The sequence below is a fragment of the Flavobacterium sp. CF136 genome (assembly GCF_000282055.1).
Classification (GTDB): Bacteria; Bacteroidota; Bacteroidia; order Flavobacteriales; family Flavobacteriaceae; genus Flavobacterium.
Genome location: NZ_AKJZ01000018.1, coordinates 57,672 through 115,342 on the forward strand (window position 1 = coordinate 57,672; position 57,671 = coordinate 115,342).

Genomic DNA, 57,671 nt, shown 5'->3' on the forward strand with positions numbered 1-57,671 from the left:
GCTCATTGAGGGAAATGAGCTGTCTGGTATTTACCAGGTAATGAGCATTGTAGTTCATAATGAGGTCAATAGAATACCTATGGCGCAAATTATTTTGACCGATGGAGATGCTGCAGCACGAGATTTTAAATTAAGTAATGAAGATTTGCTCATTCCGGGAAAAAAAATAGAAATAAAAGCAGGCTATCACAGTGACGAGGAAACTATTTACAAAGGAATAGTGGTAAAACATTCCATAAAAATAAAAGATAATTCATCCCTGTTAATTGTGGAATGCAAAGACGAAGCAGTAAAAATGACCATTGGGAGAAAAAGCAAATATTTTTATGATGTAAAAGACAGTGATGCTTTTGAAGACATTATAGGTACTTACGGATTAGAAAAAGATGTGGAAAGCACTAATTATAGTCATAAAGAGCTAGTGCAGTACAATACTTCCGATTGGGATTTTATTGTTTCCCGCGCACAAGCCAATGGAAAATTATGTTTTGTTGAAAACGGCAAAATTTCGATTAAAAAACCAGATTTGGCTTCTGAACCAGTTGAAACAGTTGCTTTTGGTGCTAGTATGCTCGATTTTGATGCCGAAATAGATGCCCGAAATCAGTTTGCCAAAGTTTCATCCTACAGCTGGAATGCCTCCAATCAGGAATTATTAGAAATTGAAGCCAAAGATCCCAGCGTAAGCTTAAACGGAAATTTGTCTGCTTCGGATTTATCCGATATAGTAAAGCTGGAAAATTTAGAATTACGTCACGGCGGTCATGTTACCGATACCGAATTGCAAGATTGGGCCGATGCAAAATTATTATTTCAACAACTGTCAAAAGTTCGCGGAAGAGTAAAATTCCAAGGCATTCCCGCAGTAAAACCTAACACGATTATTACACTTGAAGGCGTAGGAGATCGTTTCAATGGCAAAGCATACATTACGGGAGTTTTCCATGAAATTGCAAACGGCAATTGGACTGTAAACGCGCAGTTTGGATTGAATCCAGAATGGTTTTCTGAAACGTATGATGTCAATACACCATCGGCCTCGGGAATAATTCCATCCATAAAAGGACTGCATATTGGTATTGTAACCCAGCTTCAGGACGATCCCGATGGTGAAGACAGAATTCTGGTAAAAATCCCAATTATCAATAACGAAGAACAGGGCATCTGGTGCAGAGTAGCGGCCCTGGATGCAGGTGACAACAGAGGTACTTTTTTCAGGCCTGAAATTGAAGACGAAGTAATTATTGGCTTCATCAACGAAGATCCTAATGATGCCATTGTTTTAGGAATGCTCCACAGCAGCGCAAAACCCGCTCCGCTAAAAGCAGCTGACGATAACCACCAAAAAGGAATTTTTACAAGAAGTGAAATGAAAGTGCTTTTTGATGATGATAAAAAATCGATAGCCATTGAAACTCCGGCAGGAAAAAAAATAACACTGGACGAAGACAAAGGATCTATCATTATTGAAGACGAAAATTCGAACGTGATTACAATTGACAGCGCAGGAATAAAGATGGAAAGCGCAGGCGATATTTCAATAAAGGCAACAGGTGATGTAAAAATTGAAGGTACCAATGTAAATTTAAAAGCAACCGCCCAATTTAAAGCCGAAGGCAGTGCTGGCGCAGAAATGTCGTCGGCAGCGGTGGCGATTGTAAAAGGCAGTATTGTTCAGATAAATTAAATTATTTCTATTGCTTTCAATTAAAAAATCTTTTAACACATAGAAACATAGTTTTTTATGTCGAAAAAAGAAAGTAAAAGAAACAAGTTTCCACACATAGCTGAACTATGTGCATTTAAATTAGTAAAACGCCTTTTTTTTAAAGCTGCAGAAAACTATGTTTCTATGTGTTAAAATAATTACAACTAACTTAATAATTATAATAATGGGAGCACCAGCCGCAAGAATCAATGATATGCATGTTTGCCCAATGGTAACAGCAACTGTCCCTCATGTAGGCGGACCGATATTACCACCGGGTACACCTACAGTGCTGATAGGCGGCCAACCGGCAGCCTGCCTGGGAGATATGATCACTTGTACCGGGCCTCCAGATAGTATTATAGCTGGCTCAGCCACAGTGCTTATTGGAGGAAAACCAGCAGCAAGAATGGGAGATTCAACTGCGCATGGCGGAACAATTATAATAGGTTGCCCAACCGTTTTAATAGGCTAATTATGGAAAGTAAAGAAGCTTTTTTAGGTACTGGATGGAGTTTTCCGCCAGAGTTTAAAAAGAACACGAAAGCAGTCGTAATGACATCTGACGAGGCAGATATTAAAAGCAGTCTGGAAATATTGCTTTCTACCAAAATCGGTGAACGCATTATGCTTCCCAGATATGGATGTAATATGGATGAATTACTTTTTGAAACGTTAGACAGGACACTTAAAACCTATGTTTCAGAACTAATAAAGACGGCAATTTTATATTACGAACCCCGAATTGATGTCGAAAAAATTGACATCACACAAGGCGATGATTTAGAAGGAGAATTATTGGTCATCATCGATTACAGAATAAGAAGTACAAACTCAAGAAGCAATCTTGTTTATCCATTTTACAAAGGAGAAGGCACTAATATTTAAAAGTTTATAAGCGATGAGTACCAACAGCCAAATAGACAATGTTATTTTTAAAAGAAATGGAGTCAATCAGGAAGAACGCTTTAGTGACGCACTAGAGCCGGGCAACCTGAAACTTCATGATTTTACTATTGAAGACTGGCTGTTATTTGCTTATAATTTTGCAAAACAAGTCAATTTTTTTGACACAAATAACGATAAAACCCCAGAAGGCGATTGGCAGGAATTTTTTAGCTATTTCGGTTTTTCAAAAAATGATCTTCCGGATGGCATCCCAAAAAGAACAGACAAAGAATACACTGCTTTAAAGGAAAACATTACCAAAACATTATCGACTGCCAATATAAATCAGGACCTTACTCCTCACATGACATTGTTTGTGTGTTTCCTGAAATTATTGGAATTATCCCAAAACAAACTTAATCTTATAACAAAAAAGCATTTAGACTTTTTTTATAAAGACATACTGCAAATCGAAAAACTTCCCGCAAAAGCGGATAAGGTGAGTATCATTTTTGAGTTGGCAAAAAAAATCGCCGAAGAAAAAATCGCCGTAAATACAGAACTTGATGCAGGAAAAGATCCCGATGGCAAAAAATTAATATACAAAACCACAGAAGAATTTATTGCCAATAAAGCCCATATAGCGTACCTGAAAAGTGTGTATAATGACATTGATTTGGGCGAAATAAAATACAGCGAAATTGCAAATTCCCTTGACGGAAAAGGGGAACCGCTAAAAGAAGACGCCCCATATTGGCTTCCTTTTGGATATACATCTCATGAAAAAAAGTACCCCAAATTGGACGATGCTAAATTAGGTTTTGCAATAGCTTCAGAATTATTTAATCTTAAGGAAGGTGATAGAAATATCGCTGCCACTATTACTTTTGTTGATGACTTAACTTTTGATATTCCCTTTACTGTTGACCATCTTATAGCAAACATCAGTATTTTATATAGTGGAAAAAAAGGATGGATTGGAAATTTTAAACTTGACACAGCCATTGCTTTTAAGAATGGGAATCAATCTTCAAGCATTGGGGGCAAACAATTAAAATTAGTTTTTCAGATACCAAAAGATAACCCTGCAATTGTTAACTACGACCAGAAGGTTTTAGGAGAGTTTTTCTCGACAGATCTGCCCGTAATTCGGTTTTTAATCAATACGCAAAATAAAAATGGGCATAATCTTTTTAGAAGTTTAGTTAGAAATAAAGTATCTGCCATTACTGCAAAAGTTGAAGTTAAGGATGTAAAATCTCTATTATTAGAAAGTGATAATGGTTTACTTAATGCTGCAAAACCCTTTTACCCTTTTACACCTCAACCTGAAAAAAACAGTTCATTTATAATAAACTATCCCGAAATCTTTTCTAAAAAATGGATAGATGCAGATATTAATATAAAGTGGAAAAACACTCCATTATCATTTGAAACTCATTACGCAGCCTACAAAAAAAGTTTTCTTGAAACCATAAGTAAACAGATTTTTCTTGATGCCATTTTCATCAAGGACAGCGTTAAAAAAATAATGAATGCCAACCAGCCTGAAGATGGAATTGCCAAAAAAAACAATTCGGAAATAAAAGCTCCTGCAGAAACTAATGATTCAATAGAAGCTGTTGCAGAAACAAACGAATCACTTGAAATAAACCCAAATGATCCAATTGTTATAGAGAACTATTTTAAAGCAACATTATCTGTTTTAAACAAAGAAGTTTGGGACAATCAAAATACAGTTGTCAAATTATTTGTTGATACTGATAAAGATCAAGTATTTGAATCGAATATCAATGTAAAAGGCAACTATGAACTTGGCAAAAGTGGTCCTATACGATTGACATTAAATCAATCGTTTTTGCATTCGTTATTTCCAAAAATATATACTCTGGCCATAATGAATGTGGCTACAGATGCATCAACGCCTATTCCAAATGAGCCTTACACACCAGTTGTAGAAAGCATAAGCCTGAATTATTCTGCTGAGGAAACTACTGATTTTAGTATTTCTACCTACGAGTCAAACCGAATAAAATTGTTTCATGAAGCTCCTTTTGGTCAGCGTGAAGAGCATTCTTATTTGAAACAACAAGCTATCAATAAAGAAATTTTAGAGACTGGAACGTCAACTACAAATTGTCTGGTTCCGGATTATTGCGATGGAGGTGAATTTTATGTAGGGCTTCAGGATGCAGAAATACAACAGCAAATTTCATTATTATTTCAAATATTAGAAGGAAGCGAAAATATAAGCGTTCCCACTTTTACAGGAAAACAAAAAGTAGAATGGTACATATTATGCGACAATTATTGGAAAAATCTGGATAAAGATATTTTAGCAAATGGTATCGATAACTTTTTAAAATCGGGTATCGTAAAATTTAGCATTCCAAAACAGGCAACTAATGACAATACTTTGTTTCCAGCCGATACCATTTGGGTAAAAGCAAAAATGCACAAAGATTATGATGCCGTTTGCAAAGTTATCGATGTAAAAACTCAGGTTGTTACCGCTCAATTTTTTGATAACAACAATAATTTAGCTCATTTAGACAGCACATTACCTGCCAAAACTATATCTAAATTAATTACCAGAGTTCCACAAATTAAAAGCATTGAACAACCCTTTAATTCATTTGATGGAAAACCATTGGAATCAGACGAATCTTATTACCTGCGTGTAAGTGAACGCTTGCGCCACAAAAACAGAGCTATAACACTTTGGGATTATGAGCATCTTATTTTACAGGAATTTCCAAGTGTTTTTAGAGTAAAATGCCTTAACCATACTTTTATTTCGGGTACAAGCACCTCGTTTTTATCCCCGGGAAAAGTAACGCTGGTAGTAATTCCGGATATCATAGACAAAAATGTATTCGATATTTATGAGCCCAGAGTAAGCACAGCCACATTGAACAGTATAGAGAGTTTTATTAATTCTAAAAACTCAATGCTAGTATCTGCAAAAGTAATTAATCCTGATTATGAAAAAGTTATAATAAAATTGGATGTAAAGTTTTATCCCGAATACGATGAGAATTTTTATAAAAAACAGCTCAATGAAGATCTTATAAAATTTCTATCTCCTTGGGCATTTGATACCTCTAAGCAAATCATATTTGGAGTTGAACTGCAGCGAAGTATTGTTATCGAATATATCGAAAATTTATATTATGTAGATTTTTTATCTACACTTGAGATGGCAATATATATCGATAAGAAAACAGATAAGGAACACCCTAAACCATTAGAAGATACAGAAAATAACAAGGACAATGTACGTTTTTTAGACTTTTTAACTACGCTGTCTCCATCAAGCCCAAAAAACATTTTAGTCTCTGTTAAAAACCACATTATCAGTACCAACATAATAACTTGTACAATAACAACCCCAGAAGAACCTGAAAAATGTCGATACTAAACCAACATATCACCATTCCTAAAAAATCAGCAACCGAGGACGATTTGGATTTCTTTTATTTGAGAAAAAAAGGAATTGAATATATAGAGTCTTTTGGCAGTAAATTTTGGACAGACTTTAACGAGCATGATCCTGGAATTACGATGCTGGAAATGCTTTGCTACGCCATTTCTGATCTAGGGATGAGACTCAATCTCCCTATAGAAAATATACTGGAATCTAATGACATTAATAAAGGCATTCCAAAACAGTTTTTTAAAGCCTCAGAAGTATTGTCATCAAGTCCAGTCACGCAAAATGATTACCGAAAATTATTTATAGACATAAAAGGAGTTAGAAACTGCTGGCTTGCAAAACATAAAAAAACAGTGTATGTGGACTGCAAAAAAGATAAACTTTCATATGACATTAAGGATTATGAAAAACTGCCAGATAATTTAAGAAAAACTTTTGAACTCAATGGTTTATATGATCTTTATGTAGATTTTGAAAGCTCAAAACCTTCAGAAATAGAAGCTGTTAAAGAAAAAATAAGAAAGCAGTATCATGCAAACAGAAACCTTTGTGAAGATCTTGTTGAAATAAAAAAAGTTGTAGACTACCCTATTAAAATTTGTGCAGATATTGAAGTAGATACTGAAGCCGATGAAGAACTCGTTCATGCAAATGTGATTGACGCTCTGGAAAGTTACTTATCGACAACAGTCAATTTTTATTCTTTAAAGCAAATGATTGACAAAGGATATTCAACTTTGGAAATTTTTGACGGCCCAAGTTTAGAGAATGGTTTTATTGATACTAAAGAATTGCTTACGGCCGATTTGAGAAATGAAGTACGCCTCTCAGACATCATGAGGATAATAATGTCGGTGCCGGATGTAGTGCTGATTAAAGATATTTCTTTAGGAAATTGTGGAGGTGATGATTTGGAAAACAAATGGCTTATCTGCCTTGCACCTTACCAAAAACCTGTTGTTTGTGCTAAAAGTGTTTTCAATTACAACAAAGGATTATTGCCGCTCAATATCAATCAGGCTCAGGTAAAAATTTATTTAGACGCCATAAAAGCCGAAAAAGATAAAGCTACAACAAACGCCAGTCAGGATAAAGAATTAGATATCCCAAATGGCGAATATCTTAACACTGATTTTTATACCACCATACAAAATGATTTCCCTGAAACCTATGGAATTGGTGAAGTAGGACTTCCTTCCAGATCATCTGTTGAACGCAAATCTAAAGCCAAACAATTAAAAGGATATCTTTTATTTTTTGATCAGATATTAGGAAGTTATTTTAAACAATTGGGCCAGGTAAGTGAATTGCTTTCTGTAAGCGGAAATTTGACCAGAACTCTTTTTACACAAGTCGTTAAAGACATTGAAGGCGCTGATGACATTGTAAACGGATATGAAAATTACAATGATGAAACTATCACAGCACTGCTTTTTGACCAGCAGGACAATAATATCGAACGAAGAAATAAAATTTTAGATCACCTCTTATCGCGTTTTGCCGAAAATTTTTCGGAATACGTATTTGTCAACAAAACCATTTACGGCAACACTACAGATCAGGTAGTATTGCGTGACAAAGAAAACTTTTTGAAAGATTATAAAGTAGTAAGCAAAGAGCGCGGCAATGCTTTTGATTATTACAAACAACCCATTGCCAATTTATGGGATACCAATAATGTTTCAGGAGCAGAAAAAAGGATTTCAAGACTCATTGGTATTAAAGATTACAGTCGCAGGAACCTTTCTAATTCGTTTGTCGAAATGTACAATTTTATTGATTCAGACAATCAATCTGTTTATAGATGGCGTATTGTAAACACTAATAAGGAAATTGTACTTTCTTCAACAGCAGAATATTTCGATACTTCGGCAGCAAATAAGGAACTTTATTTTGCCGTGCTGCAAATTATTCAGACACGGGAATATAAAATAAAAGAAGCTTTTAAAAACGGCACAATAACAGATTTATCTATTATTGACAATATTTTGATTCAAAAGTCAGATGCCGGGAAATATTCTTATGACATTATAAATCCCGCAATTAAAGACAAGAAAAATCCAAACCGCATTATTGCCCGCAGATATGAATACTATACTGATTTGAAGGATTTAGAAAAATCGATTCTGGACTTGATTCACTTCATGAAAGAAGATTTTACCGAAGAAGGAATGTTTTTGATCGAACATATGATGCTTCGTCCGGATGTAAATCTAACAACCGTAAATCCTGATACGTTCATGCCTATCTGCGCCGATGAGTGCGATAATTGCGAACCAATAGATCCTTACTCCTACCGTGTAAGTGTAGTGCTGCCGGGATATACATTGCGATTTGCCAATACCGATTTTAGAAATTACATAGAAAAAATAATTAAGGAAGAACTGCCCGCTCACGTTCTGGCAAAAATATGCTGGATTGGATATAGGGAAAAAGATGTAAAAGACCCCGCAGAAAACCAGCTTGTTCAATTTGAAAAAACATATAAAGAATACTTAATCGCCAAAACTGATTTGAATCAGGAACAGCCGGAACCCCAATTAATCAGTTTTATTAAAGCGTTAACCGTTCTGGACAATGTTTACCCAACAGGGCGACTGTTTGACTGCAGCGATGAAAACGAGCGATTGTCAGACAAAATTATACTAGGAAAAACGAATTTAGGATCACTATAAAAACTATTGCCATGTCAGCAAAACTTTCAACAATAACAACACAATACCGAAGATTCACAAAGAATCAGGTACTTACAGAAGGAAACCTTAATGAGGTAGTAGATTTTTTTGACGATCAGGATCGCCTATCACGCATTTACCTGAGTGGCGTTGGTATAGTTTGCGGGTTTTATCCTGCTTATAATGCGGATCAACAAACCATTTCAATAACACAGGGAACTGGTGTTACTACTGATGGTGATCTTTTTAAATTATATCAGGCAGATGCATTGGGAAACAAAAAAATTGATTTTGACTCCAAAACCTATACGCACTGCAAAATTTATGACAATACAAAAGCGGCTTATAAACCATTTTTTTATGATGGGCCAAACAAGCAATGGCCTCTTTTTGAACTCTTGACAGAGGAACAGCAAAAAAAAGAAAAAGATCCCAATTTTGCTTTAGCAAAATTTGCCGCAAATACAAAATTTGAGTTTGAAAAGGCCGTAATTCTTTTATATCTGGAGTCGTATGAAAAAGAATCTGACCTTTGCGTAAGTCTTTCTTGTGACAATCAGGGATTAGAAATTGTGGGCAATTATAAAGTTTTAATTGTCAGCACAGACGTTGCCACAAAAATAATAGGTCTTGACAGCATGATTGGCAAAATCAATTATTCTAATTTATACTATAATTTACCAGACCTAAAATCAAACAGAATTGTACTAAAAAAAGAAGATTTTGTCCATCTTGATGCTATAAAACAAACTTTTACCAAAGGAATTTTCAAAAACGATGTTGTTAAAAATTTGCAGGAAGGCTACAACAAGCTGCTGAAAGGCTTAAATATGCCAATCATTTCAGATGCTATTCAAAAAAAGATAAGCGAACTATTTAATTTTGAAGGAAATCCGGTACTTCCTCCCGATTTTCAATACCTATATGATCTGCTTAACGATCTTGTTGATACTTACAACGAAACCAGAGCATTGTTGCTTACTATAAACGATAGTTATTGTTCTCCAGATATTAATGCTTTTCCAAAACACTTAATGCTGGGCGAATTAATAAAAACCGAGCCTTGTTTTGAATTCCGTCATGCTTTTTACAAATCGCCTTTGCTTACAGGAGAAAACCTTACCACTTGTAATGACTGTCTTGCAGATGATGAGGTTCCTAGTAAAGATTCAGAAAAAAAGAAAAAAGAGGAAAAAGCAGATGAAATAAATATATGCTACGGCGAAGACACAGCCAGACAAAGAATATACAGTCTTATTTTGCGAAGCGCACAATTATTAGAAAACTACAATCCTTTATATAATGATATAAAAATTACACCCTCTTTACAATTGGGCAAATTGGGCAAAAAAGCCATTCCGTTTTACAATAATGTAAACGATTCGCTTATTAACGCTTGGGATTTTGATAAAACCATTTTAGGATTGCAAAAAAACAATGTTAGTTACCATGATGATTTATTGAATACTAAAAAACCACTCGAAATTCATCTTGACAGTGATTTTTATAGAATTGAAGGACATCAGGGACGCAATTACAAAGAAGCATTAAAAGATATTCAGCAAATTAGATTAGAAAACGGGCTAGGATTTAATATAATGATTCTGGCAGTAAATGCTAATGAACTTGATAAAACGATCCAAAATTTCACCAAATATTACCTCAACAAAAACCACGGTTACGAGCATAAAGCAGGCGTAGCTCCTGGAGGTACATTTATAATGATATATCTGGAAGAAAAAATACCTTATTATAATAAAAGCCGCAGACTATCTTTAACTGGTGACTTTGAAAAATTTGCTGAAGGCATCCCTATTTTAAATCCAGTTGTTGCTGATTTTTCGTTACCGTATTTATGTTGTGACGAAAATAATATTGGACTTACTTTACCGGTAGATAAAATTTGTTTTGACAGCAAAACACCGCCTCTGCCTTTTAAAGTATCCCCAACTGGAGGTTATGTAAAAGCTAATGTTCGACCTGATCAAAACGGAGGAGTAACAGTAAATGAATATGGAATACTTGTTTTTGATCCAAATTTAGTCAGCAAAGAATTAATAGGCCAAACCATAACATTTACGGTTAATAATTTTGATACTGAATGTGCCATTACCATTTTTGAAAAACCAATATTCGATTTTGTTGCTGTTCCTTTAAAACCATCGGGGATTAGTGAAACCGAAGTTACTTTTACCGTAACCGGAGATAATCTGGCCGGTAATAAATATACCTGGAATTTTGGAGACAAAACGGATCCGGTTACAGATGAAAAAACAGAAATAAAACACATCTACAAGTACAATAGTGAATCGCAGAAAAAATTCACCTTTAATGTTACTCTTAATGCAAACAATGGCAACTGCGGTTTTCAAGTTACTCATCCGGTGAGTTTTGAAATTGAAGACCCAAAAGTACTGATAGATGGCAAATTAGTAAATAAAATATCCTTTTGCAGAAACGATAAACCGGTGCTACTTACCCTTGAACCAAATATAAAAGGAGCCATTATTTCCGGAGAAGGAGTTGTAACAACAAGAGGAGGAGTTCAGTTTAATCCGGCTGGTGTTCCTTCGGGTGTAACAAGCGTAACCATTTTGATCGACGGCAAACCATCTAATCTTGTAATTACACTTTTAGATCTGGCTACTGCCAATTTTACATTCGTTATAGATCCAACGGGAATGCTAACCTTAACCAACAATTCTCAAAATGCCGATAGTTATACTTGGGATATTAGTAAGGAAATAGTAAAAACGGATAAAAAAGACCCGATAACAAGACCAATTTCTTTATTTAATGAAGCTTCTATTTTAGTTTCATTAACTGCCGAAAGTAAATGCGGCCCAATAACCGATGGCCCAAGACCAATTGAGATTAGAAAAGTGCAAGTAAATACATGTCTTGACAATGCAGATCTATTTGTAAGAGATTCAATTGACACTACTTCTAATTTAAAAGAAACTTCTGTTTTAAATAAATTCAATAAGGACACTATTAACTTCATTTCTGAAACTGAAAGCAGATTTGCAGAAGTTAACAAAAACCTTGTGGATTATATCAACGGTAAGTCAAATGCTAAAATATCTGAATTGTTCACGCAGGAATATTTCAATTTTATATCCACAGTTGTTGCCTCTGCCATTAGACTGCAAAATTTAAATCAGATTGCTGCGGTAGAAACACTTATCGAATTAAATACTTCATTGTATTACACTATTTTGAGATGTCAAGATCTGGAGACGCTTAAAGCATCTGAAAAACTAATTATCCCGGCAGGATTACTTTTTAATAATTTATTTAAAAGTTTCGTAGAAATAAAATTCAATACCGATAAAGACGGATCATTGAAAGAGTTTTTGTCAGGTATGCTAACCGTATTTTCAAAAATCGATTTTATACTGTCCAATTTAAATATACAAATAGAAGACCTTAAAGCTGGTGATACATTCAAATAAACATATTATCAATAAAGTTTTCCTTGAGATAAATACCAATTCTAAAGAAAAAGGGTATTATCTCAAGGACAATATTGATGCATTTTTGCAAAAGGAAATCTTCTCGTTTTTAGAAAATTATTTCAATGAATTAGATTCGAAAAATCCTTCACACAGCATACAATTAGACAAACTTAACCTTGATATTACCATCAGCCAAAATTTGGATTTTGAAGATTTCAAAGGGCAGATCCTAAAAAAAATCACAAAACAAGTTGAAGAAGTTTTTGAAAAAGAAAATACAAACATAGAAGGTTATAAACTCATCAAACCACAAGAAAAAGAAATAGAAAGCTTTTTTCATTTTCTGGAAACAGGTACAAATGTCTGGTGGACAACTTTAAACCCTGATTTTAAAATAGTAGATGACACTACATTTGGTGAAATCCTAAATGATAAAACCTTTCCTTTTAAGTGGGCAAATGCGGTCCAAAAACCAATTGTAAGAACAAGGTTTATCAAACAATTTAGTGACAGCCAAATTGTAACAATTATTAAAAAAGGAATATTGCTTAAAAAAAACAGCACTGACAGCAACGCCAAAATAATCAGGATTAGCGCCATAAAAAAACACATTGAAAGCAGTATTACAAAAAATCAATTGATTCCGAATCAAAGATTTTTAATGTGGGAAATAGTCATTTTAAGTCTTTTAGGGACAAGCGATACAATTGTAAAACAAAAGCTTTACAGATTGATTTGCAGTGTGTTTGAATTTCATAAAAAAAACAGCTTTTTAGAAAGCAAAGAACTTTTTCTAAAGGAAATTGAAAATCAGATAGAGAGCCAAAACGAACTGGAATTACTGGCTAATCTTGATGCTATTGTTTTAATTATCGAAGAAAAACTAAACAAAGTTATTTTAAAAGAAAAAGAAACAGGAAAAGAAAGGGTCACAAAACCCCAAGCAGCAATAAAAACGGAGGCAGAGACAGAAATAGAAACTGAAACAAAAATAGAATCAGAAAAAATTCAGGAAAATAATAAAAAGTCAACGCCCGATTCGGATTTGATTTTGTCAAAAAACAAAGAGGCGTCTGTTGACAGCGATGATAAAAATGTCGAATCATTATCAAATAACTCAAAAGAAAAAACTCCGGATAATCACGAAGAAGTAATCGATAAAAAAGAGCTTTCTTTTGAAAAAGAAGAAAAAGAACAAGAAATATTAGCTACAGATATTAGCGAATTATATCTTGACAATGCAGGTTTAGTCTTGATTCATCCCTTTTTGAAATCTCTTTTTGATAATTGCAAACTGCTCAATAAAGACAATACTATAAATAATCCCGAAGTTGCCACGCACCTTTTACATTATATAGCCACAGGAAAAGAACAGGATTATGAGAACGCTATGACTTTCGAAAAATTCTTATGCAATATTCCAATAGCTCAACCTATTGAAAGAAACATTGTACTCTCTGAAGAAATGAAAAAAGAAGGAGAAGCAATGCTGCAAGCCGTATTAAGCAATTGGGATGTAATGAAAACATCATCGGCAGAATTGCTGCAAAACGAATTTTTGCAACGCCCCGGAAAACTGAACATTAATGGAAACGAAAGTCCCACAATAATTATAGAGCGAAAAACACAAGATATTTTATTAGACAAATTAAGCTGGAATTTGAGCATCATAAAATTGGCCTGGAAAAAACGAATCATATATGTTAACTGGTAAAAATTAAAAGTATGAATATTGAAAATGCCTCTTTTTTAGAATACGATAAAAAAAATATTTTTATTGAACAGCAAAAAGCGTTAGGATTTGTATTCGATAATCTTGATTTGTCGAAAATCGCCTTTTGCGGAGGAGTCGCAGATTATTTGAACCTTCGTCAGTACTATCAAATGCGCGTAAATGATTTGGATATAATGTATGAAAACGAAGAAGATTTAAACCCAATTAAGCATAAAGTTGACATAAAGAGATACACCTCTAAATTTTACAGAACCAAAAACGGAGAAACATTGGTTTATAAATTCAAAATTTATGACAAGGAAATAAATGTAGATAATTTCCCAAATGATTTTTCGAAATTAACCCTTACGCAATCACCTCTTTTGGGCAAAATGGTATGGCATTCCTCATTTAATGAAATGAAAAAATTTCATAACAATGAGATACATCTAAAAACCTCTAAAATAACAGGAATAAATTACGAATGGAGACGATTATATAAACACAGCCGAAAAGCTTCTTTGTACAACAATGTAACTTTTCTGGAAGAGAAAAACTTAATTCATACTATTAAAAAAAATATTTTATGAAGGAAGAGCCTAGAATAATTTACAGCTTAGATGCATTTCCTGTTAGTAATAATCGATGGAATCAAGGGAATAAATTTAAAGAAACGATTTATTCGACTGCATTAAGTATACTATACAGCCATTTATGGTATCAGGATATTGAACTTTATGCTGATGACACTGCGTATAAGTTTCTTTATATGCTTCCCTGCAGAGTTACTAAAATTAATAGTAATAAAGACACTGTTATTTGGATGAAATCGAAAATTGATGTTATGGAAAAACAAACCAAACCTTTTGTGCATCTTGACAATGATGTCTTTATAAAGAAAAAAATAAATTTTGATTTTGATAAGGTAATTGTTGAACAAAACGATTACGAATTATACGGCATGTACCAATACCGTTTAGATTTTTTTAATCAATATACTCAAAATTTAGACTATTGGAAACCAGATTTAGGATATGCATTTAACTGTGGTGTATTAGGTTTTAGAGACTTGGAACTTCGAGATCAGTTTTTAAAAGTTTTTTATGATTTGGAAGAAATTTTTATAAAAAATCATAATCCAAAAATAGCAAAAATAGAACCCTGCATTGTTTTAGAACAATATAATCTTGCGTCATTATTACACCATCATAATATTAAACCAACATTATTGCTGTGGAAAAAAAACCTGTTCGAAAATTTCCAGCTGGCAGATAAAATTGGTTACTCACACATTGTAGGTCAAAAAAAATACAGGATTGACATTGTTCAGGAAATAGAAAACAGGCTTTTTAAACTGTTTCCGTATTGGTATAAAGAAGTAAAAAATGCATTACAGAAAGAAGGTATCGCTTAAAAAACTATAAATAGCTGTATATGAAACAAACACACAAGATCATTTATAGCCTTGATGTACTTCCTATAATGAATGATAGATGGAATATGGGAGACAAACTAAAGGAAACCATCTACATGACTGCTCTAAGTATATTATACAGCCATATGTGGTATGATGAAATTGAACTTTATGTAGACGAAATAGGCTTTAAGTTCCTGTATATGCTTCCTTGTGCTGTTACCAAAGTGAACAATGACAACAGAATAGAACTTTGGATGAAATCTAAAATTAATGCTATGGAACTGCAGACAAAACCATTTGTTCACGTAGACACTGACATATTTATTAAGAAAAAAATAGATTTTAGTTTTGATGATGTAATAGTAGAACGCAAAGAAGATACTTATGAAGTCCATTACAAGAAGCAGGTAGAATTATTTATTAATTACACCAATAACTTACCTTATTGGAATACCAATTTAGGCTATTCCTATAATTGCGGCATATTTGGTTTTAACGATCTCAGGCTTCGTGATGAATTTATAAAAAGCTATTATGATTTGGAGAAAATATACATGGAAAACCAGCAAAATTTTTCTGCATTGAAACAAGAAGGTTATGAAACCTGCATTTTAATAGAACAATATACTCTTGCCTCTCTGTTAAATTATAAAAAAAATAAGCCTACAATACTATTGCAAGGAGAAAATATAACAGAGCAAGGAAAATATGCAGATACTATTGGGTATTCTCATTTTTTTGGAATGAAAAAATATGAAAAATATGTTGTTGATGAGATTGAACTTCGGCTCTCTAAAATATTTCCGTATTGGTATATGCAAATAAAAAACGCATTAGAGAAAGAAGGTGTTGTGGCGAATAATGCACAGTTTGTTTAATTAAACAAATTATTAATTCAAAATGGTAAAATAATAAATCATGAGAGAATTTGAACAAAAAAAAATAGCTAATCCTTCCTCTACTCCTTTTTTTGGACCAAAAATCCAAAAAAAACTAACCACAGGAACTGTCGGAGACAAATATGAAACAGAAGCAGATAATGTTGCTGACAAAGTGGTGAACAAAAATAAAACGGGAGGATTCTTGCAATCAAGAAGTGAAGAGGCTGTTCAGCAAAAACCCATTTCAGAAACCATTTCAGCGGTTCAAAAACAAGACCTGACACAGGAAAAACCTCTGCAAAAAAAAGGTACGGAAAAAGAAGAAGACAAAAAAGTACAAAAGAAATCCGACAAGGAAGAAGACAAAAAAGTACAGAAAAAAGGAGAAAAAGAAGAAGACAAAAAGGTACAAAAGAAATCTGACAAAGAAGAAGACAAGAAAGTACAGAAAAAGGAAGAAAAGGAAGAAGAGAAACCTGTTCAAAAGAAGTGTGCAGATTGCGAAAAAGAAGATACGGTTCAGAAAAAAGATAAAGAAGAAGAAAAAGCAGTTCAAAAGAAAGGGCTAAATTCTGAAACTGAAATTCAAGATAATGAGTTAGAAGGAAAACTAGACAGCTCAAAAGGCTACGGAACGGGCTTAGATAAAAAAACTAAAAGAGAAATGGAATCTGGTTTTGGTTCTGATTTCAGCAATGTAAAAATCCACACCGATGCCAATGCTATTCAAATGAGTCAGGAATTGGGCGCACAGGCATTTACCAATGGAAATGATGTTTACTTTAACCAGGGAAAATACAATCCTGAATCTAACGAAGGAAAACATTTGCTGGCACATGAATTAACCCATACTGTTCAGCAAACAGGAGGAACACAAAAAACGGGAAAAATTCAAAAATCATCTATTGAAAACACCCAATCTGAAGATCTTGAAGCACCTAGATTTCAAAAAGAATACAGACTGGAACAAGCCCATGACGATTTAGATTATATTGGTGTTGGCTCAAAAGGCGCATCTGTACAAAAACTTCAATCCGGTCTAATGGATTTAGGCTATCAGCTTCCTAAGTTTGGAGCCGATGCTGATTTTGGAAGTGAGACAAAGCAAGCTGTTTTAAACTTTCAAAGTGACAATAATTTAAGTTATGACGGTGTAGTCGGAGTCCAGACAATGGGGCATCTGGATGATATTTATGCATCCAAAAACAAAGGTAAAGAAACCCCAAAACCATGCAAACCAAGCAAATTAAACAAAGTTCCTTATTCTGAAGAATTTACGAATCAAACAAAAGTAGGTTTTAATACTACAACAGAATGTGCCAGCGTAAGAGTTGTCATAAACGCAGAAGGAATAACAAAAGATTGTACCGCTTTTTTCATCAGTATTGATGGTAAAGACGGAACTAAAAGAACTATTGAAATGAAGCCCGACCATACAGCAGAAAGGACCTTTACTTTCAAATTAGAAAAAATAGGACATCATAATTTAATATTCTCCATGCCAGACAGCTGCAAAGGAGGAGTTGGATTATCAAGTTCAGTATTTAAAGTTTCGGGAAGCATTACCCGATTTTGAGTTTAAATTTTTCAAAATAACAAATTAGTACCATTCATCAGATGCCAGCATTCGGTCAAAAATCAAAACCAAGTCCTTCTACTCCATCCGCTTTTAGTTCAAGAAAGGGTGAGGATTTTTTTGGTGTGCAGGCAAAACTCAACATTGGCAAATCGAATGATAAATATGAAGTCGAAGCTGATAATGTAGCTGATCAAATTGTATCTCAAAAACAAAATAAAAATTTATCAGAATCTTTTTTTAATCCTTCGCCTTTAATTCAGAAAAAAACTAATGAACCACAAAAGAAAGAAGAAAAAGAAAGTACTATACAGGAAAAACCGCTATCAGAATCTATTACTCCTGTTCAGTTAAAAACGGAAAAAGAAGAAGCCATTCAAAACAAAACCGAAATTCCTGTTTCTGAGAATAAGAAAACTGTTGAAAAAGCTCCGGTTACAAAACCACTAATTCAGCAAAAGAAAACCGAGGATGAAGTTCAAACCAAAGAAGGAGAAGAGGAAATTCAAAGTAAAGAAAATGATAAAGAACTTCAGACTAGTGCTGCAGCTGATGCAAATCCTACTGACAATTCCAACCTTGAAAACAATTTAAATCGCAGCAAAGGCGGTGGATCTTCTTTGCCGGGTCCTGTAAAAAAAGAAATGGAATCTGGTTTTGGAGCCGACTTTAATAATGTAAAGATTCATAATGATTCTAATGCAGTTCAAATGAACAAAGAATTGGGGTCACAGGCATTTGCAAACGGCAGCGATATTTATTTTAACGAAGGCAAATACAATCCGAACTCAACAGATGGAAAACATCTTTTGGCACATGAGCTGACACATACCGTTCAACAAGGAGCTAGTGCAATCCAGCCAAAAATGATTCAGAAAACAGCAACACCCCCTGCGACAGCGGCAGCACCGGGCAGAAACGAAAGCATTTCTTTACAAACACCAACATTTACTCCAACTGAAGCCATTTCGGCACAAATTGAAGCGGCAGGAAACAGAGGGGCGGATGTTGATGTAACATTTGGGCAATGGGCATCTGGCACAATCAAAATTAAGAAAAACACAGACGATACATACAGTACAAAAGACAGCAGGCAAAGTATAGCATTAGGTATTAGCTATTTAAGCCCGCTTACGAGTATAAATATCACTCCGGTTTTGGCTGTTCAAATAGAGAACAGTAATATAACCGGCTACATTACAGTAAAAGCCGGAGACCGTTTAGTTGGCAATCCTGCTGGTCTGATCAATGCAATTAAAGACAATAGTCAGGCCTTTGGCTGGGTTGGAATTGATGTATCAAGCGTGCCTAATATTCAAAACAATATTGATGGAGGAAACCTGACATTAACAGCAAATGGTATTCCTGTTCAATTGGGTGGTTTTGTAAATGGTTCACTTGACTTTGGAATCCAAGGCGAAAATATCACATTTAGAGCCAGCGGAACTATTGAAGTTCCAAACATGAGTCCGACCCAGATAACAATTGAGCGTAATGCCGAAGGAAATATAACAGGAGAAATTGATATAGCTGTTAATATGGCCAATTTTAACGGTAGTCTTCATGCAGCCTTCCTGAATGGTACATTAGACATTCGAGGAACTGTTGGGTATCAAACCGAAAAAATAAGCGGCCAGGTTACATTATTGGTTACTGATGCTGCTACAGCCAGAAATGCAGCTTTAAGTCAGCTTGATCCATCTCAAATCGACGAAAGTGCCAGAGAAACAAATGGCATTCCGGAGGCAAACACCGGCCCAACTCCGGGGCCAAGAGCTATGGCAGGCTGGGGTGAAGTCGATTTTAGTTTCACCGAATGGATGACAGGAAAAGCTATGGTGATTATCGATAATGAAGGTCACGTTACCATTCATGGAGAAATCACACCGCCTGCTGAAGTTGAATTGTTTGCCCAGCGTGATTACATAAGAGAAATTTTTACGGTAGAAGTCCGCACCATGTATGGCGTACCTTTGGTTGGTAATGTTTTCTTATTTGCGAATATTGGCTTAGAAGCACTGGCAAAAATTGGCCCTGCCAAAATTTATAATATTCGGGCTGTAGGAACATATTCTACCGATCCGGCTGTATTTAATGATTTTAGCCTTTCTGCCTCTTTTAATATGTCAATGTTTGCAGGATTGCGATTGCGTGCCGAAGGAGGATTAGGAGTCGAATTGTTAGGACATGATGTAAAAGTAGGTGTTGGTGTGAATGCGCTCGCCGGAATTAGAGGATATGTCGATGCCACACCTACAATTGGTTATAGAGAAACGGCTTCTCCGGAAGCTGGAAGACAAGGTGAATTTTACATCCACGGACATGCTGAGATGGCGGCTCAGCCTTTCTTAGCATTAGGCGGAGATTTATTTGTTGAATTAGACAGTCCATGGTGGTCGCCTGCACCAGATGACAAATGGACCTGGCCTTTGGGCGAATTAGAATATCCATTGCCGGGTGAATTCGGTATTGGTGCAGATGTAGATTATGTTTTAGGCTCTGATCAATTACCTGAAGTAGAATTTGCTCCGGTTGATTTCAATTCAGATAAATTCATGACCGATTTAATGAATGATCATGTACCTCCTGCCCAGGCACCAAATGCAGAACATCCTGCAGAATTTCAAGAAGGTACAACAGGAGGTGCTGGCAGTGAAACTCCGCAGGTAACTGATTCTACAGGAAATCCTAATGCAGGAGAAACAGGAACACCTCCTGGTGCTACTCCTCCGCCAAATCCACCCACTCCGGAAGTATTGCGTCAATGGGGAACAGGACTTGAAGCACTGCGAGCTTTGGCAACAGAATCAGAACAACATCCTTTGAATGAAGAACAAGTAAACGCTCGATTACACATCATAAAAACACACAATCATTTTACCCGACTTACTGCTGCCCGAAGTGGTCAAAACTGGAATATTAATGCTGAAATGCCAAACATTAACAATCACAGTACGCCAATAACCGTTAAAGCTGCACCTGTAACAGAAACCGGAGGAACTGACCCAAATGCAGACGTCCCTACCATTATAGGATTGCAGCATGCTGTAAATGTAGATGGAGGCCACAATCTTAAAATTGAAGGTACAGTTGAACGTGTTGAAATTAATGTTTACAGTGATAAGCAAACTTTAAACCAGCTTTTAAACAACAAACGTCAGGAAATACATGACCAGAGAGATACAGATTCACAATATGGTGCTAAATCAACAGCAATTGAAAATCTATTCCGTGAAAAAAATGTTTTAGGAACCAATATTGGCAGCTACAAAAGAGCTGTTGACAATGCTTATAGTGTTGGACATGGTAACGAACCTGTTCGCCTTGCTTATGAAAGCATTCGAACTAATTTAACTAATATCGCTGCCGATTTGGCAATAATTGGAGTATTGGAGCATCGAATAGAATTACCTGTTTCTAATGTTGAATTTGAAACTGACACTAAAGGCCGTTCCTATATGCTGAGAGCAGCTCCTTTGACAAAAATTCCGGGCAACACAAGAGGATCCACTCCTACTAATGACCCGAGTGGATGGTCAACCATTCCAGTAACATTAAGAAGCAGTGGTCAATGGGTTAGAGCTCACCTTTTAAATCACAGGCTACACGGACCAGGAACTGCTCAAAATTTATTTCCGGGTACAAGGGATATGAATTTAAGAGATATGGAAAATCAAGTTGAACATTTTGCAAAAGAAGCAGTGTGGGACAACAACGAGATAATATATTACAATGTTGATGTTTCTTATGGAAATACCGGAGCTTTTGAAAATATCCCGGATATTGTTGTTATGAGCTTTGGTCCTTATAATCCTGAGACCAGAGAGAAAGGTGCTGCAACAAAATCTAAACGATTTACACAAACACCTCCTTCAGCAGTTACACAAATCACAATAAACGGTTCATCTTCAAATTCTTTAAATGAAAAAGCCATTAGCGAAGGAGGAAGTGATGGAACGGGACTTTCGGGATTTTTTGACAGGCTTGTAAGAGTACGTCCTTCTGGCGGCTATCAAAATATCATTGAAGTTAGAAATGCGGTATCGGCAGCATATACTGACCAAACTGCCTTTATGAGCGCATTTACAAAATTTAATAATCTGGTAACTTCTAATATTTTACAATATGACTAATTATAAAGACTTATTTTTATGGACTTTAATTGAGGAAATTGGCAATGCCTACACTCATGGAATTCGCATAAAAACACCCGTAACGGTGGCTTTACCACCTAAGAAATTAGATACGACACTAAATGTTGATGATTCGATTATTGAATTCTACAACCAAACTTCCCGACTGGAATTGGCTTGGGAATTGACGGATACGCCTGAAAATACAGAACCTTTCCAAAAAAATGAATTTATAATTGAAAACTATCTCACGAAAGATTATTCATGGTCTTTTGTAAAAGAACTGCTGAGCGGTTATATCAATATAACGGCATCTGATGCTGTTTTTGACAAGGAATATAACGACCAACAGGCATTTAAATATACCCTTGATAAACTCAACATAAAGGATGATTTTTTTGCTTTTGATATTCAGAGTTCGGTTACTGCCTGCTTTAAGAAAATCGACAATCATGTTCCTGATACTATTTGGCTGATACACACAGATGCTAATCAAGTCTATGATATGAAAATTAAACTCGAAGAATATTTGAATTTAGCGTATCAGGCAAAATGCTTAAAAAATTGGCAACTTATTTACCTCTTTGGAAAAAAAGCTTCGGAATATGAACTTATGAAACGATTTATTCCTTTCATTTTCAAACACATTAAAACAGATTTAGATGCATTTGACATAAATACAAATGAAAAACATTAAGCAATAAAATCTAATTAGTTTTTAAATTTAAAACCTTTGATCATGCAAAAAACATTCTACCAAAAAGAGTTACTTATTAAAGCACCCCAACAAAGAAAAGGAGTAAATAATAACAAAAAGGATATTGAAAAAATTCAATCCTGGCTTAATTTATTTGCTATGCAAAATCCAAACTCGGGAACCGCAACAGGTATCGATGGTGATTTTGGCCCGGCAACAGAAAAAGCAGTACTTAATTTTCAAAAAGTAAACAACTTATCCCAAACAGGCATTGTAGATCAAAAGGTATTCGATATACTGGTATCACCACTCAAAAAATCTTTTGAAGGTTCTATATCAGGCAATAGTTTGAGAGAATTAATTCTGAATACCGCCCAAAATCATCTTAAAAATCATCCTTTTGAACTTGTAATCAACAATCAAAGTAATTCTGGTCCATGGGTGCGAAGTTATATGGATGGTCACGAAGGAACAGACTGGTTTTGGTGTATGGGATTTGTTGAGGCAATTATTGACCAGGCAGCTTCTATTCAGGGGAAAAACTTCAAAACCCTGATGCCGTTAACCTACAGCTGTGATACTGTTGGTACAATCGGTATTCAGAAAAAAATATTGACCCGTTATCAAACGGCAAGAACTAATCCGGCGCTAATAAAACCCGGAGATATATTTTTGATCCAAAAAACTACAAACGACTGGTTTCATACCGGAATTGTAGCTAAAGTTCAAGGCGATATAATTGAGACTTTTGAAGGCAACACTAATTCTGACGGTTCTCATAACGGAAACGCCGTCATGAACAGAATCAGAAACTATAAACAATCAAAAATAGATTTTTTCTCAATCGAATCTTTAGTAGCATAAAATGGAAAATGTATTCACTTACCTAAAAAACCAATTCGTATTTCAGCTTGACACTCTTTTTCAAGTCGAAAACCCAATGGATAAACCCGTTTTAAACCAGCTCGATTCTAATGGGTTTATCAACGAATTCATTATCGAAAATAATCTGACGGAAATCGATATTCTCCTGTTGGGATTGGCTCTCATTCCTCATATGAAACCCGATTTCTTAAGCTCGGTTATTGCCGAATATTTACCCAATGGCGGCGAATTGCCAGAGTTTGGCGGCATTAAAACGAAGAACCATCGCGGAATTTTACCAACAGGTGAAACAGCTCAGTTTTTAATTGCCGGAAATGATCTGGAGAACCGAATCTCATTCTATAATTATTTACACAATCAGTCCTTTCTTTATCAAAAAGGAATTATCAAAGTAGAATCTGTTCCAAATGGCGAACCCAAACTGAGCGGTTTATTGATTTTAGAAGACGAATACATCGAAAAATTCATTACCGGAAAAATCCTAAAACCGCAGCTTAGCAGCATTTTCCCTGCGCAATTAATCGAAACCCAATTAGACTGGGATGATTTGGTGCTCAATTCGACTACTTTAAATCATATTAAAGAGATAGAAACCTGGCTGAAATTTAACGATATCCTGCTTCACGAATGGAACATGAAAGCCAAGATAAAACCGGGTTTCAGAGTCATGTTTTACGGTGCACCGGGAACCGGGAAAACGCTTACGGCTTCCCTTCTGGGAAAATACACCAAAAGAGACGTGTACCGAATCGATTTGTCTATGGTGATTTCAAAATATATTGGCGAAACCGAAAAAAATCTTTCTTCTCTTTTTGACAAAGCGGCTGATAAAGACTGGATTCTCTTTTTTGATGAAGCAGATGCCGTTTTCGGAAAAAGGACCAATGTTAGGGATGCACATGATAAATATGCCAATCAGGAAGTTTCGTATTTACTGCAGCGCATCGAAAATCATCCCGGATTGGTGATTCTGGCTTCCAATTTTAAAGCAAATATTGATACGGCTTTCACCCGAAGATTTCAATCTATAATTGAGTTTGAGGTACCTTCCTATGGTGAACGTTTACAGCTTTGGGAAAATAACCTGCCCAAAGGAATCAGAATTGCTGAAGATGTAAATCTTAACGAGCTTTCAAAAAAATACGACATTACCGGCGCCAATATTGTAAACATTATTCAATATGCCTGTTTGAGAACATTAGAAGACGAAAACGAAAGTATTAACCTCCATCACCTCCTTCAGGGAATTAAAAAAGAATATGCAAAAGAAGGAAAAATGATGTAACCGAAGGTTCATAACTTTTGATTATCAAGTCAATAATGGGTATTGTGGCAAATTTCCATTTGAAGTTTAAAAAGTCATTATTTGTGGTTAAACTTTATTTTGTTTGCATATCCAGATTTTTTTCTTCTAAATATATTCCCACTTAAAGATGGTTCCGCTGATTAAAAATAAAACACAACTTTATCCCAATTGCAAATAAGATTTATATATTTGCAACAACGTTGCGTTAGATTGAATTATAAAAATCAATCTTTTTTCACACAACAGCTTCTAAGTCAGGAATGAAAAAGAAATTTTTAATAATTAATCTTTTAATGTCTTTTACCGTATTGTTCGCAATGCTGTTTCAGACGATACATTCTTACGAGCATATTTATAAGCAAATAACCGAAAAACATTGCGATCATAAATATGTAACCAACCAAAAACAAATAACGCACAGCCATTCTGTAGAAAACAACTGTTCTGTTTGTCATTTTGCATTTAGTTCGTTTGTTCCAAATTCTTTTCAGACTTTATCTTTTCATAAAGTCAGCGTTGAAAATTCACGTGTATTCTTTTACACAAAAGCTGTTTCAACCTTCTTTAAAGGCAGTCTTTTTGCTCTCAGAGCTCCCCCATTATCCGTTTAGTTTACTGCATTTATTCTTCAAATATTGAAATTATCTTTTGCCAATTATTTAGGTGAGAGACAATCATTTATTATTTTTTAGTTGAATTTTAGTTGTTTGAAAGTTCAAAAAAACATGTCTATTTTCAAAATTTGAAATAATCATTTCTCTACAAAACCTGTAGTAAACTAATCCCTTTTATACTCAAAATAAAGAACATAAATCTGGCTTATTACGCAAAGTAATGGCAAGGATTTTCTATTTATATTTTTAAAATAAAATCAATAAATTATGCTTATAGCTGAAAATCTGACCAAAAAATACGGCAATCATACCGCTTTGAACAAACTGAACCTAACCATTAATAAAGGAGAAATTTTCGCCCTTTTGGGTCAGAACGGTGCGGGAAAAACGACTACAATCAATCTGTTTTTAGGTTTTATTCAACCAACCAACGGTACTTTAAAAATAAACGACATTTCGGTTACAGAAAAGGCACAGGAAACCAAGAAACATGTGGCCTATATTCCCGAAACCGTAATGTTATACCCAAATCTTACGGGTATTGAAAACCTGAAATTCTTTTCATCCCTGGCAGGATTCAAATATTCGACAGGAGAATTAACCTATTTTCTAATCAAAGCAGGTTTACAAATTACGGCACACGATCAGGATCTTGGTGGTTACTCAAAAGGAATGCGTCAAAAAGTGGGAATTGCGATTGCGATTGCCAAAAAAGCTAAAGTCTTATTGTTAGACGAACCAACAAGCGGCCTGGATCCTAAGGCTTCAAATGAGTTCTCTCAAATCTTAAAAGAGCTTTCGGCAGACGGAACGGCAATATTAATGGCAACACATGATATTTTCAGGGCCAGGGAAGTCGCCACACATATCGGAATCATGAAACGGGGAAACCTGGTTACCATTATTAAAGCGGATAAAATTTCGGCTAACGAATTAGAAAACTTGTATTTACAAACTGTATAAAAAGGAAACAGAGATTTCCATCAACAAAAAATGAAACAATTATTTTCCTTATTATTTTTAATAATCGGCCTGCATTATGCAAATTCCCAAACAATTAGCGGAAGAATCATAGATACTAATACGAAAGAAGGTATCGGCGGAGCAAACATAAGACTACTTAATTCGGGCAAAGAAACAACCACAAATCAAGAGGGAAATTTTAGTCTGGAAGGCAACGGAATGCTTCAGATAACCATTACAGGTTACAAAACACGACAAATTAATTCATCTGCAGAGTTTCTTACTATCGAGATGGAAAACAACCTGAATGAATTGCAAACCGTTGAAATTGTGGGTCGTTCCACAAAAAAATACAACAGCGATTATTCTTTTGCAGCAACCAAAATTGCGGCACTCAATAAAGATATCCCGCAATCTATTTCGACTGTAACCAAAGAGTTAATTGCCGACAAAGGTGCTTTTTATCTTGCCGACGCAGTAAAAATGGCCAGCGGCGTTATTCCGGCGAGTTATTACAATCAATATACGATCCGTGGAATTAGTCAGAATGAAGAAGGTCAGATTATAAACGGAATGAGAACCCGTCAATATTATTTCCTTCAGCCTCTGACAAGTAATATTGAACGTGTAGAAGTAATTAAAGGACCTTCGAGTGCCACTTTTTCTTCTGTAGATCCCGGAGGAAGTATCAATTTGGTTACCAAAAAACCTTTGGCTGTTGACAGGAAAGAAGTGAGTATGTCTGTTGGAAGTTTTAGTACTTTACGCGGAACTTTAGATTTTACCGGACCTTTAAACGAGTCAAAAACACTTTTATATCGTGTAAACGGAGCCTATCAGGAAGCAAAATCGTTCCGTGATTTAGTCAATAACAAATCCTTTTTAATCTCCCCTTCTTTCAGTTATGTCCCAAATGAAAAAACAGCTATCAATACCGAATTAATATTGAGTAACATGACCGGAATTCTGGATCGGGGTCAGCCAATTTTCGGTGCTGTTGCAGGCGCTACCAATTTAAACAAAACTCCAATCAGTTTAAATTTAGGTGCCTCAGGTGATTTTTTCAAATCAAAAGAAATGATATTAACGACAAACTTTGCTCATAAATTCACTTCTAAAATTGGTTTCAATGCTGCTTATATGAAGCAAACCTGGACAGAAGATCTTCAGGAGCATAGAACCACAAATAGTTTTGCCGTTGATATAAACAATCAGCCGGTAGCAAGTTTGGCAATGATGCAATTTGTGCAGCGTCAGCAATATTGGGACATTGACAATCTAAGTACCTATTTTAATTTTGATTTTAAGACCGGAAAACTCAATCATAAATTATTGACCGGATATGATTTAAGCAGTTGGAATAAAAACAAAGGCGGGGCACAAAATGCGGCAAGAGGTTATTTATTAAAAGACGGAACTGTAGCCAGTTCTTTTGTTTTGGCAAATGCTGATAAATATCAAACCACAACTGTTAATGGAGTTGTTTTACCAAAACCTAATGTAAACTTTTTTGATTTAAACAATCCATCTTATGCGATGAGACGTCCGGAAGATTATATACTGAATGTCCGAACGGCGTTGCCTTCGGCCCTGACAACTACAAATGCAATATATATTCAGGATCAGATACAGTGGGAGAAATTTACTTTTCTATTAGGTTTAAGAAACGAATGGTTTGAAGATATTACCAATTACAAAACCAACAATGAATTGACGGTAAAAAAATCGGCTTTACTGCCTCGGGTTGGTGTGACTTATGCGATTAATAATGCTATTAATGTTTACTCAACTTATCTCGAAGGGTATCAGCCACAATCGAATACTGTTACATTAATGCCGCAAACCGGAAGTTTACCTGCGGGAAGCCAGTTTGATCCCCTGAAGAGTGATTTGAAAGAATTTGGATTGAAAGCTGCTTTCTTTGACAATACAATGAGTTTTAATGCTGCTGTTTACGAAATCAATCAACGCAATATTTTGATGAATGCAAACGATTCTGTAAATCCGGATTTATTAGTAACCAGAGGCGGTGAAAGAAGCCGTGGTTTCGAATGTGATTTGGCCGGTTATATTACGCATGACTGGCAAATAAATGCTTCTTACAGTTATATTGATGCTAAAATAACCAATGACAGCAATGCTTCTTTAATTGGTGCCAGAAAACAGAACACGCCAAAAAACAGCGCCAATTTATGGACACGTTACAATTTTGCTTCTGATTCGGTTCTGGAAGATTTCGGAATTGGTTTCGGAATGCAATATCAAAGCAGCAAAGTGCCTTGGTTTACACGGGATTTTACACTTCCTGATTTCACTGTTTTTGACGCTGCTTTATATTACAAACCTAACAAAAGTAATATGCAAATTGCCCTGAATGCGGGAAATTTATTGAACAAAACCTATTGGCTGGGCGCTCAGAATTATTTGAGATTATTTCCAGGAGCGCCAAGAAATTTCAACCTTACCGTAACCTATAAATTTTAATCTGTATCATGTCATTACGCGTAGAAATTTTAATAGCCAGACATTTTAAAAAATCCGTTTTCAAAAATTCGGCTGTATTTATAATCTCCATTTTTATTAGTGTTTTATTGTTGTATGCTGTTTTTTCGGGTTGGAAAAATTATACCCGTCAAAATGAAACAAGCGAAAAATACCAACACGAATCGAGAAAAGACTGGCTGAATAATCCGGACAAAAATCCGCATAGGATGGCACATTACGGAAACTTTGCTTTTAGGAAAAGCACTTCGCTAAGTGCTTTTGAATTTGGAATGGAACCATTTTTTGGAAACGCAATATTTCTGGAAGCACACAAACAAAATACCGCCAATTTCTCTGAAGCAGGATTCTCAAACAGCATACTGCGTTTTGGAGAAATCAGCGTTGCGATGGTTTTGCAGATTTTATTGCCTTTATTGATCTTCTTCTTAGGATTTAATGCGGTCGCAGCCGAAAGAGAAAACGGAACATTAAAACTGCTTTTGAGTCAGGGAATCAGCAGCAAACAACTTTTGGTTGGCAAAATATTGGGCGTAGCTTCTGTAATCATGCTTCTTTTTATTCCGACGATACTAGTCTTGGTTTTGGTCTGGCTGATGCTTCAGGATTTTAGCATTTCAGTTGATGAAACCCTGAAAATGCTTTTATTTATAGCATTTCATTTTATTTATTTAATATTTTTTTTCGTTATCGCCGTTTTGGTTTCCGGTTCAGGCAAAACTTCAAAAAAAGCTTTGATTTCCCTTATCGGAATTTGGCTTGTATTTGTGATCATTCTTCCAAGAATTACGCAGGCAATTGGTGCGTATTTGTATGAAGCTCCATCGAAAATTCAATTCAACAGCGATATCGAAAAAGATATTCTCAAACAGGGAGACAGTCATAATCCGAATGATCTGCATTATAAAGCGATTAAAGATTCTTTACTGACGGTTTTCAAAGTTGATTCTGTTGAGAAACTTCCTTTCAATTATTCGGGTTTTATCATGACCGAAGGCGAAAAAATCAGCTCTGAAATTTACAATAAACATTTAGAAGAGCTTTTGAAAATTTACGAGAAACAAAACAGTTTTTCTAAAACAGTATCATTTTTCAATCCCTATATCGCTATTAAAAATTTATCGATGGGATTATCAAATACCGATTATGATTCTTATATCGATTTTCAAAAACAAGCAGAAGCTTATCGTTATAATATGGCTCAAAAAATGAACGGTTTGCAGATCAAATACATCAGTAATAAAAAGCCCGCGCCAACAGACAAACCACTCACGATTAACAAGGAACATTGGGCAGATATAAAAGAATTTCATTATGAACCAAAAGGCGTCCGGGATGTTTTAAAAAACGAAATCATCTCTGTTATTTCAATTATTCTCTGGATTATCCTGTTGTTTATTTTGATCCGAATTGCAGCTAAAAACCTTAAAGCCATTTAATATGTTAGCATTATTATTTAAAAACTTCATCCGGTCGAAGGGAACAAAAGCCGGCTTGATTTTCCTTTTGCTTATTGGATTCATCAGTCTTTTGATCGGACAGCAATTTCAAAGAAACCAACACAAGAATATAACCGAAGCCGCACTTTATCAGAAAGAGCATATTGCCCGAAATGCAGCTTTCCATAAAGATGAAATTGGGCTCCTGCTCTATTATATCAAATTTTCTTTAGTCAATAAAACCTTTCCGATCAACAGTTTGGCAATTGGTCAGCGCGATGTAAATCCGTCAATTCAGAGCGTTACCATTCGTGGTTTAGAAGCGCAGAAATATGATGCTGAACTCAATAATCCGAATAATCTTTTATCAGGGAATTTAGATTTTAGTTTTGTGTTGATTTATCTTTATCCGCTTTTAATTATTGCTTTTAGTTATAATATTATTTCAGAAGAAAAGGAAAGCGGAACCTGGAAAATTGTGGCAACTCAAAGCCAAAACATTTTTTTATATATTCTGAAATTATTTTATATCAGGATTCTGAGTTTGATCATACTTCTTACAATTGTACTTTTTATGGCGGCTTTATTTTTGAATATTCCGCTGGATAAGTCCTTCTTATCTTTTTATATACTTTGTATTTTGTATATTCTTTTTTGGTTTGCGGTTTGTTTCTATATCGTTTCGCTGCAAAAGAGTTCTAATTTCAATGCTGTTATTTTATTAACGATCTGGTTGTTTATGATTATCATTTTACCGGCAATAATCAATACTTATATTGTCAATAAGTACCCGGTTCCCGAAGCTTTGGAATTAACACTGAAACAAAGAAATGCCTATCACGAAAAATGGGATATGGACAAAAAGATTACGATGGATAAATTCTATAAACATTATCCACAATTTAAAAGTTATGCATTACCGGAGGCAGAATTCAACTGGCTTTGGTATTATGCCATGCAACAAGCGGGCGACGATGATTCTGCAGAACAATCAGGAGAATTGGAAACAAAACTGGAACAGTGTAATAAAACCAGTCAGTTGATCGCGTTATTCATTCCAACTTTGCATACTCAGATGCAATTAAATGAAATTGCAAAATCTGATTTAGGAAACCAGCTTTTGTTTTTAAAAGAAACCAAACAATTACATGAAAAGCTACGATTGTATTTTTATCCAAAAATCTTTAATAATACCGCGGTAAATCAGGTAAAATGGGATCAATTCAAAGTTAAAACTTTTGAAGATTCGTCAGATACAAATCTTTCGAAAGTATTTTTACCATTATTGATTTTCAATTTATTGCTCATTATTTTTGGCTGGATAAATTTTAGTAAAAACCAACAAATTATTTAATTTCTTCAGTAAAGTGCATAAAACCATTATAAAAAAGGCTCCAATTACTAAATTCAGAACAAAGAATGAATGATTCATAACATTTTTAGTTTAGAGATTCTATGAAACCCCTATATTTGAATTTCAAGGCCAACAATATACTTATAAATTAAATATGGATCCTATCTTGTTAAACCGTGAGAATTTATTTTAGTTTTTTTCTGATTTTTATACAGTTTTTTTGTTTCGGTCAAAATTCTTTTCAATCATTGAAGCAGGATCTTGAGCATAAAATAGCATATTCTGATTTCAAAAAGGCCTTAGCTATCATCAACAAAAACAGAGAGGGTTATGATGATGCGGAAAAAAACGATTTGGATGTCATGAAAATGAAAATTCTAACTGAGTTTGGTCTTTATGATGAAGCTTTTAAACTTTCTCAAAATCTTATTATCAATTCTCAAATTACAGAGGAGCAAAAACTGAAAATCCATGTAGAAAGGGCCCTTATTTTTGAAATTAATGATAATGATAAATCCTGTTTACTAGAATTAGAGAAAGCCGAAGCAATACTTTTTAAACACCCCGAATTCAAATTTAAAAATTACACCAATTTTCTTATCCGAAAATCTTCCTATTACAGAGTGAATGGTTTTTCAAAAAAAGCATATGAGCTGGCACTTCTGGCGAAAAAATATGCGGAGTCTGTAAACGATAAAGTTAATATGCCTGTTGTAGAACTTATCTTAGGGCTTGGAAACAGAAAAATAAATCCGGAGAGAGAATTACTGCATTACCATCGCGCACTCTATCTGTACAAGAAACTGAATCATTATGAAGCAATTGTTTCGATGTACGACAATTTGAGCTATTTTTATTTTTCCAGAAATGATTATAATATGGCTAATGTTTATGCAGATTCTGCTATTGCTATTTCATCGAAATCAAATGTTTTGAATTATAAAGCCGATGTTTTTCAGATGAAAAGCAATATTTTGGAAAAACAAAACAAAGTGGATTCCGCATTGTATTATTATAAAATTGCTTCAGAATTATACAGAAAATACAATGGCGAACAACGGGATCTTAAAGTTAAAGAGCTTGAGACAGAATATAATTTTGAGAAAGAAAAAGCTGAAAAACAATTGCTTAAAAGAGATATTGAAAGTACCAGAATATTGAACGTAACACTTTCTGTTTCGATTCTTATTTTAGCTTTTTTTATCTGGCAGGTTAAGAAAAATAAAAGAAAAATTGAAATCCAAAAACAAAAAATTTCTGAAAACAATATTGCCCTAAAAGCCAATCTGGAAGAGAAACAATTTCTTGTTCAGGAATTGAATCATCGTGTTAAAAATAATCTGGCCGTAATTTTAACTTTGATTGATTTTCAAAAAGATCAGGAAAAAAATAAAGATTACAAAAACAGATTTGACGATCTCTATCAGCGTATTAAAACAATAACCATTGCGCACGAGCTTTATTCCTATAGTGTGAATCATAATGATAATGCTTTAGTTGAGGCTCAGAATTATATAAATAAAATCTTTGAAACCCATCAAAACAGCACCATAAGAGCGTTCAGGTATGCAAATGATATTGAAGTAACTTATTTTAATGTAGATAAAGCATTATCACTTGGATTACTTGTAAATGAATTGATTACAAATTCTATAAAGCATGCCAAATCAGGAAATGAGCAGCTTGTTTTGCATCTTGAACTTAGGAAAACAACTAAAAATGAAGTTGAAGTAAATTATTCTGATAACGGAACGGTTTTCAGTTTTGAGAAGAATAATGACTCTCTGGGTCTTTTGATTATTGAAGGAATGGTTAAACAATTAAAAGGAAATCATACAAGAGAAAAGGCAAACTACAAAATAGTATTTCCAAATGACTGAACATAAAAACAGAATATTAATTGTAGAAGACGAAGTTCTAATTGCGTTCTCCATAAAAAAAATGCTGGATCCATTTTTCGTATCTGAAATTGCTCACGATTATGAAGAAGCCAGAATGCTCTTGTCTCACAAACTGTTTGATCTTGTTCTGATCGACATTTCTCTTTCCGGAGATAAAACGGGTCTTGATTTAGCAAGCTTTATCAATACAAATATTTCTATTCCTTTTATTTTTACTACCGCATTGACAGATCCGGGTACTTTGGAAAAGGTAACCAATCTGAAACCTTCTGCCTATCTTTCTAAACCAGTAGAAAGTGTTAACCTGATTACTGCAATAAACCTCGCTTTGGCCAATCAGGACATGATTTTTAAAATTGAACTGGGAAAACAGATTCATTATTTTCAGTCGAAAAATTTTCTCTTTGCTGAAGCTGATCATGTCTACATTGAAATACATTTGAAATCCGGTAAAAATCAGATTCTGAGAACAACGATGACCTATCTTGAAGAAGTTTTTCCTTCTAAACATTTCAGAAGAATTAACCGCAGTGTTGCTGTAAACCCGTACCATATTTCAAAAATTGTAAACGACAAATTATACATCGGAGATAAGATTTTCAAAATATCAAAAAATTTCTGATACGGTTTCAGAACAAAAAAATGGGGTTTCAGAACATTTTTTAAACGATTGGATTGGAAAGCTGTAGTTTTAAACCTGCAAATAAAACTAAAAACCAAGACAAATGAAGAATTCTGCTTCCCCTACATTTGGAGATATCTCTTTTAAAGCGTCTCACAACTCTTATCAACGCAGCGAGACCATTTCTAATCAATTGGAGTTTGATCCAACCGCACCTTACCAAAGTGGTTGTATGGCAATCGAACTTGACATAATCAGGCAATCTAAAGACTATAAAAATGGAGAAATAACCAGCGGATATTTTAAAGTGTCCCATACGCCAGGGGCATCTGCTGCTTCCCATCTTGATGAATGGTTAGGTTATATATTTGGCTGGCACAATAGCAATCCAAATCATTTGCCTATTGTAGTATACATAGACATAAAAAGTACAGAAGGTGGTTATTTGAGTTTTGGTGACAGGATAGATCAGTATTTGACGAAATATTTTGACAAATCAATAATCTATACGCCAGGAATGCTGTATTCATCTAAACTAAAAGGAGAGGGTGATACTTATAACGACTTATGTTCATTTGTGGTTCAGAAGGATTGGCCCCAAATTGATCAAATGTTAGGAAAAGTCATTTTCTGTCTGACGGGAAATTCGGATTGGAAAAAGATGTATGCGGATTCATCTGATTTATTGACTACAAGGCTCTGCTTTAGTGATGATGGTTCAGAATATGAAACTCCGCCAACAACGGGTAATCGGGTATTTTTCAATTTTGGTACAAAGAAGAAAGATAAATGGAACGAGACGATAAAAAAATATAGTAAGAACCATTTAATCACCCGGGTATATGAAGTAAATGATGCAGACCTTTGGGAAAAAGCCTTGACTTCTACATTTAGTGCAATTGCTACAAATAAAATCAGAAATCATAAATGGGCATATGTCAGCAATGAAGGGCATCCATATCTCAAAAAATTGATAAATCTGCCACCATTACCTCCTTCAGAACTTAAGTCAATGAAAAATATTGCCAATAATGAGTACAGAACTGATCATGCTAAAAAAATGAGTAAAGATTATAAAAAATCACATTGCGATTTTTACTTCGAAAGCCAATATGATGGTACTAATATTTTCGCAATAAAAAACAAAGAGAATAATAAATATTTTTCTGATCATATTGCTACTATGGAGAGTGAGATTAAAAGTATTGACCAAAAATGGAAATTAACCAAAGTTGATGGAAAGATAAATCAGTATTATATTCAAAATTTAGGGAATCTAAAATACATGACTAAGAGAGCATCCCAATTATCAGAGAAAAATGGCATCAACGAAATTTACGAATTGACACCAAGATAATGGTCATTTAAAAAACAGTGCATTTTTTGCTGACGGTTTACGGTATTTTCAAAAAATCAAATATTAATTTTTAAACATTTTACCCATGAAAAAAACTTTACTTTTTGTTTTGTTCACAATATTAACAATTTATCCATCATACTCCCAAACATCAACAGAGACTTTTGAAACCGAATCTCACAGTAGTCCGAATTTAACTGATAATGGGGTAGTTTTTAATATCATTTCTCACTCTTCAGTTTTTGACATTCAGGCAAATTATCCCGGAACCGGCTGGAATGGAACATCAATTGACAACAGATATATAGATAATTCCAATAGTTCTGGAGCAAATGCTTCGTTTAGTATAAAAACTACTTCCAATTTATTTAAAGTAAATCGTTTTTGGATATTTCTTTCAAATAGCGCCCTGAATCAAAATGTAACCGGAACTCTTACGGTAACTGGTAAACTTAGCGGAGTAACTAAATTTACTCAAACTAAATCAACCGGTTTTGCAACATCTTTAGGATCTACAAATGGCTATACTTTTATTGACATGACTAACCTAAATGGGCAAAATTATAGTAATATCGTAATAGATGAACTTTTAATCACTCTTGGAGGTAATTATACCTATGCCGGGTTAGATGCTTTTACTTGGGTCAAAGATTCAGGAGTAGTTTTAGGTATAAATGATGAGGAATTTAAAAATACTTTCAAATTTTACCCAAACCCGGCACAAAGCAGAGTATTCGTTGAAGCAAATACACTTACTAATGCCCTGCTTCAAATTTTTGATATCAATGGCCATGAATTAAAAAGTCAAAAAATAGACAATACAAGCTCAATTAATATCGATGATTTGCAATCAGGAATTTATCTATTTAAAATCTCAAGCCAAGAGGGAACAGCAACACAACGTATTGTAAAGAATTAGTTAGCATGATAAGCTTCTATCTATAATTTATCAAGGTTATTTATGTTCAAAAGTCGGGTGGCTTTACGCAACGGATGTTTTTGGCTACATAAATTTCAAAAAAGTGAAACAAATCATATAATCATCATCCACCTCAAAAAAAAAGACTGCTTTGTAAACAGTCTTTTTTAGTTTCATTATATCAATTAAGCTCTAAACAAAGCATATTTATTATAATCATATAAAACCTTATCGTATGGTACCAATAATGACGCTATCTTTTCTGAAGAAGGTTCAAAACTAATTCCATTATGTTTTCTGAACAGATAAATTTCTTTCAGGCAATTTGACAAACTCTGATGAATTTCGGATGTAAATAATGGTAATTGATTGTCTCCTTCCAATAAATTTATTTGATAATTTGAACTGCTTTTCGAAAGATTATTACCAATTATTCTAATTGTAAATTTAGTAGCCTTTCCATGCTGTTTACCTTGGTATTGTACTAGCATAATTTTATTATTAAGGGTTAAAAATTAATTTCAATAATTAAAGTTATGAAAAAAAAGCAAAAGGATATAATTGGCGTTATTAAATTATAATTTTTTTATCATAATTTTTTTTCTCTTTTTAGCAGAAAAGAGATTACAGATTACGGATTTCGCAATTAATTAAATATATTTCAAAATAATCAGGCACTTTAATTCATTAAAAAAAGCAATGACTATTAAATTTTAATTAAATTTGAATAACTAATTATAAAAACCTCATTTTATGGAAATTAACTTTATTGCATTGCTTGTTGCTGCTATCGTAACGCTTGTTGTCGGATTCATCTGGTATCATCCAAAAGTTTTCGGAACAATCTGGATGAAAGAAAATAACTTTACAGTAGAAGACCTTAAAAAAGGGAGTATGCTCAAAATATTTGGGTTAACCTACCTTTTTTCATTAATGATTACAATGATATTAATGGCATTAACAATTCATCAGTCAGGAGCATTCGGAATGGTTGGCGGACCACCGATGCTGGACCATGTAAAACCGTCTTTTACTGCTTTTATGGCTGATTATGGAACGGCGTATCGAACTTTTAAACATGGGGCCCTTCACGGTTTTATGGCTGGTTTATTTTTTGCCTTACCATTAATTGGAATTAATGGTCTTTTTGAAAGAAAGTCATGGAAATACATCTTAATTCATGCAGGTTTTTGGGCAGTATGCTTAACGCTCATGGGTGGTATAGTATGTGCATTTGCATAAATCATAAAAATCAAATCCGTTTGAAATTGAAAAATCAAACGGATTTTTTTAATAATACCTCAAACCAAAGGAGTTATTATAAATATTACTTAATTTTGGAGAAATTAGCACACACTTTTGAATACAACTTATTCTTTCGAAATATACAATAGCGTTTCCTTATTGCCTTTAGAATGGAATTCGCTCACTACAGATAATATTTTTTTGACAAGGGAATACCTGGAAGTACTTGAAAATTCTTCTCCGGTAAATATGATTTGTCATTTTATCGGAATTTTTGAAGAAAAAAAACTTATTGGAATTGCTTTAACGCAATTTTTATTTGCAGAAAAACTGAATTCCTTCGGAGATCGCGATCAATGTTTTAAGACCTCTGTTCGTAATTTCGCCTTTAAGAATTTTGCTTCATATGTATTATTCGTTGGCAACAATATGCTGACGGGACAAAATGCCTTTGCTTTTGATAAAAATGCAAAACAGTCCAAAGCAATTAAAACACTCCATAAAGCAATTAATCAGCTTAAGAAAGATTTAAAAGCGAAAGGGAAAAAAGTTCACATAACCAGCATAAAAGATTTTACAGCAACAGATATTGAGCCATTCCAAGCTGAATTTAAAAACAATTATACGTTTTCGACACAACCCAACATGATTTTTGAAATCAATGAAAATTGGAAGACCGAACAGGATTATATTGATGCGCTCTCAAAAAAATACCGTGACCAGTATAAACGTGCCCGAAAAAAATCTGACGGAATCGTAAAACAAAAAATGACTTTATCAGACATCAAAAAATATGAAGATATAATCTATGATTTATATTTTCATGTGGCAAAAAATGCGCCTTTCAATACTTTTTTCCTGGCTCGAAATCACTTTAGTTTTTTTAAAGAAATCATGAAAGATGACTTTTTACTTTATGGTTATTTTTTAGATAAAAAATTAGTTGGCTTCAATACATTAATAAAAAATGGGGACACCATGGATACCTACTTTTTAGGATATGATGAAACTGTTCAACGTGAAAAAATGCTGTATTTAAATATGTTATACGACATGATTGGGTATTCTGTTAAAAAAGGTTTTAAAAAAATTATTTTTGCAAGAACCGCACTGGAAATTAAAAGTTCTGTTGGCGCAAAACCTGTAAAAATGTATGGATTAATTACACACAGTAATGCTTTAATCAATCATAATATTGGCAGGTTTTTTAATTATCTGGAACCAAAAACGAATTGGCAGGAACGAAATCCTTTTAAATAAAACAAAGTTAAGGAATTGCTATTTTCATTTGTTTGTGCAGAATATGGATTTCTAATAAACTCTGAGCACCACAATATTCTCCATCAATTTGAAAATTAACCGGATAATCTGTTTTTATAGTCGCTTTGTCTGTCGAAATTATGACAATATCATCAGAATCGATCGGCATATTGCCCGCAATTATTTTTCCAATTAATAATAAATCCAGGCTTTTCAAAATTATCAATTCAAATTTTCCGTCGTTCATTACACCATACGGATTTATCGTTACGCCAGTTCCATATTTTTGAGAATTAGCAATCACGATCATTCTTGCCGGGTGCACTATAGTTTCCTTATTTGCTGTAATTGTAGCTACAAAAGGTTCATTAGAATCTACGAGAGTTGTATATGCTTGTAAAGCATAGCCCCAAAATCCTCTCAAATCACTTTCTTCGTAGTTTTTAACTAAATCTGCATTGATACCAATATCGCTTAAGTGAATGCTTTTTTTTCCGTTGATACAAATCATATCCATTTCGATATAATCATTAAAAAAGGCAATTTTTAAGTTCTCCTCGATTGTATTTGGCAAATTCAAATCGACAGACAAGCCATTAGCTGAGCCTGCAGGCAGAATTCCGATTACAACATCATAAGCTTCCATTGCTTCGGCTACCATTTTTATGGTTCCGTCTCCGCCTGCGACAATAATTCGTTGCGGCAGATATTGATTGTAAAGCTTTTGAATTTCCTTTATATCATTTTTACCCTTAGTTTCATATACTTCCAGATGAAAATGATTTGTATCCGAAAACTCGCCCACAACCGTTATTAAATCTGATTTATCCAGATCGCCCGAAATAGGGTTTACCACAAAGATTATATTCTTTTTCAAAATTTAATTTTTAAAACTGATTAAAAATAATTAATTTACAGTACTCTATAAAAGTACATAATTAATGAAACCAATTTTACAATTATATCGCGGTTATGCCAATGAACAGGAATTAATTGTAATGGGACATGTTTTCAAAACATTGTATGATTATGATTTTCAGAAGAAAAACTTTAAAAATGCCACTTCAATAGTTAGCTTATTCAGGATAAAAACCATTAAAAATTTTGATGTTTATCTTAAATATGAAGGCCAGGAAATCCATACTAAAACCTTGGATGACGGTTATTTTAAATTTTGCATTCCTCTTAAAAAAGAATCTCATTTTGGATGGATTGAATACGAAGTAAGCATAAAACATAAAAATGAAATTATTACCGTAAAAGGCAGTTTCATCAGACCTCATAAAGGAAATCTTGGAATTATATCAGATATTGATGATACTTTCCTGATATCACATACCCGTAATATATTCAGAAAAATATACATCCTATTGTTTAAAAGTGTTAATGATCGTAAGGTCTTTAAAGATGTTGTACCTCATTATCAAGCATTAAGTTCAGCCGGAAGAAACAATAAAGATGAGCAAAATGCTTTTTTTTATATTTCGAGCAGCGAATGGAATCTTTACCGATTTATTGTGAAATTTACCAAAATACATCAACTGCCCAGAGCTGTAATTTTATTGAAAGATATAAAAAGAGGTATTACCGATTTTTTCTTCAGCGGAAGAGGTAATCACAATCATAAATTTGATAAAATAAAGCACGTTTTAGAATTTTATCCGAATCTTAAATATGTTTTGCTGGGAGATGATTCACAACATGATCCTTTTTTATATGAACAGATCTGTAAAATATTCCCTGTGACTGTAAAAGCAGTTTATATCAGACAAACTGGCAAGTATAAAAAAGAAACAACAAAAATTATTTTGAAAAACTTAGAAGATTTGGATGTTTCCGTTTGTTATTTTAAAGACAGCAGTGAAGCTATTTTGCACTCGAAATCTATTGGAATTATTAAGTGATTTTTTTGAAAATTGAAGATTATAAAATGGGACTGAAAACTGAGACTGTCACCGTTTACTAAAAATTTGAAAGTCTATTGAAAACGATTAGCCCTAGCCCAGATTATAGAGAAAAGCCCGGAGCTAAAAAAACTAATTTTTATTACCGGAAAACAGCGACCAGCGGAAGCTCGTTTTATGGTATAGAAAAATAGTTTTTTTAGTGAGGACTTGTAACGGAAAGCTGGATTAGCTCCCGAAAATCATCTTAAACGTTGAAATTATCTATTTCTTCCTGAACAATTTCCCAATCCAGAAGCAATTGATCAAGATCTGCTTTCTTTTTATTATATGCAGTAAAAAACGAAGCGTCTTCGATATGTTTGTCATAATTAGAAGCCAACATTTTATCATCATGCTGAATGTCTTTTTCTAATTGTTTAATCTGGCTTTCGACCTTACTCAATTTATTTTGTAATGCTTTGCCTTTTTTCTGATCCTCATATGAAGTTTTATTGCTTTCTTTTGGAGCAGCAGCTTTTGCAACATCTTTTTTCTCAACTTCACGCATATTTTCAAGATTGCGTTGTTCTAAGAAATAATTGATATCACCTAAATATTCTTTTATCTTTTGATCTTTGAACTCATAAACGATGTTAGACATTCCCTGAAGAAAATCCCTGTCATGTGAAACCAGTAATAAAGTACCGCCGAATTTTTGAAGAGCAGCTTTTAAAACGTTTTTAGATTTGATATCTAAGTGGTTCGTAGGCTCATCCATCAGCAAAACATTGATTGGCTGTAACAATAATTTACAAAGTGCCAAACGATTTCTCTCACCTCCCGAAAGTACTTTTACCTTTTTCTCAACATCGTCACCACGGAACAAAAACGACCCTAACATATCCCGAACCTTAGAACGATTCGTGTCCATTGCAGCATCTTCCATGGTTTGAAGCAAAGTAATTTCACCATCAAGATATTCGGCCTGGTTTTGTGCAAAATAACCCAACTGAACGTTATGTCCTAATTTAATGCTCCCCTGATATTTGAATTCGTTGACAATCGCTTTGATAAAAGTTGATTTCCCCTGACCGTTCTGTCCAACAAAAGCAATTTTACTTCCACGTTCAACCAATAAATTAATATCCTTCAGAATTACTTTCTCATCATAGGCTTTTGTAACATTTTCAGCTTCTACCACTACTCTTCCAGGCTCTTTTGATACAGGAAAAGAAATATTCATTACAGAATTGTCGTCTTCATCAACTTCAATTCGTTCTACTTTATCTAATTTTTTAATCAACGATTGCGCCATCGAGGCTTTGGAAGCTTTCGCACGGAATTTCTCGATTAATTTTTCAGTTTCTTCAATTTTTTTTGCCTGATTTTTTTGAGTAGCTAATTGCTTCTCGCGAATTTCATGACGCAATTCTAAATATTGAGAATAGGGTTTATTGAAATCGTATGCTTTTCCTAAAGAAATTTCTATCGTACGATTCGTTACATTATCAAGGAACATTTTATCGTGCGATACAATCACTACAACACCGGGATAATTACGCAAGAAATTTTCTAACCAAATAATACTTTCAATATCCAGGTGATTCGTAGGTTCATCCAGAAGCAAAATATCATTTGCCTGCAATAATAATTTAGCTAATTCGATACGCATTCTCCAACCTCCTGAAAATGTTTCAGTCTGGTTATCAAAAACTTCTCTTTTGAATCCTAATCCTAAAAGAATCTTCTCTGTATCTCCAACATAATTATAACCTCCTAAAAGCTCAAAACGATGTGTGTAATCAGATAAATCTTCAATAATCTGGCTGTATTCTTCACTTTCATAATCAGTTCTTGTAACCAATTGATGATTGATTTTTTCTAATTTTTTCTCAACAATTTTAATATCTGTAAAAGCTTCATAAGCCTCTTCAAGTACAGTTCTTCCTTGTTCAAAATCAATATCCTGGCGCAAGAATCCCATTCGAACTTCTTTTTCTGTGGCAATTTGCCCGGAATCCGGTTTAAAATCCCCAGCAAGAATTTTTAGCATAGTTGATTTTCCCGCACCATTTTTCCCAACAAGTCCAACACGGTCTCCGGCACCCAAACGAAAAGTAACTTCTTCGAACAAATAAGAACCTCCAAAAGAAACCGATAAATTATGTATATTAAGCATGTAATGTTATTTTATAACTAATTGATTGTGTAAATTTACACTCCCGAATCAATAGGTAATTTAATTTTTTGCAAATGTTAAAAAAAGGATCCAAACTAAATAGTATTTTAACAGGAAGTTGTCCAAAATGTCAAAATGAAAGTATGTATTCCGACAAAAATCCACTCCATTTGACTAAAGTTCTCAAAATGAACGAAAAATGTAGTCATTGCGGATTAAAATATCAAATAGAACCTTCTTTTTTTTATGGTGCAATGTATGTCAGTTATGGATTAAATGTTGCTACTGGAATAGCAGCTTTTATTGTTTCATTTGTATTTTTAAAAACTACAATTGAGCAATCTTTTTTAGCCATAATTATCACTTTGATAGTATTATTTCCGTTTGTTTTGCGTCTTTCCAGAAACATCTACATTAACATGTTTGTTTCATATGATCCAAACGCAAAGAAATAACAACAAAACTATTTTCTTTTTTTATAAAATCGATTTATATCAATCGTAGGATCTAACGGAATTTTATTTTCGATTAAGTTAAATAAATCTTTTGCCATTGCTGGTCCCAGCATAACACCACGAGTTCCTAAACCGTTCAGGATATGCAATGATTTATACACATCATGAGTTCCTATAATTGGTCTTCGGTCTTTAACAGTGGGTCTTACACCTCCAAAATGCGAAACAATTTCGAAATCACAATCAATGATTTCTTTAATACGTTCAATTAACTCTGCTTTTCCCTCTTCTGTTGGCACATCTGTTTTATCTTTCCAATTATATGTTGCACCAACTTTAAATAAATCATTTCCTAAAGGCAAAATAAAGACGCTGGTATTGACAATAACATCTAAATCAAGGTCTGGAGCCTTTATAATAAATAGCTCGCCTTTAGTGCCATCAAGAGGTAAATCCTGAAAAAAAGGATTTGCATGTAAACCAAAACCTTCTGCAAAAATTACATTCCGAACATGGTAATCTTTATATTCAACAAAATCTTCCTGAAAAACTAATTCAGAATGATCAAATCTTTCCTGAAGCAATAGGTTATCCTTAATTAAATAGTCATGGTATTTATCTAATAAAAGTGCTGTATCTACATAACCTGTATGTAAGACTTCTCCATAATCAAAAGGAGAATCGATCCCCGCATATTTTTTAAAATTTATTTTTGTAGAAAGAAAAGGAGACAACAAAGGCTTATCAGAAGCTGAAAACCAATTATTCTGTTCTTCAATAGAAAAAAATTTTCTCAAGATAGGAAGCTTAAAATTAAATTTTGCTTGTAGTTTATCTTCAACACGGCTATAGAATTCTTCCATTAATATCAATTGTTCCTGTGCATTCCAAACTTCACTAAACCGTTTTAAAATAACAGGATTATACAACCCTCCTGCTACTTTGGAGGAAACTTGAGATTTATCATCAATGACCAAAATAGTTTTATTGTTCTTAAGCGCCAATTCGGCAAACGAAATTCCGGCTAATCCGGAACCTACAATGAGATAATCAATCATATATTAATAAATAGGTAAAAAAAAAACTCTCACTACAAATGTAGTAAGAGTTTTTATATAATGTAATTTTAGAAACTTAGTAGTTCCACATGTCTTGTTCGAAATTACGAATTTTTTCTTTCACTCTTTCCGATTCTAATAACTGATCTTGTGCATTATCTTTCATGTATTCTTTGATCTCACGATCTCCGTACAAGTTTTCTTCTTTATACACAACAGCATTAAAACGTCTGGAATTCAAGATTTGATCGAATGAAATTGGAAGTGCTGAGTTATTATCATTAAAAGCTTTAGCTTCATGCAAAGCTTCTCTTGAATTTGGATAGAAAATCCAAAATAACTCAATATAATCTTTTTCATCACTGTTCATTGTATAAACATCGGGAGTTACAGGGCAAATTCCAAGTAAACGATATTTCAATTCACTTTGACGTTTGTCAAAATACCAGTATCCTTTTATTTTATACTGTGTAACATCCGCTGCAGTAAGATCTTGTTTTAAAATATATTCTGCAGGAACTGTTCTTGTTGCTCCAACTGTTTCATCAACATAAGTAACAACTCTATTTTTACCTTTACCAGTAACTACTTTTTTCTTAACAACATGTGTTTTATAATCATCCGGATATTGGTTGATTAACTCTCTACCAGCATCTGTTGTATCAATACGAGACAATGATCCTTCGATGTCTTTCAAAGATTTTTTAGTGTTGAAATAACTATCAGAATATACTTCCGTTATTTTGCCATTTTTCATAGCTTTCGTCAAAACATCATAAAGAGAACGTCTATCTGGACCAATATTGGCAGTATCTACCGGAAAATATAATGGAAAATTGATTTTTTCATTCAAATCAATAATCTCCCAAGTAGTTTTTCCCATCAACACATCTCTATCATCTACATAACCATAAGCTAAAGGCTTGTCGTTATCAGAGATAAGCTGTGCAGGAGTCTTAAGTCCTATCTGATCAGGTGTTTTTGCATTAAGCAAATTAGATTGCGCATTAGAAGCAAACCCTCCCGCGATAGAAACAATAGCTATTAAAAAATTTCTTACTTTCATCATGATATCATTATAAGATATTGAACGTAGTTTTATCTACTTTATTATTGTATTTCGTAAATTACCGGAGCAGTTCTTGGTAATAAATAACTACCAGCTCCAACAAGTTTTGTTTTAATTTCAGAAATAGTAACCTGATCTCCTTTACCTGCTTTAGAAAGTACTGATTTACATTGTGCATTTAATCTGTTACCACTAACAACAACTGTAGGTTGTCCGGTAATTTTTAAATTAAATCCAACAACATTTAAACCAACTTCAAAATCAAAATCTTCTAATTTAGCACCAATAGTAGCAATTTCTAAGTTAGATTTAGGGCCTTTAACAACACCTGTTTCACCTCTAATTGTACCAGTTGGACCAGGAATACCTTTAATTCTGAATGTTTTCTTATCTGTAACTTTATCTCCGTTTGGTAATGTCCCTGTAACAGAAATTGTAGCTTCTGTACCTGAACCAGGACTCATGTTATATTTTCCAGGTTTACCAGCAGAATTTAATCCCGGAGCACTTGCAACAATTTTGTTTGCATCAACACCAGCAAATGAAACAGAGATTGGGTTAACTACCCCTCTGTAAACAACATTCATTTTATCAGCAGAGATTGTAGCAGAGTTTGGTCTTGGTACAACTACATATTTTCCAGCGAATTTAAGAGGAATATTTTTTCCATCTTCCAAGAATGTAAATTGTCCATTAATATCTTGTTCTCCAACACCACCAGCAGTTAATGAAATAACAGCTTGTCCGTTAACAATTTGCCCAGGACCTTGGAATGAAGTTGGTTTTGTGTTTTCGTCGTAACGACCTAAAACCACTTTACCAGTAACTTTTTCTCCTTGGAAATAAGCATTTTTATCTAAAACAACAATCGCTTGATAATTACTATAAGAAGCAGCAGCAACCGCAGCTTTTCCTAAAGCAGCACTATAAACATCAGATTCTGCTTTCTCAACATCATTTTGCCATGCAGAAAGCTTAGCTAATGAAGCAACAGCAGGAAAACCTTTAAAGTGATAAGCTAAATATTTATCTTTTAATCCTTCTTTATTTGCAACATCAGAAACATCAAATTTTTTCTCAACTTCAGATATAATTGAAGCATACTTTTTATCTGTTCCTAAAGCTGCCTTTATATCAGCCTTATATTTTTCGATTTTAGAAATGATATCTTTCCCTTTGGCAGTATATCCTTCACCAGTAAACCAGTTGTCGATATTATCACCTTTGTCCATCGATTCATAAGGTAATTTTCCTGTTTCCTTGTCTGTTTCAAATCCTTTTAAAACATCACCTTTTAAACCACCGATGTATGCATAAAATTCTTTTGAAATCGTTTCTACTTTATGAGCTGTGACTGCAGCAATTGCAAATTCACCTTTTGCCTCAGCAGCTTTTTGATCTAAAGACGACAATAGACCGGCATTTGTTTGCACTGAAGAAGTATTAGCGCTTTCAAATTTTTCATTCATTAAGCCAAAAGCAGATAAAACTTCTTTTGACATATTCATTGCTAACATTGCGATGAAAACCAGATACATCAGGTTAATCATCTTCTGTCTAGGGGTTAATTTTCCTCCTGCCATTTTTTTCTAATTAGTTTTTATTAATAATTTTAATATATAGTTAAAAACTAATTATCCTTTGTTACTCATTGCAGAAAGCATACCACCGTAAACATTGTTTAAAGAAGCAATATTAGCAGTCATAGATTGCATTTGCTCTTTTAATTTAGATGCATTATCAGCAATTTCGCTGTTTGCTTGTGCGTTTCTTGAAGCACTTTCTAATTGTAATTTATATAAACCGTTTAATGATTCCATTTGAGCAGCAGCCGTAGACAATTCCTCAGCATATTTCTTTTGTCCTGCAATAGAATCTACTGTTGGGGAAATTGCTTTAGCAGCTCCTTCGAAATTTTTAATACTGTTTCCTAAGCTTGACATTAATTCTCCGTCAATTTTAGCTTCTTTAAGCATTGCATCTAATTTTTGAGACAACAATCCTTGAGCATCAGTTGGAGTTTCAACTTTATCCGCTTTCTTTTTTGCCTGACCATTTGCCAACTCAGGATACACAAGAGTCCAATCTAATTCGTCTTCTACAGGTTCAAAAGCCGATAGTGCAAAAATTAACGCCTCTGTAACTAGTCCTACTGAAAGCATTAGAGTACCTGTTAAAGGTCCAATCTCAAAGTGAGTAATTTTGAATAATGCTCCAATAATTACTACTGCCGCTCCCATACCATAAGCGAAATTCATTGCTTTTTTACTTAATAATGCCATAATAATACTTTTTTTTTAGGTTTTAAATAGATTTGGTTATTGAATTGAATTTAATTTACTTTTTTTTATTTCCAGTTACCTGAGTTCCCATATAATCCTGTACGGTTCTAAACCCGATATAACTTCTTGCAGAATCAGCATATTCATGATCACGAGTACCTACTTGTAAAAAATAAGCAACATCTTTCCAAGAACCGCCACGAACAACTTTTCTTTGATTATTTCCATCAATCACATTTGGATTCATTGTGGAAACATATTCATAAGCATTTGAATTATATGCTGAATCTGTCCACTCCGAAACGTTTCCAGCCATGTTATATAAACCATAACCATTTACCTCATACGACTTAGCCTCAACTGTATACAAAGCTTCATCCGCAGCATAATCTCCCCTGCTAGGTTTGAAGTTAGCTAAGAAACAACCTCTGTCACTCTTAGTATAGGGACCTCCCCAAGGATAAGTAGCAGATTCCAGACCTCCTCTTGCAGCATACTCCCATTCTGCCTCTGTTGGCAATCTGAATGCATTAACTAAGTCACGTCCTTTTTTCTTAGATTTTATATAACTGTTTTTATTTAAGGTTCTCCATGCACAAAATGCTTTTGCTTGTTTCCAGGTCACTCCAACTACAGGATAATCTCCATAAGCCTTATGCCAGAAATAATCATTATGCATTGGCTCATTATATGAGTAAGCAAAATCTTTAATCCAAACTGTTGTATCAGGGTAAACTTTTATTTCTTCAGTTTTTACGAAGTCTTTTCTTTTACCAACTTTAGCTTTTGCTGCAGCCTGAATATCCATCCAGGAATAACGGAATTTCAATTTATTCACATCAACAGTTCTCAAACCATTATATGATTCTTCTATTGGCAAATACATAGAATCCATTACTTCAGTGTAATATTCATCCGGATATGCCTTAGTATCTTTTATTAATTTAACTTTTTTATTTAGTTTTCTTCCGGCATAAGGATCATCTTTTGTTCCTACACTATAATAATTATCATACATATACTTATCATAAGCTGTCATTTTATCCGGCTCAGAATCATTAAATGCATAATCAGCAATACTACCGGCATTTTTACCTTTGCCAGTTGCAGCTCCTGCTCCAGCTTTTTGCCCTGTTTCATCAGCAAGAATAGCTAAACGAACTCTCATTGTAGAATCTCTTACCCATTCTACAAACTGACGATATTCAGAATTTGTAATTTCAGTTTCATCCATATAAAAAGAACGAACTGTTACAGTTTTTGTAGGAGCATCTTCTACTGCAGCTAAATCATCATCAGCCTTACCCATGATAAAAGATCCACCAGGAACCAAAGTCATTCCATAAGGCTTTTCAGGATGCCATTTTCCTCCTTGCACACCTACTAATTCGCCTTTATCACCGGATTTACCACAGCCAATTACTAGTGTTAACATTGTCGCAAATGCAATAAACTTCTTCATATAAATTTGGGATTTCTATTCATTATTATAAGTCGTAAACGTATTTATTATTTTTTAAAAAAACAATACTATATCTATATTTATTTCAGGGCTCAAAATTAATGTTAAAAAAAATAAAAAAAAAATATTTTATTAATAAACTGTGAAAAACAACCCTCATAAAACGTTAAATTTTACGATATATAGATTTATTTCCAATAAAAGCAACAAAGCAAAATCATTTTAAATCAAAAAACTAAAACTTTTAGCTGCAAATGATAGCTACAAAGCATTTTTTCTTTGCGCTTTCCACCATCTTTCCGGTAATTCCTGATTACATGCGCATAAATATTCATCATATGAACAAGGTAACAACGTATTCCTTTTCAATTTATTGCTTCCATTTGACAAAAAGGGAATCTCAATCCACCAACGATCTGTTTTATCACTTTTATAAAAAACGAGTTCTTCATTTTCAAGTGGAACAATATATTTTAAATAAGTTGCTCTGCTTCCAAATGGATATTCCTTAGAACGATAATGATATCCTTCAATAAAATACCAAACTATTTGAGCAATTATAACGGATTCCGGCATCGTACTATTATGATTAAAAATCCCTAACGAGGAAACTTTATCACTAATACCGGCGTATCTTGCCAAAGAACAAATCTCTTTTCCGTTAAAACCATTCGGTTCAAAAGAAACAGTATTTCCAGAATCAGAAGACTTTACCGAATTTAAATCAATACTAACTAAATCAGCATCTCTAAAAACCGGCTCTGCCAAAGTAATCTTATTTGAAATTTCGCCTAAACGATAGGCATCAAAGAACAACTTTTCAATTAAATCAATTTCTTCCTGAGAATTGTAATAAGTCTGATACCCAATATTACAATAGTTAAAAAGATTATTAGGCTCATCAATTATGATTTTTGTCAGATAAGAATTAGCCGAAACCAATTCGTTTTCTTTACCAAAATCAAATCTATTATCTACAGAAACCATATTTACCATTTGCTCCAAATCGTCATAAGCACGATACAAAGCATAGGTCAAATCCTGAGAACCTCCCAAAACTATCGGAATAACTCTGTTCTTAATTAAAGCAGATGTTACTTTTTTAAGTGCAAAATAGGTATCCTCTACTGAATCCCCTGCCAGAATATCTCCCAAATCAGCAATAGACGCATCCCAATTTCCGGGAAACATTCCATAAAGCTTTTTACGAACAGCAGTCAGGTTTACTTCATTAACAATATCAATATTTCTACGATCTTCTAAAACACCAACAATTGCGATATTTATTTTACTGATATCAGGGAATTGATTCTGGGTATGAAAAGCAACTTTGCTACCCAATTCCTGTGAAGACAACGAACTAACGAATTTTAAAATCCCGTCGTTAACTGGTTCTAGAAAATCAAATTCCATTTTTATTTCTTTTTAGCAGCTGTTTTTTTAGCTGGGGCTTTCTTAGCGGTTGTCGCTTTTTTTGCCGGTGTTTTTTTTGCCGGTGTTTTTTTGGCAATCATCTCCTGAACCTCTGCCAATGTTAACTTTGCAGCGTCAACATCTTTACTCAATTCAATCTTGATTTTGCCTTTTGTAATAACAGAGCGTCCCCAACGTGCTTTTTCAACCAAAATCCCTTCATCCTCCCAATTATGGAGAACTTTATCTATATTTTTCTGTAATTTATCTTCAATTAACTCTTCAACATTAGCTTGCGATAAATTATCAAAATCGTATTTTTTACTCACATTCACAAAAAGACCGTTCCACTTAATAAAAGGACCAAAACGCCCTGTACCTTTCTGAACTGATTCACCTTTGTAAATTGCAATTGGTGCATCTGCGAGTGCTTTTTCGTCAATTAATTCCTGAGCTCTTTCTTTAGAAACCCCTAACGGATCTTCTCCTCTGGGCAATGAAATAAAAACACTTCCATGTCGTACATAAGGGCCGTAACGACCATTACTTACTTCTACTTCTTCTCCTTTATAATCACCTAAACTTTTAGGCAATAAAAATAAATTCAGTGCATCTTCTAATGTAATGTTTCCGATATTCTGATCAGCCATTAAACTGGCAAACTTTTTATCTTCATCATCTGCTTCTCCAATTTGAGCCATTGGGCCAAATTTCCCTAAACGAACAGAAACCTGTCTTCCATTAGCATCTTTCCCTAAAATTCTTTCCCCGCTTTCACGTTCAGCATTAGCTTCAACTTCTTTTACATTTGGATGGAATTTATCGTAGAATTCCTGCATCATGGTTGCCCAATCAATATTTCCTTCAGCAATTTCATCAAAATCCTGCTCTACTTTTGCAGTAAAATTATAATCCAGGATATTTCCGAAATTCTTAACAAGGAAATCAGTAACAATAGTTCCGATATCAGTTGGAACTAATTTTCCTTTATCTGAACCTGTATTTTCTTTAAGCAGTTTTTCTCCAACTTTGCTGTTTTGCAAAGTAAGTTGTGTATAATTACGTTCCTGACCTTCAAGAGTTCCTTTCTCAACATAATTTCTGTTGATAATAGTAGAAATAGTTGGTGCATACGTAGACGGACGCCCGATTCCTAATTCTTCTAGTTTTTTTACCAATGAAGCTTCTGTATAACGTGCAGGCGGTCTTGAATATCTTTCGGTAGCCGTGATATAATTATTCGCTAATTTTTCATTTACTTTTAATGCCGGAAGCATTCCTTCTTGTTCTTCTTCGTCATCATCATGACCTTCAAGATACACTTTTAGAAAACCTTCAAAAAGCAAAACTTCTCCTGAAGCGGTAAAAATTTCACTATGATTATTAGCTTCAATTTTTACGTTTGTTCTCTCTAACTGTGCATCACTCATTTGAGATGCCAAAGTTCTTTTCCAGATCAAATCGTACAAACGCGCCTGATCACGATCAATGTTTACGGTATGGCGTGACATATCTGTCGGACGAATTGCTTCGTGCGCTTCTTGTGCTCCTTTACTTTTTGTAGCAAAAGTTCGGGGTTTAGAAAATTCTTTCCCGTATGATTTTATAATTTCAGCCTCAGCAGCATCCATAGCTTCTTTAGAAAGATTTACACTATCGGTTCTCATATAAGTAATAAGTCCCGCTTCGTATAAACGCTGTGCCAGCTGCATTGTGATTCCAACCGGCAAATACAATTTTCTGGCTGCTTCCTGTTGAAGCGTAGAAGTTGTAAAAGGTGCTGTTGGAGATTTTTTGGTAGGTTTAGTTTCTAAATCTGCTACCTTATAGATAGAACCTATATTTTGTTTTAAAAAATCTTCGGCTTCTTTTTTTGTATTGAAATTTTTTGGCAATTTGGCTTTGAAAGCTTTTCCGGCTTCATTCACAAATTCTGCTACAACTGAATAGCTTGCAATCGCATTAAAATTCTGAATTTCACGTTCTCTCTCTACAATCAATCGAACAGAAACAGATTGTACACGTCCTGCAGATAGTCCGCCTTTAATTTTTCTCCATAAAACCGGAGATAATTCGTAACCTACCAAACGATCTAAAACACGACGTGCCTGTTGTGCATTTACTAAATTATAATCAATTTCTCTTGGATTATCGATTGCCTTAAGAATCGCAGATTTGGTAATTTCGTGAAAAACAATTCGCTTGGTTTTTTTAGTATCTAATTTTAACTCTTCCGCAAGATGCCATGAAATAGCTTCTCCCTCGCGGTCCTCATCACTCGCTAACCAAACCATTTCGGCATTTTTAGCTAGTGTTTTCAATTTACTTACTAAAGCTTTTTTATCTGAAGAAACTTCGTATTTAGGTTTGAATCCATTTTCTACATCTACTCCAATTTCCTTAGATGGCAAGTCTGCTATGTGACCATAACTTGACTCTACCTGAAAATCGCTTCCTAGAAATTTCTCTATCGTTTTCGCCTTTGCAGGTGATTCCACTATTACTAAATTCTTTGCCATTGCTCTATTTTTCTGCAACAAAAGTAGAAGTTTTTTTTAAATATCAACCTTGATAATTTATTTTTAAGGTATTTTGATATTATGTTTCCAAAAATTGCAGATTTATCGGTAATCCGATCCATTATATATATAGGTATAATATTTAAGCCTTCAATACAAGATATAATATTATAAAGTAAATATAAAACTACACTTACACCCTATCCTGAATACTTTAATCAAGAAACAATTTTAAGTACGTTTAAGAGTAATTCATCAATCAACGGAAAATCTCTATATTTGATTTTATAAACAATCTGCTTTGTTTTTTCCAGAGATTTAAAAAAAAATTATGAGCAATAAGACATTCAAAATTTTAAAGGTTCACATCAATAAACTTTCTTTTATCATTATTCTTCTTTTTAACATTTCTGTTAAAGCTCAAAAAGTATATACTGTTGAATATGAAAACCAGGCAGATGTAAAAGTTTTTGTTGTAGAGTACGCCAACAACGCAGACTTAAAAGTTTACAAAGTCGAATATAGTAATCAGGCAGGAAACAATGACGGAAAATGGTTTTTTACTGAATACGGAAATCAGGCTGACAAAAAAATATTCTTTACACAATATGCAAATCAGGCTGATATTAAAATATTTTATGTTGAATATTCGAATCAGGCAGGTTGGAATGATACTTCTAAAAAGAAGTTTTTCGAATAACATTTTACTAATTTGAATGCTAAAATCCAGAATTACTATTCTATCCACAATTCTGAAAACATTGTTAATTCTTTATCTGACATCTTGTCACATTTATACCTTTTGCGTTATCTTTGCACTTTGAAATTACGCAATGGAAAAGATTATTGAAGAAAGCAAACAGGGCGAGAGTCTTGTTTTAGAAAATAAACCTGAGAATACTAAAAAACTTTTTATAGAAAGTTACGGCTGTGCGATGAATTTTTCGGACAGTGAAATCGTAGCTTCCATTTTATCTGAAGGTGGCTATAATACAACTTCTGTTTTAGAAGAGGCCGATTTGGTCTTGGTTAACACCTGTTCTATTAGGGACAAAGCTGAACAAACTATCCGTAAACGCCTGGAGAAATATAATGCCGTAAAACGTATTAATCCGAAAATGAAAGTAGGCGTTTTGGGCTGTATGGCCGAGCGTTTGAAAAGTCAGTTTTTGGAGGAAGAAAAAATAGTCGATCTTGTTGTTGGACCTGATGCATACAAAGATCTGCCGAATTTATTGGTAGAAGTTGAAGAAGGCCGCGACGCCATTAATGTAATTTTATCAAAAGAGGAAACCTACGGAGATATTTCGCCGGTTCGTTTAATGAGCAACGGAATTACCGCTTTGGTGTCGATTACGCGTGGCTGCGACAATATGTGTACGTTTTGCGTTGTGCCTTTTACACGCGGACGCGAGCGAAGCCGCGAACCACAAAGTATCATGAGGGAAATTCAGGATTTGTGGGATAAAGGTTTTAAGGAAATTACACTTTTGGGTCAGAACGTTGACAGTTACCTTTGGTATGGTGGTGGCCTGAAAAAAGATTTTGAAAGTGCTTCTGAAATGCAAAAAGCAACAGCGGTTGACTTTGACCAATTGCTTGAAATGGTTGCTGTTGGTTTTCCTAAAATGCGTATTAGGTTTTCGACTTCAAATCCGCAGGATATGCACGAAAGTGTGCTGCACGTTATTGCGAAACATCCAAATATCTGTAAGCACATTCACTTACCGGTGCAATCGGGAAGCAACAGAATTTTAAAAGAAATGAATCGTCTGCACACTCGTGAAGAATATATGACTTTGATTGATAAAATCAGGGCAATTATTCCAAATGCTTCGATTTCGCAGGATATGATTGCCGGTTTTCCAACAGAAACGGAACAAGATCACCAGGATACAATGAGTTTGATGGAATATGTAAAGTATAATTTCGGTTATATGTATTCGTATTCTGAGCGTCCGGGAACTTTAGCCGGAAGAAAAATGGAAGATGACGTTCCTGAAGAAACCAAAGCCAGAAGATTGCAGGAAATTGTCGATTTACAACAAAAACATGCGTGGTTTCGTTCTGAAGAATTTATAGGCCAGATTGTAGAAGTTTTGGTCGAAAAAGTTTCTAAAAAATCTAAAGAGGAATTCTCGGGAAGAAATTCGCAAAGTATTACGGTAGTTTTTCCAAAAGAGAATTATAAAATTGGAGATTTTGTAAACGTAAAAATCACAAACTGTACCAGCGGAACTTTAAAAGGCGAAGCGGTTGGATATTCTGAAATGAATTAATTTTTTGCCACGAATTGCACGAATTATCTCTAATTTTTTTTCTTTATTATTTAAGAATTAAACTAATTTTATAATTCAGACAATTTAAAAACAAACTATGGAATTATATAGGAAAGATGAATATTTCAAAATTATAGGTATTAGTATGGAAGTTCATAGAATACTTGGAGGAGGGCTTCTTGAAATTGTTTACAAAGATGCTTTAGAATATGAATTCAATAAACATAATATTCCATTTGAACGAGAAAAAAAATATGATATTCAATACAAAGACATTGTTTTAGCACATAAATTCTATGCGGATTTTGTAGTTTATGATGAAATCATTTTAGAGATAAAAGCATCAAAAGATATCATTGACGAGCATACCGCTCAAACAATAAATTATTTAAAACTAGCAGATAGTGGTTTAGGAATTATAGTTAATTTTAATACTAAATCACTACAACATAAAAGAGTTGTTCATTAACTCAATTTCAAAAAATTAGAGATAATTCGTGAAATTTGTGGCAAAAGATAAAGTAAATACATGGAAACAGTTCAAGCAATAAAACAACGATTTGAAATTATTGGTAATGACCCGAAATTAAATCGCGCGATTGAAAAAGCCATTCAGGTTGCTCCTACGGATATATCTGTAATGGTAACCGGGGAAAGCGGCGTTGGTAAAGAGAATATCCCGAGAATTATACATTCGCTTTCACATAGAAAGCACGGTAAATACATTGCTGTAAACTGTGGAGCAATTCCAGAGGGTACAATTGACAGCGAACTTTTTGGTCACGAAAAAGGAGCTTTCACAGGTGCTACAAGCACTCGTGAAGGTTATTTTGAAGTGGCTGACGGTGGAACTATTTTCCTTGATGAAGTTGGTGAACTGCCTTTAACAACTCAAGTTCGTTTACTACGTGTACTTGAAAACGGTGAATTTATAAAAGTAGGTTCGTCTCAGGTTCAAAAAACAAATGTGAGAATCGTTGCTGCAACAAATGTGAATTTATTTAACGCAATCGAAAAAGGAAAATTCCGTGAGGATTTATACTATCGTCTGACTACTGTCGAAATTACTTTGCCGCCATTGCGTGAAAGAAATGAAGACATCCATTTATTGTTTCGAAAATTTGTTGCCGATTTTGCACACAAATATAAAATGCCTCCATTGCGATTAGACGATGATGCAGTACAGCTTCTACAAAAATTCAGATGGAACGGAAATATTCGTCAGTTGCGAAATGTGGCTGAGCAGATTTCGGTTTTAGAAACCAATCGTGATATTACATTAGCAACTTTAAAATCGTATTTACCTACTGAAGGAACCAATTTGCCTTCTGTAATTAGCGATAAGAAAAAAGACAGTGATTTTAGTACCGAAAGAGATATCCTTTATAAAGTACTTTTTGACATGAAAAGTGATTTGAATGATTTAAAAAAACTCACTTTGGAATTAATGAAAAACGGTTCTTCAAAAGTACAGGATATCAATCCGAATTTAATTCAGAAAATATATGGCTCGCAGGAAAATGAAAGCGAAATAGATTTTGAAGAACAACCCAGAACAGCAGTCATGACGCCGGCAACGCGTGAAGATAATTATCATATACAAGATGACAATAATTATCTGGACGCCGAAACGATTGAGGAGGAAGAAATTTTACGCCTGGAGCAAAAAGAAATCGAAATGATTAAAAAATCATTAGAAAAAAACAAAGGAAAAAGAAAAGCTGCTGCTGATGAATTAGGGATTTCCGAAAGAACTTTATATCGAAAAATTAAACAATTTGATTTGTAATTTTCACTACAAAGAAATTATGAAGTAAAATGAATTAATCCAAAAATGAATATCTTTGACCCGGGCGTCAGCGAACTGGCGAAGCAATTCTTAAAATAAAAAATGAAAAACTTAAAATATATATTTATTCTCTTAATAGCTGCAACTTTCAGTAGTTGTTCTGTTTATAACTTCACAGGCGCAACGGCAATTGATGGAAAAACATTTCAGGTAAACTTTTTTCAGAATAATGCTGATTTAATTGAGCCGGGTATCGATAGAGATTTCACATTAGCATTACAGGATCTAATTCAAAATCAAACTAACTTAAACTTAGTGAGTACTGCTGGT

42 protein-coding genes (2 of these 42 cut by a window edge) are annotated in these 57,671 nt (G+C 34.0%); 32 read left to right on the top strand and 10 right to left on the bottom strand.

The annotated features are described in order from the left end of the window. The 23 genes from vgrG to PMI10_RS21625 form a co-directional block, all read left to right on the top strand. A protein-coding gene (vgrG, locus tag PMI10_RS07985; protein WP_007806493.1) for a type VI secretion system tip protein VgrG crosses the window boundary here: on the top strand, positions 1-1,687 show its 3' portion. The gene continues 59 nt to the left of window position 1, outside the view; 1,687 of the gene's 1,746 nt are visible here — the last part of the coding sequence; the start codon falls outside the window, past its left edge; its stop codon occupies positions 1,685-1,687. 205 nt (positions 1,688-1,892) lie between these two features. Next, complete coding sequence (locus tag PMI10_RS07990; RefSeq protein ID WP_007806495.1) at positions 1,893-2,183, top strand: PAAR domain-containing protein; 291 nt, start codon at positions 1,893-1,895, stop codon at positions 2,181-2,183. Between the two features lie 2 nt (positions 2,184-2,185). After that, a complete protein-coding gene (locus tag PMI10_RS07995) occupies positions 2,186-2,596 on the top strand; it encodes a GPW/gp25 family protein (RefSeq protein ID WP_007806496.1) in 411 nt (136 codons plus the stop codon). A gap of 13 nt (positions 2,597-2,609) precedes the next feature. Continuing rightward, entirely contained in the window at positions 2,610-6,017 is a 3,408-nt protein-coding gene (locus PMI10_RS08000; RefSeq protein ID WP_007806497.1) for a baseplate J/gp47 family protein, read from the top strand. Next, positions 6,005-8,707: a hypothetical protein gene (locus tag PMI10_RS08005; RefSeq protein WP_007806498.1), complete on the top strand. Its 2,703-nt coding sequence runs from the start codon at positions 6,005-6,007 to the stop codon at positions 8,705-8,707. The genes PMI10_RS08000 and PMI10_RS08005 overlap by 13 nt, the downstream gene beginning before the upstream one ends. An 11-nt stretch (positions 8,708-8,718) precedes the next feature. Continuing rightward, on the top strand, positions 8,719-12,162 hold the full coding sequence (locus PMI10_RS08010) for a PKD domain-containing protein (RefSeq protein WP_007806499.1): 3,444 nt from the start codon (positions 8,719-8,721) through the stop codon (positions 12,160-12,162). Beyond that, positions 12,146-13,879, top strand: a complete 1,734-nt coding sequence (locus PMI10_RS08015; RefSeq protein ID WP_007806500.1) for a contractile injection system tape measure protein — start codon at positions 12,146-12,148, stop codon at positions 13,877-13,879. The genes PMI10_RS08010 and PMI10_RS08015 overlap by 17 nt, the downstream gene beginning before the upstream one ends. Positions 13,880-13,890: 11 nt before the next feature. Then, positions 13,891-14,469: a hypothetical protein gene (locus PMI10_RS08020; RefSeq protein WP_007806501.1), complete on the top strand. Its 579-nt coding sequence runs from the start codon at positions 13,891-13,893 to the stop codon at positions 14,467-14,469. Next, complete coding sequence (locus PMI10_RS08025) at positions 14,466-15,293, top strand: DUF6734 family protein (RefSeq protein WP_007806502.1); 828 nt, start codon at positions 14,466-14,468, stop codon at positions 15,291-15,293. Before PMI10_RS08020 ends, PMI10_RS08025 begins: the two co-directional genes overlap by 4 nt. Before the next feature lie 20 nt (positions 15,294-15,313). Next, positions 15,314-16,174: a DUF6734 family protein gene (locus PMI10_RS08030; protein WP_007806504.1), complete on the top strand. Its 861-nt coding sequence runs from the start codon at positions 15,314-15,316 to the stop codon at positions 16,172-16,174. 40 nt (positions 16,175-16,214) lie between these two features. After that, positions 16,215-17,753: an eCIS core domain-containing protein gene (locus PMI10_RS08035; protein ID WP_007806506.1), complete on the top strand. Its 1,539-nt coding sequence runs from the start codon at positions 16,215-16,217 to the stop codon at positions 17,751-17,753. Positions 17,754-17,794: 41 nt separating this feature from the next. Then, on the top strand, positions 17,795-21,886 hold the full coding sequence (locus PMI10_RS21620) for an eCIS core domain-containing protein (protein ID WP_007806508.1): 4,092 nt from the start codon (positions 17,795-17,797) through the stop codon (positions 21,884-21,886). Further along, positions 21,879-22,583 (top strand): hypothetical protein, encoded by a 705-nt coding sequence (locus tag PMI10_RS08050; RefSeq protein ID WP_007806509.1) that lies wholly within the window; start codon positions 21,879-21,881, stop codon positions 22,581-22,583. Before PMI10_RS21620 ends, PMI10_RS08050 begins: the two co-directional genes overlap by 8 nt. 42 nt (positions 22,584-22,625) lie before the next feature. Beyond that, positions 22,626-23,447 (top strand): peptidoglycan-binding protein, encoded by an 822-nt coding sequence (locus PMI10_RS08055; RefSeq protein WP_007806513.1) that lies wholly within the window; start codon positions 22,626-22,628, stop codon positions 23,445-23,447. Between the two features lies 1 nt (position 23,448). Continuing rightward, a complete protein-coding gene (locus PMI10_RS08060) occupies positions 23,449-24,753 on the top strand; it encodes an ATP-binding protein (RefSeq protein ID WP_007806516.1) in 1,305 nt (434 codons plus the stop codon). Between the two features lie 902 nt (positions 24,754-25,655). Then, positions 25,656-26,351 (top strand): ABC transporter ATP-binding protein, encoded by a 696-nt coding sequence (locus PMI10_RS08070; RefSeq protein WP_007806519.1) that lies wholly within the window; start codon positions 25,656-25,658, stop codon positions 26,349-26,351. 30 nt (positions 26,352-26,381) lie between these two features. Beyond that, the gene (locus tag PMI10_RS08075; protein ID WP_007806521.1) at positions 26,382-28,835 is read left to right on the top strand and encodes a TonB-dependent siderophore receptor; all 2,454 of its coding nucleotides are present in this window, start codon (positions 26,382-26,384) and stop codon (positions 28,833-28,835) included. Positions 28,836-28,843: 8 nt separating this feature from the next. Then, positions 28,844-30,292 carry an ABC transporter permease gene (locus tag PMI10_RS08080; RefSeq protein WP_007806523.1) on the top strand — a complete coding sequence of 483 codons (1,449 nt, stop codon included), beginning with the start codon at positions 28,844-28,846 and terminating at the stop codon, positions 30,290-30,292. Position 30,293: 1 nt separating this feature from the next. Beyond that, positions 30,294-31,646, top strand: coding sequence for a DUF3526 domain-containing protein (locus PMI10_RS08085; protein WP_007806524.1), 1,353 nt, complete (start codon positions 30,294-30,296; stop codon positions 31,644-31,646). A 248-nt stretch (positions 31,647-31,894) separates the two neighbouring features. Then, positions 31,895-33,526 (top strand): sensor histidine kinase, encoded by a 1,632-nt coding sequence (locus PMI10_RS08090; RefSeq protein ID WP_035631565.1) that lies wholly within the window; start codon positions 31,895-31,897, stop codon positions 33,524-33,526. After that, entirely contained in the window at positions 33,519-34,169 is a 651-nt protein-coding gene (locus PMI10_RS08095) for a response regulator transcription factor (protein ID WP_007806526.1), read from the top strand. The genes PMI10_RS08090 and PMI10_RS08095 overlap by 8 nt, the downstream gene beginning before the upstream one ends. A 103-nt stretch (positions 34,170-34,272) precedes the next feature. Then, positions 34,273-35,526 carry a Ca2+-dependent phosphoinositide-specific phospholipase C gene (locus PMI10_RS08100; RefSeq protein WP_007806527.1) on the top strand — a complete coding sequence of 418 codons (1,254 nt, stop codon included), beginning with the start codon at positions 34,273-34,275 and terminating at the stop codon, positions 35,524-35,526. Between the two features lie 85 nt (positions 35,527-35,611). Further along, complete coding sequence (locus PMI10_RS21625) at positions 35,612-36,445, top strand: T9SS type A sorting domain-containing protein (RefSeq protein WP_007806528.1); 834 nt, start codon at positions 35,612-35,614, stop codon at positions 36,443-36,445. Between the two features lie 185 nt (positions 36,446-36,630). Here PMI10_RS21625 and PMI10_RS08110 read toward each other — a convergent pair whose 3' ends face one another. Continuing rightward, positions 36,631-36,936 carry a hypothetical protein gene (locus PMI10_RS08110; RefSeq protein ID WP_007806530.1) on the bottom strand — a complete coding sequence of 102 codons (306 nt, stop codon included), beginning with the start codon at positions 36,934-36,936 and terminating at the stop codon, positions 36,631-36,633. A 262-nt stretch (positions 36,937-37,198) separates the two neighbouring features. On the opposite strand from PMI10_RS08110, the gene PMI10_RS08115 reads away from it, so the two are divergent. Together PMI10_RS08115 and PMI10_RS08120 are read left to right on the top strand one after the other, a co-directional pair. After that, positions 37,199-37,687, top strand: a complete 489-nt coding sequence (locus tag PMI10_RS08115; RefSeq protein WP_007806532.1) for a DUF1761 domain-containing protein — start codon at positions 37,199-37,201, stop codon at positions 37,685-37,687. Positions 37,688-37,804: 117 nt separating this feature from the next. After that, the gene (locus PMI10_RS08120) at positions 37,805-38,950 is read left to right on the top strand and encodes a peptidogalycan biosysnthesis protein (RefSeq protein WP_007806534.1); all 1,146 of its coding nucleotides are present in this window, start codon (positions 37,805-37,807) and stop codon (positions 38,948-38,950) included. 7 nt (positions 38,951-38,957) lie between these two features. On the opposite strand, the gene PMI10_RS08125 is transcribed toward PMI10_RS08120, so the two are convergent. Beyond that, a complete protein-coding gene (locus PMI10_RS08125; RefSeq protein ID WP_007806536.1) occupies positions 38,958-39,827 on the bottom strand; it encodes a diacylglycerol/lipid kinase family protein in 870 nt (289 codons plus the stop codon). 64 nt (positions 39,828-39,891) lie between these two features. On the opposite strand from PMI10_RS08125, the gene PMI10_RS08130 reads away from it, so the two are divergent. Continuing rightward, positions 39,892-40,854 carry an App1 family protein gene (locus tag PMI10_RS08130; protein ID WP_007806539.1) on the top strand — a complete coding sequence of 321 codons (963 nt, stop codon included), beginning with the start codon at positions 39,892-39,894 and terminating at the stop codon, positions 40,852-40,854. 247 nt (positions 40,855-41,101) lie between these two features. Here PMI10_RS08130 and abc-f read toward each other — a convergent pair whose 3' ends face one another. Beyond that, the gene (abc-f, locus tag PMI10_RS08135; RefSeq protein WP_007806541.1) at positions 41,102-43,015 is read right to left on the bottom strand and encodes a ribosomal protection-like ABC-F family protein; all 1,914 of its coding nucleotides are present in this window, start codon (positions 43,013-43,015) and stop codon (positions 41,102-41,104) included. A 74-nt stretch (positions 43,016-43,089) separates the two neighbouring features. On the opposite strand from abc-f, the gene PMI10_RS08140 reads away from it, so the two are divergent. Then, positions 43,090-43,470, top strand: coding sequence for a DUF983 domain-containing protein (locus PMI10_RS08140; protein ID WP_007806543.1), 381 nt, complete (start codon positions 43,090-43,092; stop codon positions 43,468-43,470). Between the two features lie 8 nt (positions 43,471-43,478). On the opposite strand, the gene PMI10_RS08145 is transcribed toward PMI10_RS08140, so the two are convergent. The 7 genes from PMI10_RS08145 to topA form a co-directional block, all read right to left on the bottom strand. Further along, a complete protein-coding gene (locus PMI10_RS08145) occupies positions 43,479-44,528 on the bottom strand; it encodes an NAD(P)/FAD-dependent oxidoreductase (RefSeq protein WP_007806545.1) in 1,050 nt (349 codons plus the stop codon). 76 nt (positions 44,529-44,604) lie between these two features. Then, the gene (gene gldN / locus PMI10_RS08150) at positions 44,605-45,594 is read right to left on the bottom strand and encodes a type IX secretion system ring protein PorN/GldN (protein ID WP_035631567.1); all 990 of its coding nucleotides are present in this window, start codon (positions 45,592-45,594) and stop codon (positions 44,605-44,607) included. 44 nt (positions 45,595-45,638) lie between these two features. Then, positions 45,639-47,180 carry a type IX secretion system motor protein PorM/GldM gene (gene gldM / locus PMI10_RS08155; RefSeq protein ID WP_007806550.1) on the bottom strand — a complete coding sequence of 514 codons (1,542 nt, stop codon included), beginning with the start codon at positions 47,178-47,180 and terminating at the stop codon, positions 45,639-45,641. A gap of 51 nt (positions 47,181-47,231) precedes the next feature. Continuing rightward, positions 47,232-47,879, bottom strand: coding sequence for a type IX secretion system motor protein PorL/GldL (gene gldL / locus PMI10_RS08160; protein WP_007806553.1), 648 nt, complete (start codon positions 47,877-47,879; stop codon positions 47,232-47,234). A gap of 55 nt (positions 47,880-47,934) precedes the next feature. Next, a complete protein-coding gene (gene gldK / locus PMI10_RS08165) occupies positions 47,935-49,341 on the bottom strand; it encodes a type IX secretion system lipoprotein PorK/GldK (protein WP_007806555.1) in 1,407 nt (468 codons plus the stop codon). Positions 49,342-49,602: 261 nt separating this feature from the next. Next, a complete protein-coding gene (locus tag PMI10_RS08170) occupies positions 49,603-50,754 on the bottom strand; it encodes a formimidoylglutamase (RefSeq protein WP_007806557.1) in 1,152 nt (383 codons plus the stop codon). A 2-nt stretch (positions 50,755-50,756) separates the two neighbouring features. Beyond that, a complete protein-coding gene (gene topA / locus PMI10_RS08175) occupies positions 50,757-53,273 on the bottom strand; it encodes a type I DNA topoisomerase (RefSeq protein ID WP_035631569.1) in 2,517 nt (838 codons plus the stop codon). Between the two features lie 331 nt (positions 53,274-53,604). Here topA and PMI10_RS08180 point away from each other — a divergent pair, with 331 nt between their 5' ends. From PMI10_RS08180 to PMI10_RS08200, 5 genes are all read left to right on the top strand, one after another. After that, positions 53,605-53,973: a DUF6150 family protein gene (locus PMI10_RS08180; protein WP_007806562.1), complete on the top strand. Its 369-nt coding sequence runs from the start codon at positions 53,605-53,607 to the stop codon at positions 53,971-53,973. 133 nt (positions 53,974-54,106) lie between these two features. Next, a complete protein-coding gene (miaB, locus tag PMI10_RS08185) occupies positions 54,107-55,552 on the top strand; it encodes a tRNA (N6-isopentenyl adenosine(37)-C2)-methylthiotransferase MiaB (protein WP_007806564.1) in 1,446 nt (481 codons plus the stop codon). Between the two features lie 97 nt (positions 55,553-55,649). Beyond that, the gene (locus tag PMI10_RS08190; protein WP_007806566.1) at positions 55,650-56,021 is read left to right on the top strand and encodes a GxxExxY protein; all 372 of its coding nucleotides are present in this window, start codon (positions 55,650-55,652) and stop codon (positions 56,019-56,021) included. A 60-nt stretch (positions 56,022-56,081) separates the two neighbouring features. Then, positions 56,082-57,341 (top strand): sigma-54 interaction domain-containing protein, encoded by a 1,260-nt coding sequence (locus tag PMI10_RS08195; protein ID WP_007806568.1) that lies wholly within the window; start codon positions 56,082-56,084, stop codon positions 57,339-57,341. A 102-nt stretch (positions 57,342-57,443) separates the two neighbouring features. After that, positions 57,444-57,671, top strand: partial view of an LptE family protein gene (locus PMI10_RS08200; protein WP_007806570.1) — the start only. The gene runs 291 nt beyond the window's last position; the window shows 228 of its 519 coding nt (coding positions 1-228); the start codon lies at positions 57,444-57,446; the stop codon falls past the right edge of the window.

Coding starts and splice junctions, on each gene's coding strand:
- PMI10_RS08100 (WP_007806527.1), top strand. CDS start 34,273: ATGAAGAATTCTGCTTCCCCTACATTTGGAGATATCTCTTTTAAAGCG.
- PMI10_RS08025 (WP_007806502.1), top strand. CDS start 14,466: ATGAAGGAAGAGCCTAGAATAATTTACAGCTTAGATGCATTTCCTGTT.
- PMI10_RS08050 (WP_007806509.1), top strand. CDS start 21,879: ATGACTAATTATAAAGACTTATTTTTATGGACTTTAATTGAGGAAATT.
- PMI10_RS08180 (WP_007806562.1), top strand. CDS start 53,605: ATGAGCAATAAGACATTCAAAATTTTAAAGGTTCACATCAATAAACTT.
- miaB (WP_007806564.1), top strand. CDS start 54,107: ATGGAAAAGATTATTGAAGAAAGCAAACAGGGCGAGAGTCTTGTTTTA.
- PMI10_RS08095 (WP_007806526.1), top strand. CDS start 33,519: ATGACTGAACATAAAAACAGAATATTAATTGTAGAAGACGAAGTTCTA.
- topA (WP_035631569.1), bottom strand. CDS start 53,273: ATGGCAAAGAATTTAGTAATAGTGGAATCACCTGCAAAGGCGAAAACG.
- gldM (WP_007806550.1), bottom strand. CDS start 47,180: ATGGCAGGAGGAAAATTAACCCCTAGACAGAAGATGATTAACCTGATG.
- PMI10_RS21620 (WP_007806508.1), top strand. CDS start 17,795: ATGCCAGCATTCGGTCAAAAATCAAAACCAAGTCCTTCTACTCCATCC.
- PMI10_RS08080 (WP_007806523.1), top strand. CDS start 28,844: ATGTCATTACGCGTAGAAATTTTAATAGCCAGACATTTTAAAAAATCC.
- PMI10_RS08145 (WP_007806545.1), bottom strand. CDS start 44,528: ATGATTGATTATCTCATTGTAGGTTCCGGATTAGCCGGAATTTCGTTT.
- gldL (WP_007806553.1), bottom strand. CDS start 47,879: ATGGCATTATTAAGTAAAAAAGCAATGAATTTCGCTTATGGTATGGGA.
- PMI10_RS07990 (WP_007806495.1), top strand. CDS start 1,893: ATGGGAGCACCAGCCGCAAGAATCAATGATATGCATGTTTGCCCAATG.
- PMI10_RS08035 (WP_007806506.1), top strand. CDS start 16,215: ATGAGAGAATTTGAACAAAAAAAAATAGCTAATCCTTCCTCTACTCCT.
- PMI10_RS08110 (WP_007806530.1), bottom strand. CDS start 36,936: ATGCTAGTACAATACCAAGGTAAACAGCATGGAAAGGCTACTAAATTT.
- abc-f (WP_007806541.1), bottom strand. CDS start 43,015: ATGCTTAATATACATAATTTATCGGTTTCTTTTGGAGGTTCTTATTTG.
- PMI10_RS08020 (WP_007806501.1), top strand. CDS start 13,891: ATGAATATTGAAAATGCCTCTTTTTTAGAATACGATAAAAAAAATATT.
- PMI10_RS08005 (WP_007806498.1), top strand. CDS start 6,005: ATGTCGATACTAAACCAACATATCACCATTCCTAAAAAATCAGCAACC.
- gldK (WP_007806555.1), bottom strand. CDS start 49,341: ATGAAGAAGTTTATTGCATTTGCGACAATGTTAACACTAGTAATTGGC.
- PMI10_RS08010 (WP_007806499.1), top strand. CDS start 8,719: ATGTCAGCAAAACTTTCAACAATAACAACACAATACCGAAGATTCACA.
- PMI10_RS08140 (WP_007806543.1), top strand. CDS start 43,090: ATGTTAAAAAAAGGATCCAAACTAAATAGTATTTTAACAGGAAGTTGT.
- PMI10_RS08060 (WP_007806516.1), top strand. CDS start 23,449: ATGGAAAATGTATTCACTTACCTAAAAAACCAATTCGTATTTCAGCTT.
- PMI10_RS08085 (WP_007806524.1), top strand. CDS start 30,294: ATGTTAGCATTATTATTTAAAAACTTCATCCGGTCGAAGGGAACAAAA.
- PMI10_RS08130 (WP_007806539.1), top strand. CDS start 39,892: ATGAAACCAATTTTACAATTATATCGCGGTTATGCCAATGAACAGGAA.
- PMI10_RS08055 (WP_007806513.1), top strand. CDS start 22,626: ATGCAAAAAACATTCTACCAAAAAGAGTTACTTATTAAAGCACCCCAA.
- PMI10_RS07995 (WP_007806496.1), top strand. CDS start 2,186: ATGGAAAGTAAAGAAGCTTTTTTAGGTACTGGATGGAGTTTTCCGCCA.
- PMI10_RS08190 (WP_007806566.1), top strand. CDS start 55,650: ATGGAATTATATAGGAAAGATGAATATTTCAAAATTATAGGTATTAGT.
- PMI10_RS08170 (WP_007806557.1), bottom strand. CDS start 50,754: ATGGAATTTGATTTTCTAGAACCAGTTAACGACGGGATTTTAAAATTC.
- PMI10_RS08115 (WP_007806532.1), top strand. CDS start 37,199: ATGGAAATTAACTTTATTGCATTGCTTGTTGCTGCTATCGTAACGCTT.
- PMI10_RS08030 (WP_007806504.1), top strand. CDS start 15,314: ATGAAACAAACACACAAGATCATTTATAGCCTTGATGTACTTCCTATA.
- PMI10_RS08075 (WP_007806521.1), top strand. CDS start 26,382: ATGAAACAATTATTTTCCTTATTATTTTTAATAATCGGCCTGCATTAT.
- PMI10_RS08195 (WP_007806568.1), top strand. CDS start 56,082: ATGGAAACAGTTCAAGCAATAAAACAACGATTTGAAATTATTGGTAAT.
- gldN (WP_035631567.1), bottom strand. CDS start 45,594: ATGAAAGTAAGAAATTTTTTAATAGCTATTGTTTCTATCGCGGGAGGG.
- PMI10_RS08000 (WP_007806497.1), top strand. CDS start 2,610: ATGAGTACCAACAGCCAAATAGACAATGTTATTTTTAAAAGAAATGGA.
- PMI10_RS21625 (WP_007806528.1), top strand. CDS start 35,612: ATGAAAAAAACTTTACTTTTTGTTTTGTTCACAATATTAACAATTTAT.
- PMI10_RS08070 (WP_007806519.1), top strand. CDS start 25,656: ATGCTTATAGCTGAAAATCTGACCAAAAAATACGGCAATCATACCGCT.